Below are 57,671 nucleotides of genomic sequence, written 5' to 3'. Positions count from 1 at the left end.
AGCAGAGCATTGATCGGGTCCTTGGGCGGCCTGCGCGTCCGGCCGTTGGTATCGAACTCCTGACCTAGCTCTACTTGGGAACTGAGCATCTGGGTGAAGTTCTCGAAATAGAGCCTTGCTGCAGTCCCCTCATAGCCGAGCAGTGACGATGAACTGTCAGCGGCAGCGGCTGACCCGGCCAGTTCACGCAGACTGCCCAGCACTCCAGGTTCGATCGTTGACTTCGCATTGCGCCGCAGCATCGTTCGCTGGTTACGTATCTTCCCCGAGATGATCTGACGGGCTATCGCCGTGCCATCGGGTGACAGCACCTGCCGCCTCAGGAGCTGAACGTGTTTGCTGGGACTCCCCTGCGCCCACCCGTTGAGCCATCCCCCGTAGCTCATCCACAGCACCGGGGCCCCGGTTGACAGGATTCGAGTGATGGCCTGCGTGCTGATCTGGACGCCGCCGAACACGCAGAGCTGAGAGATGTCGAGAAGACGCAGGCCCACCAGCTCCTCACCATCCTTGGTGACGACGATGCGGCCGCTCCTGGACGAGACATATGCCCCCTGCTCGGTCACATACAGGGGCCTCTCATCAGGGTTGCGGGGAAGAACCCTCTTCTTGTTCGCCGCCTGCCGTTCCGTCAGCGCATTCGTCTCATCGGGAAGGCACAGCCCAGCCAACGAGCAGCGGGGGCAGCGTGGACTGTCAATGGGCGGGGGCGGAGGAACCGGTGACTCCGCAAGTTCACGAGCCGCTGCGACCAGCCCACGCAGCTCGGTCGCGGCATCGTCATCCCAGGCAACCAGAACCGTCACATGGTCTTCGGCATAGAAGAGTTCGGCATGATCGACCGTGTACCCGGCTGCGTCGAGCAGTGCCGCGTAGACGAGCACCTGAGCGCGGTCTGCAGCCCACGGCTGGCCATCGGCCTGCGGGCGCCCCTTCTTGTGATCGACCGGGACGCTGACACCCTCACGATGGTCCACCCGGTCGACGACCGCGGACAGCCCCATGTCTCATCACTGAGCGCCACGGAGTACGTGGTTCGCGGACCCGATTCCCCGCCTTCTTCGGGCATGCGGCCTCCGCGGGAGTCCACCGGCCGATGGGCGATTCTGCCCTCGATCATGTCGTCGTTCGACTCCCGACGCTGATCCACCCACTCGAAGTAGAACAGCCGCGGACAGTAGACGAATTCGTTCAGCATCCTCGCCGGGAGGAGCTGGGGCTGGGCCGCGTACTCGCTCATGGCAGGCTCGGATCGGTGACGAGTCCATCGGCCAGCGGCACGAAACGACCGAAACCGAAGTGGCTGTGGCGGCCGAGACAGACCGGCCCGGTCAGGGGGACGTCCACCTCCATGCGCTCGATCCAGACCGCCTCGGAGGGGGAATCCGCCGGATCCCACCGACTCGTCCGGTAATTCGACGCCGCCCTGCCGAACTGAAGAGTGATGAGCCTCACAGCACCCACCCCGTAGTAGTGATCCAGGTACCGCTGCACGTCCTGGGCGACAACATCCTCCCACTGGCGGGACCGTTTCGTGTGCAGCGTCAGCAGATAGGGGACAGCCGACGCCCATGCCGTGCTCACAAGCCCGCTCCCGAGCTCCGGCAGGGCGTCGGCGGCCGAACCGACACCGCTGATGCTCAGATCGCCGGGCCGAAAACCCGCGTCATTGAAATCCGGACGGCTCAGGCGTCTGACGCTGAGCACCCGGTCCCGCTGCGGTGCGGCGAGCCCTGGCCTGCACCACAGCGCCAGCCCCACGACGTGGTGCTCGTCGTCCTCGATCCACAGCCAGTGGGCGTGCGCGTGATATCCGAAACGATGCTCCGTCAGCGGCCCGGCGCCGTGCCCGGTGAGCAGGAAATCCTCCGGGTCGGTGGACTCGTCGAGCCCGGAGACCACGAGATGGCGCAGCCGGTCGGTGGCGAGAATACCCGCCCAAGCCGGATAGGGACGACGGGTGCGCAGCTCCCAGCGAATGACGGACACCCGCCGGGACGCCACGCCGCGAGAGCGATCAGGCATGGCAGGGCCCATCGCCCCTCGGCGACACGGAGCCGCCGGGCATGACGCATCCGCCCCGGTCCGCCTTGGTGATGTGCGCTGTCATGATCGGCAGAACCCCGTCCTTGAGGAGGTGGTGGCTGGTCGCCCTCGGACCGCAATCTACGCCACCGGGGCCCCACCCGTCAGGGGAACGGCCACACCACCGGTCAGATCCACGCGCCTCATGGGCGGCGCGACGCCGGGCGCCGGCACCGCTGCGGGCGTCACCGCCTCTTCCCGCGAGCCCGGGCGATGGCCCGGTGGACGGCCTTGACGATCTCCTCGTAGACGAGGATGAGGCTCGACGCCGCCACGACGACGCCCCAGTGGGCCAGGTCGAGCGAGGTGGTGCCGAAGGCCGACTGCAGGAAGCCGATCTCGACGACGGCGACCTGCAGGACGACGCCCAGGCCGAGCGAGGCCCACAGCCAGCGGTTGCTGAACAGCCGGTGGAAGGCCGAGCCGTCGGCCGAACGCGAGTTGAGCGCGTTGAACAGCTGGGCGAACACGAGGGTGCTGAACGCCATCGTGCGGGCCACGGCGAACTGCTCGCCGGCGGGCACGCCGGACAGCATGCCGGTGAACAGGCCGCCGGGCAGCGCGAAGTCGTACACGGCGAGGGTCACCAGGCCCATGACGGCGCCGACGGCGATGATCCTGATCCACATGGCCCGGTCGAGGATGCGGTCGGTTTGCCGGCGCGGGGGCCTGGCCATCACGTCGTCGATCTCGGGGTCGACGCCCATGGCCAGGGCCGGCGTCGAGTCGGTCACGAGGTTGATCCACAGGATCTGGGTGACGAGCAGCGGCACGAAGGTGGCGCCGGGGTTCGCCGGGTCGGACAGGCCGAGCGCCCCGGCGAGCAGCACGCCGAACAGCACCGTGCACACCTCGCCCATGTTCGAGCTGAGCAGATAGCGCAGGAACTTCTTGATGTTGTCGACGATCACGCGGCCCTGCCGGACCGCGGCGACGATCGTCGCGTAGTTGTCGTCGGCCAGGATCATCCGCCCGGCCTGCTTGGTCACCTCGGTGCCGGTGATGCCCATCGCGACGCCGATGTCGGCGCGTTTGAGGGCGGGGGCGTCGTTGACGCCGTCCCCGGTCATCGCCACCGTGCTGCCGTCGGACTGCAGGGCCTCCACGATGCGCAGCTTGTGCTCGGGCGCGACCCGGGCGTAGACGTCCACGTCCCGCACGGCGCCGGGCAGCCGGCCGGGCCCGAGCTCGTCGAGCTGGGCGCCCGTGAGGGCCCGCGGCTCGCGGTCGCCGCTGATGCCCAGGTCGGCGGCGATGCGCGAGGCGGTCACCGGGTGGTCGCCGGTGATCATGATGGTGCGGATGCCCGCCCGGTGGGCCTGCCCGATCGCCTCGGCGGCCTCCTTGCGCGGCGGGTCGATGATGCCGACGACACCGATCCAGGCGAGCCGCTGCTCGTCGCCCTCGGTCAGCTCGCCGATGCCGTCACCGGGACGGGCAGCGACGCCGAGGGTGCGGTAGCCGTTGGCGGACAGATCCTCGATGAGGCCGAGCAGTTCGGCCCTGCGCGTCTCGGTGAGCGGCTGGACCACCCCGCCGACGCGCTCGTCGGTGCAGCGCCCAAGCAGCACGTCGGGGGCGCCCTTGGACCAGACCCGCCGCTGCCCGTCGCGTTCGACGAGCACCGACATCATCTTGCGCTCGGAACTGAACGGCACCTCGCTGCGGCGCCGCCAGCCGGCCAGCTCGACGTCGAGACCGGACTTGGCGCAGGCGACGAGGAAGGCCGCCTCGGTGGGGTCGCCCTGGATCGTCCACTCGCCGCCGTCGTGGTGCAGCTGCGCGTCATTGGCCAGGGCACCGCCCACGAGCACCGCCCGCACCGCGTCCCGGTCGCCGGTGACGACCAGCTCGCCGTCGGGCGCGTAGCCGGTGCCGGTCAGCTCGGCCCGTCCCGCAGCCGCGACGACGGTGCGCAGGGTCATCTCGTTGCGGGTGAGGGTGCCGGTCTTGTCCGAGCAGATCACCGACGAGGACCCGAGGGTCTCCACCGAGTGGAGCGTCTTCATGACCGCGTTGCGGCGGGCGAGCGCCCGGACGCCGGTCGCGAGCACGACGGTGAGGATCGCCGGCAGGCCCTCGGGGACCGCGGCGACGGCGAGTGAGACGCCCGTGAGCAGCACGTCGACGAGCTCGTGGAACGAGCTCACGCCGTTGACCAGCACCATGACGCCCATGACGATGACCGCGATGGCGATGACGACGAGGCCGAGCGCCTTGGAGATCGACGCGATCTCGCGCTGCAGGGGCGTGTCCTCCTCGGGCGTCTCGTCGAGCAGGGTGGCGATACGGCCCACCTCGGTGGCCATGCCGGTGGCGGTGACGACGGCCCGCCCGACCCCGGAGACCACGTCGGTGCCCTTGTGCACCATGTCGTGGCGGTCGCCGATGCCTGCCGGGGCGTCGAGCGCCTCGGGCGTCTTGTCGACGGCCTCGGACTCGCCGGTCAGCGAGGACTCCTGGATGCGCAACGCGCTGGCCTGGATGAGACGGGCGTCGGCGGCGACCGCGTCGCCCTCGGCCAGTACGAGGATGTCGCCGGGCACGACCTCGGCGGAGGGGATCGTGTCCAGCCGCCCGCCGCGCAGCACCGTCGAGGTGGCGGCGGTCATGGTCGACAGGGCGGCGACCGCGTCGTCGGCCCGGTTCTCCTGGACGAAACCGATGATGGCGTTGGCGAGCAGGATCGCGACGATGACGACGGCCTCGATGGGCACGCCGGCGGCGTCCTCGAGCACCCAGGCGGCGACCGAGATGCCGACGGCGGCGAGCAGCAGGTACACGAGCGGGTCGGCGAACTGGGCGAGGAAACGGCGCCATGCCGGCACCGGCGGGGCGCCGGTCAGCTCGTTGGGGCCGTGGCGCTCCAGCCGGGACGCCGCCTCGGCCGGGCTGAGACCCTGCTCGGCGTCGGCGCCCATGCGGGCGAGCACCTGCTCGGGGCTCAGCACCGACGGGTGCTCGTCGGGGGCACCACCTGGCGTCTGCGGTGCGGCCGGTGCGGTCATGGTCATCGGGCGACTCCTGTGCATGGTGAGTGCAGTCGTTGACCAGGCCCATTGTTCACGCGCCCCTGGCGAGGAGCACAGGCTCAGCCTTGCGACGGCTGTGTGTGGCGGCCCCACGAGGGGCACCGCGTGCCGCGGCCCTCACTGGTACTTGTCGAGGATCTCCTGCGGGATGGGTCTGCCGTGGTCGTAGAAGCGGTCCTCCACCTCGTCGATCCGGCGCAGGACGCGGGCGGGCACTCCCCCGACGATGGAGTCGGCCGGCACGTCACGGATCACCACGCCCCCGGCGCGGACGATGGAGTTCTCGCCCACGGTCACGCCCGCCTGGATGACGGCCCCCGCGCAGACCAGCACGTTGTCACCGATGCGCACGGGCTTGTTGAACTGCAGTCCGTGGCGCCGCAGTCGCGGCGAGACGGGGTACTCCGTCGTGGTGATGGTGACGTTCGGGCCGATCACCACGTCATCGCCGATGACGACGTCGGCGTCGTCGATGATGCTCGCGTTGGGGCCGATGACGACGTTCCTCCCGACGTGCACGTGGCGCAGCCCGTAACTGGCCGTGACCGGCGGGCTGAGGCGCAGGCCCTCGCCGTGGGTGCCGAGCATCTCGCGCAGCAGCCGGTCGCGCTCGGCCAGCCCCTCGGGGGTGTCGCGCGTGGCGTTGAACTCGTTGAGCTTCTCCGTGAGCGTGTGCTGGTGGGCGGTGAGTTCCCTGTTGGCACCGTCGTAGAGCTCGCCGGAATTCAGCATGCCGTGGTACTTCGTTTCGATGTCGACGCGCTCGTCCATGACGACTCCTCCCCTCCCTCCTCATGTTAGGGCGGCCGGCCCTCTGGCCAGAAGACCTCGCGGCGGCGCAGCGCGAAACCGGGCCCTGCCACGTCCTTGTTCACCGCGTCGGGGGCCGGTGGCGGGCGGCCCCTACACCTCGATCTCGCCGCGCAGGTAGAGCCTGCCGTGTCCGGAGATGCTCACCGCGTCTTCGAGGTCCCGGCACCACACGGTGCCCTCGCGCTCGGACGGTTCGAAGCACACGAGCTCTCTGGTGCCGAGACGCTGGGACCAGTAGGGCACGAGGGCGGACTGCATCGACCCGCACACCGGGTCCTCGTCGATGCCGATCTTCGGCCAGAAGGCGCGGGCGACGTAGTCGTAGTCGGCTGCGGGCGCGGTCACGTACACGGAGAGTCCGTGCGAGAGGCCGGCGACCAGCTCGAAGCGTGGCCGCATGGCCCGCACGGCCTCTTCGTCGCCGAACACGCAGATGAGATCGCGCTCGGTCGCCAGTACCTGATCCGGTCTCGCGCCCAGCGCGGCCTCGATGTCGTCCTCGCAGGAGAAGGGCGAGGGTACGATGCGGGGAAACGTCATCCGCACCATGTCGCCGTCCCGCTCGCAGCAGAGTTCGTAGCCCTTCATCGTGGCGTGGAAGTCGATGCGTTCCGCCTCCTGCTCGTGGAACCCGAAGAGCACATGTGCGGCACCGAAGGTGGCGTGCCCGCACAGGTCGATCTCGCAGCTGGGGGTGAACCAGCGCAGCTCGTAGCCGCCGTCGGGTTGCCGCACGACGAACGCCGTCTCCGAGAGCCGGTTCTCGGCTGCGACGGCCTGCATCACCTCGTCGTCGATCCACTCGTCGAGCACGCACACCCCCGCCGGGTTGCCCCCGAACCGGCGTTCGGCGAACGCGTCGACCACGTAATACTCGAACCTCATATGCCCATCGTCCCCTCAGCGCGACCCCGTTTCCACCGGGCCGCCGCGGCAGGTCCCCGCTCGGCGGGAACTCAGGCCAGTGGCACGGCCCGCACCTGTTCACGAAACCTGGGATGGGCGAGCAGGAATAGCCAGACCGCAGCCATCATCGCCGCACCCGCAAGGACCGGGAGCAGCCAGGAGATTCCGTACAGGACCGTGCTCGCGGTGGGCGAGAGGACATAGGAGAGCCCGCTGACCGCTCCGAGCAGCCCGGCGAGCCCGCCCTGTTCCTCGCGTCCCACGAGCATCGAGGGGCCGGAGGTGTAACCCGGGGTGGCGATGCCCAGTCCGATCCCGATGAGGGATACGGCGACGACGAGCAGCCACAACGCACCGGCAGCCGCCATGAGAGCGAAACCGACTGCGGCGATCAGCGTCCCCACGCGCAGCAGCCTGACCGGGAGCCATCTGCTGCGCGGCACGATGACACTCTGGGAGACGATCATGCCCAGGCCCGCGGACAACAGGACGACACCGGTGACCACCCCGGTACGCGAGGCATCCAGGCCCAGCCGGTCCTGCACGAGGAATCCCGCGATCACCTGGACGAAGCCGAACGCGGTGAACATGCCGAAGCCGGCCACCAGGAACGGCCAGACCCGCGCGTCCCGCGCGGAGATGCGTGCCGGAGCCGCAATGAGTTGCGCATGGGATCTCCGCCGCAGGCGCCACGCCACGAGCAGCAGGCCGATCATCAGCTCGACGGGTACGAGGGCGATGGGCAGCAGCAGCCCGATCCCGGCCAATAAGCCGCCGACGGCCGAGCCGAGCACCATCGCAGTGCTCTGGGCGGCCCCGACACCGGCCATCCCCCGCACCCTCTCCGGGCCCTGGGCCGTCACGGCGGCGATATGGGCCTGCGCCGTCGGCAGCACCGCCGAGATGGCGGTTCCGTAGCACACGCCCCGCAGCACGACGAAGAGCGCGAAGAGGACGCCGCCGGGGAGGGTTCCCCGCATGCCGGCCCAGGAGACCAAGGTGAAGGCGACCATCGCCAGGGCAGCCAGCGTCATCGCGATGCCCAGCACCCTGCCGCTGCCCCAGGACTGGGAACGCCTGCCCCAGAACTGGCTGCACAGCACGACCATGACCGCGGCGACACTGATCGTCACACCGATCTGCCACTCGGCCAGACCCACCTCGCGGGCCAGCGGAGCGATGACCGGGTTCAGTGACATCTGCCCCAGGTAGACCAGGAAGACGATCCACAGCACCACCTGGATCGGCCGTTGACACCGAAACGCAACGACACCGACCTGGACGTCACCGCTGGCAAACGAGGGACTCTCCGCAGTCCTGGTCGATCTGCTGTCGGGCACGGTCCGCCCTTTGCGGCCTGCTTCGCCATCTGTCACCAGTAGTTCCTCCTGCTGCGTCCGTGAAACCCGCTGCCTGCCGTATGGCCGGCGACCTGATTTCCCTCACCGGTGAAGGCCCGCCGGGGCTATCCACACCCTATGTTCATAATGATTATTGTTATCAACAACAATCCTGTTCGCCACCTCCCCGAACGATCCCACGGTGATGATGTCCGAAATCAGCCTCCTGCTACGAGTGATGCGGCCAGTTCGCGCGCACCTGGTCCGCGCTGCGATCTTCGAGACCGTGGGCGCCGCAGCCAGGTTGGGACTTGGTTTCCTCGCTGCCGGTGCCCTCGCCCAGATCACCGGCGCTGGCAGCCGATCTGCCGCCTGGTGGGGATTCTGGCTCGCTGCAGCGGCGGGCTCCGCCGGGCTGTCCTGGCTCGGCCGCTGGCGCGGTGGATACTGGGCGCATCGCGCCGACAATCTTCTGCAGCGCCTGCTCCGCGAGCGGGCCGTCGATCGGATCCGAGCCAAGCCCCTGTCGTGGGTCGACGAGCACGGCAGCGTTGCCGTCAAGCGCATGGTCACCGAGGACGTCGATGCCCTGCACCATCTCACCGCCCACGCGCTGGGCGATCTCGTCAGTGCCCTGGTCCAGACCGTCATCGGGCTGGCCCTGCTCCTTGTGATCGCACCGCTCCCCACCCTCGTGGCTCTCGTGCCCGCGATGATCGGCCTCGGGCTGGCCCGCAGCCAACGGCGGGCGATGCCCGAGCAGATGAGGCGCTACGACGAGGCGTGCGAGCGGGTCGACCGGGCCGCCGTCGAATTCGTGCAGGGCATCGCCCCGCTCAAGGTCTTCGGCGGCACAGAGCGCGGCCTGTCCCGTTTCCGCTCGGCCGCTGCGGACTACGCCTCCTTCGTCGCGGGCTGGGCCAGGACGGTGACCCCGACCATGGTCGCCCAGCAGATCCTGCTCTCGGCTCCCCCGGTCTGGGCGGTCCTGGCGTTGCTCGGCGGCTCGGGCCGCCTCGAATTCGCCGGCCTGGTCACCATCGCGGTCGTCCTGCCTCTGCTGCTCAGCCCCGTCGAATCGCTCGCCTTCGCCCTGCAGGATCTGGCCGGGGCCGTCGCGGCGGCGGAGCGTATCGACGCCCTCATCGCGGAGGCCGACGACGAACCGGTGAGCGTTCCCGCCACGCCTGAACCCTTCGGCGAAGACCAGGCATGCGGGCTCGTCCTCGACGAGGTCAGCCTGCGCTATGGCTCAACAGTCGGCCTGGAAAGGGTCAGCGCAGTGCTCCCCGCGGGCGGACTCACCGTGCTCCTCGGCCACAGCGGCGCCGGCAAGTCCACTCTGCTGGAGGTCATCGCCGGGCTTGGTGAGCCGTCCAGCGGCTCGGTGCACCGCAGCCCTCACGCGGTGGTGTCCGCGCTGTGGCAGCGACCGTTCCTGCTGCGGGCCAGTGTGCTCGACAATCTGCGCCTGGCTCGCCCCGACGCGGACGAGCAGGACTGCCGGCGGGCGGCCGTGCTCGCCGGGATCGATGAACGGATCAGCGCCCTGCCGCAGGGCTACCGGACGGTCCTCGGACAGGGCGTCGTCCTGTCGGGCGGTGAGCGTCAGCGGCTGTGCCTGGCCCGCTGCCTGGTCGCCAGGCCCTCCCTGCTCCTGCTGGACGAACCGGCCTCCGCCGTCGACACCGTCTCGGCGCATCTCATGGACCGGGCGCTGGCCGCGCTGCGAGGCCGCTGCACCGTGGTCCGGGCCGATCACAGGCCCTCCGTGGCACTGGACGCGGACCTGGTGCTCGTCATGGACCACGGCAGGGTCGTGGAAGCCGGATCGGCGCAGGAGCTGCTGGCCAGTGGTGGACGGTTCGCCGCCCTGCTCACGGCCGGAGAGGCGGGAGGTGACTCGTGACCGGGCTGTGGAGGATCCTGGGAACCCGCACCAGGATTCGTCTGGTGGTGTGCATCGCCGCGGCCGTGCTCGCCGCCCTCGCCGAGGTGGCCCTGGTCGCCGACGTCGGTTCCCTGGCCGGGGCCCTCGTCGCCGATCGGCCGGCCAGCCTTGTTGCGGCCCGCCTGAGCATCACCGCCGCCGGCTGGGCGGTACTGTGCGCCGTCGCCGTGGCCGCCGGGCGCGACTGCGGATACGGCATGTCGGCCGCCCTGCACGACTCACTGGCCGCCCAGCTGCTGCGGTTGCCGCTGGGCTGGTTCGGGCCCCGACGGCATGGCCAGGTCAGTCATCTGCTCGGGACGAGGGTGATGTCGGTGATGAGCATCCCCGCCCATCTGTTGATCCCGGCGCTGCGCGCCGTCGTCCTCCCGGCCGGGCTCATCGTTCTCATCGCCCGTTTCGATCCGCTCGCCGGACTCGTCGCGCTGCTGTGGACACCGGTACTCGTCATGGTCCAGCGGTGGAGCGCCCGGCGCGCCGCCGCAGGGGACGCCGCGCTGGCCGGCGCCCGGGCCGAGGCGGCCGATCGGGTGATCGAGTACGTGGACGGCCAGCGAAGCCTGCGCCTGCTGCCCGATGCCGAGCACGCCGCCTCCCTCGTGAAACAGTCGGTGGGCGAGCTGACAGGGCGCATGGAGGAACAGGTCGACTCGGTCCTGCGCGTGCTCGGGCTCTTCGGCCTGTCCGTGCAGCTCATGCTCATCACCGTGGGCGGGACCGGGCTGCTGCGCGCCGGCGCCAGGAGCACTGCGGACGTCACCGTGTTCGTCCTCGCCGCAGTGGTACTGGCCTCGACGCTGCAGGCCGCCGCCGGGCTGTCCGCAACTATCCGGGCCTCCTGCGAATCGGCGGCGGAGCTCCGGGGCTTCCTCGCCCTGCCGGCCCTGCCCGAACCCGCAGCGCCCGTCAGCCCCGCCCCTCGTGGCGAGATCATCGTGGAGGACGCCTGGGCGGGTGAGGACCGGGAGCACCCGCTGCTCCGGGGCGTCAGCTTCACCGCCCCGCCGGGCAGTGTCACGGCTGTCGTCGGGTCATCGGGGGCGGGCAAGACGAGCCTGCTGCGGCTTCTCGCCCGGTTCTTCGACCCGTACCGGGGCCGGGTGCTGCTCGACGGCGCCGACTGCCGCCTCCTCGGTTCGGCCCAGGTGCATGAACGGATCGCCATGGTCTTCCAGGACGTCGAGCTCTTCGCCGGCAGTCTTGAGGAGAACATCCGGCTCGGCCGTCCCGACGCGAGTGACACCGAGCTGAAGGAGGCCATGGCGGGCGCCGGGATGGGTGAGATGATCGAGAGGCTCCCCCATGGCATGGCGACCACGGTCGGGGAGCTGGGCGTGGGCGTGTCGGGCGGCGAACGCCAGCGCGTATGCGTGGCCCGAGCCCTGCTCAAACGAGCACCCGTCCTGCTGCTCGACGAGGCCTCGTCCAGTCTTGACGCGCACCACCAGCAGCTGCTGGAGCAGACGGTGGCCGCGCTGCGCGGGAGCACGACCGTTGTCCTCGTCACGCACAGATTGGCTCTGGCACGCACCGCCGACCAGATCCTCGTCCTCGATCAGGGGAGGATCGTCGAGCGGGGCCGCCACGACGAGCTGCTCGCCGCCGGCGGGCTCTACGCGAGGATGTGGGCCGAGGAGGCCGGTGAGTCACCCGAGTGAGGACGCCCACCGGCCCCGGCTCAGGGAACCGTGGCGTCCTGCGCGTCCTGCGCCAGCGGCGGCCTCGTCGAACGGTCGGCGGCTCGGGCGGCCTCCTCGTCGTGGGTGGCGACGAGGATGCCGTGACCGGCCTGGGCGCGCTCCCTCAGCAGTTCCATCACCCGGGCACGCGACGCGGGGTCCAGTGCAGAGGTCGGCTCGTCGAGCAGAAGCACGGGGGCCGGGATCACCAGTGCCCGGGCGAGCGCGGCGCGCTGGCGCTCCCCGCCCGAGCACTCGCCGGGCCGCCGCGAGATGACCGGCTCGTGCAGTCCGAGTCGGGCCAGCATCTGCTCGGCAGCCAGCAGCGCGTCTCGGCGGGACAGGCCGGCGACGACACGGGCCTGCCGGGCGACCTGGGCACGCAGGCTCCTGCCCGGGTTGAGCGCCGTGGCGCTGTCCTGGACCATGAGCTGGGTCTGGCCAGGATCCACCCCGCCCTCGCCGGGAAGCCCCTCGCCGCCCACCCGCACCTGGGATGGCAGCCGGTCCCCGCCCAGGGCACGCAGCACGGAGCTCTTCCCGCTGCCCGAGGGCGCCAGGACCGCGACGATCTCGCCCGCGTGCAGGTCCAGGTCCCATGGCAGCAGACTCGGCCGGCCCTCCACGTCCACGGACAGGCCGGACCAGTGGCCGAGCAGGCGCTCACCGCCAGAAGAGAGCCGTGCAGAGCGCCCGGTGTCGGCGGCTGCCTGCGGTGCGCCCTCCACGGGCCGCGCCAGCCCCTCGCGCACCTCGATGACCCGATCGGCGACCGTGGCCAGCCATGGCAGGTCGTGGCTGATGACGATGGCTCCACCGCCGGTGGCGGCGAAATCGCCCAGCGCCGAGGTGACGACCCCGATGGTGTCGGGGTCGAGGCCGGCGGTGGGTTCGTCGAGGACGATGATCGCGGGCTCTCCGGCCAGGGCCCTGGCGAGGCAGATCCGGACGGCCTGCCCGCCGGACAGGGCTCTGGCCGGCCTATCGCCCAGCCCCCGCGGCAGGCCTAGGCGTTCGAGCAGCCCGGGGACTCGTCCGGCGAGCCTGCGGCCATCGGCGATGACGTCGATGACGGTGCGGCGCCCGTCGATCGTGCGGATCGGGTCCTGCTCGGACCAGCCGATGAGGCGCCGGCGCAGACGTGCCCGGGCGCGTTCGCCGCGAGGCAGGGCTCTCCCGGCGATCACGAATTCGGCGGCCGAGAGCTCCAGCCCGGGACGTGGCGCGCCGGCGAGCGTCTCGGCCAGGGAGCTCTTGCCCGCCCCGCTGGGGCCGCACACGCCGAGGATCTCTCCCGGGGCCAGGGTCAGTTCGGCGATCCGCACGAGAGGTTCCGACGCCGGACCCAGCCGAAGTCCGCGTACCCGCAGCAGCTCATCGGCCACGGCGCCGCCCCGGGGCAGCCGACCGGTGCGGCCGCCCCGGGCCGCGGCGCTGGGCGCGAGGGAGCGGGACAGCGCATTGAGACACAGCATCACGGTGACGCTCACCCCGGCCAGGGCCGCAGCCGGGGCGGCCACCGACCAGGGCGCCAGGGTCACGCCCGGAAGATTCTCGCGGACCATCATCGCCCAGTCCGCCGCCGGCGGGGGCGGACCGAAACCGAGCACGTGAAGGGCGGCGAGCAGCTGAAGGGCCGCCAGCACCCGGATCGCGGCGTCAGCGATGATCGTGCCGGACAGGGCCGGAAGGAGCTCGCCGACGACGATGTAGCCATGCCCCTCACCGCGCCGTTCCGCCGCCCGAAGGAACTCGGCGTCCAGCATGGGGCCCGCTGCGGCACGGATGATCCGGGCCGAGAACGGCACGCCCAGGAAGAGCATCCCGAGCGCGACAGCCGCAACCGAGGGCAGCACCACCGCGCAGCAGAGCACCATGACACTGCCCGGAACGGCCATGGTCGTAGCCGTCACGACACCGAGCAGACGGCTCAGCCGCGCCGAGCGCGTCGCCAGCAGGCCGAGCACCGCTCCGAGCGCCGTAATGGCGAGCCCGATCGGGATGCTCGCCTGCACCAGCCGCACGCCACCGGCGAGAGTCCTGGACCACACGTCGCGGCCCAGGGAATCGGTGCCGAGCAGCGCGCCCGGAGCGACGCCCCAGGGCGCCCCGAGCGGTTCGGTGATCGAGTGCGGGGCCAGAGCGGGTCCGGCACCGACGGCGACGATGACGGCCAGCAGAACGACGACCGGGGCTCCGGTGCGCAGCGGACCCGAGCACCTAGCACCCATTGTCGTGCCTCTCGGCATGCTCCACGACGATGTCGGCGCCGGTCAGCAGGGCCAGGGAGATCCCGACGACGATGAGACCGCAGCCCTGCACCATCGGCATGTCACGGGACGCGACCGCAGCGGCCATGGCCTGGCCCAGCCCCGGATAGGCAAACATCGTCTCGACGACGACGCTACCCCCGAGGATGCCCGCCGTCAGATAGGCGGTGGTCTGGACCAGCGGGCCCCGCCATCTGGACAGCACGTGCCGCCCGATGATCGCCGGAGCGGGCACCCCGCGCCTCCTGGCGCTCGTCACGATGTCGCTGGAGAGCACGTCGTCAGCGCTGCCCCGCATCATCTGGGCGCCCCAGGCCGCCACGGGGATGGCCAGCGCCAGGACGGGCAGCACGAGGATCTCGGGACTGTGCCAGGGCGACGCGCCCGGGGTGAGCAGTGACACGGGCGGCAGCAGGCCAAGGGCGATGGAGAAGAGCAGGACGAGACCGATGACGAGGACGATCTCCGGCAGGCCGGCGACGACGGCGACCGTGGCGGCGAGCCGCGCGCCGCCGGGACGCCCCCGCCACCAAGCCAGCAACAGCGCCAGCCCGACGGCGGCCACTGCCGCCAGGACCGCTGCGGGCAGGGCGATGCTCGCTGTCGCCGTGAAACGGCTCACCACCTTGGGAAGCACCGGCTGGGCGTCGATGAGGCTGAGGCCGAGATCGCCACGCAGCACACCCCACCACCAGCGTCCTAGCCGGACGAGCACCGGCGCGTCGAGCCCCTGCTGCTCGCGCACCCGTTCGGCTCCCGACCGGTCCGCCCCGGCGACCACGTCCGCGTAGTCGCCGGGCAGGGCCTCGGTGAGCAGGAAGAGGACCGACATCACGACGACCATGCCCCCGGCCCAGCGGAGCACGGGCGAGACGATCCCGCGCAGGCCGCGCGGCGGCTCAGCCGCCAACGCTGATCCTGCTCAGATCGAACTGCTCGCCGCCGGAGGGCAGACCGGAGACGGTGTCGCGGTACAGGGTGAGGCGGTCCCCGAAGCCCCACACCAGCCAGCCGCCCTCGCCGGCCATCCTGCGATGCAGGCCGGCGAGGAGTTCGTTCCGCTCGTCCTCGTCGGTGGTCGACATCGCCTGCTCATAGCCTGCGTCGAAGGCCTCGTCGCGCCAGCCGGTCTCCGAGTAGGAGGCGCTGCTCAGGACCGTGGCGCGCACCAGCCCCGCGAATGTCGCCGATGACGCGTAGTAGCCGACGGTGAAGGGCTCCACCGTGTAGGCGGACGTCCAGTAGGTGTCGGGCGTGTGCTGCTCGATCTCGACCGTGATCCCCGCTTCGGCGAGCTGTTCCTTGACGAGGGTCGCCAGCGGCACCATGGCCGGGTATGCGGTGGTCGTGTGGAGCACCGTGCTGAAACCCTCGGGGTGGCCGGCCTCGGTCAGCAGCTGCTTGGCCCTGGCCACATCCCTGGTGACCTCGGGGACGTCGGCGGGCACGTCGGGTCCGTCCTTGCGGATCATGTCGCGCCCGACGCTGCCGTAGCCGAGGTAGACCTGCTCCACGAGGGCCGGCCGGTCCACGGCCAGCTTGATCGCTTCGCGCACTCTGTTGTCTTTGAACGGCTCGGTGTCGACGCGCATGAGCAGGGGGAAGCACTCCGACACGGACAGGGTGTCGACCTTGACCGAATCAGAGGTGGCGGCCTTGACGCTGGCCGGCTGCACTCCTGAGGCGACGTCGATGCTGCCGCCAGTGACCGCCTGGGCCATCGCCTGGGGATCGGCGAAGCCTCGGATCTCGAGGGCGTCGACTCCCGGGGCGCCTCCCCACCACTTCTCGTGCGGTTCGAGCACGGCGCCCTGGTCGTCCAGGCTCTTGAGGACGAAGGGGCCCGAGCCGATCGGCGTACCGAAGTCGGTCGTGCCGTCCTTGACGACGAAGCTTCCGAGAGCGAGGGCCAGCGGCAGCTGGGAGTCGGGAGTCGTCGTGACGAGCACGAGGGTCGTCTCATCGGCGGCCCTGCTCCTGTCGATGTCGATGGTGCCGAGCCGGGCGCCGTTCTCTGCGCTCTTGCCGACCACGCGCCCGATGCTGTAGAGGGCATCCGCGGCGGTGACAGCGCTGCCGTCGCTGAACACGGCGTCGTCACGGAGGGTGAAGGTCCATTCTGTGGCGTCCTCGGATGCCTGCCACGAGGCGGCCAGGGCCGGGACCGGTCGTCCCTTCTCGTCCCGATGGGTGAGGGTGTCGTAGACGGCGGTGTGACGGACCCAGTCGGACTCGTTGAAGAGTGCGCCATGGGGGTCGGCGACCGGGGTTCCGCCCGAGGTGATGGCGCCGAAGCGGACGGTGCCGCCGCTCATCGTGTCATCGGAACGGTTGCCGCTGCAGGCCGTCGGCAGCATGGTCAGCGAGGCCGCCACACCGAATCCGAGGATGAGACGGCGGCGCGATAGCGAGGTGGGCATGGTTCTCCTGTTCTTCTCCTGTGGCAGGGGGGTCGAGGCGCCAGGACGCTGATGACTCGCACATGAGCCCCCGCATCGACGACCCTTGCGGGACCCACGGGCTGCGTCGCGGTTCTCAGCACGGCAGAGGAAGGCCCGGTCGACGATGCCCGGGCATGGTTCTTCAGCGTTCGGCCCATCGCGACTGATTTCGCACACGACATGTTCTGACCGTTCGCCTCCATGCCCCGTGGGCGCTCTCGCGCTGTCGGGCCGTTCACCTGCGCAGCGAGGGGCCGCCGCCCAGGCTCGGGGAAGGGCACCCAGCGACTCAAACAATAATGATTCTTATTACCAGCATAGCTGGGCCGGCGGGAACGGTTCACGCCAGCGGCACGGCCCGCACCTGGGTGGCCTTGACGACGGCCCACAGCCGGCCGCCAGCCGGGGCGCCGAGTTCGGCCCAGGCCGCGGTCGTCACCCGGGCGCGGATGTCGGCGCCGCCGTCCAGCCCCAGCCGGACGCTGACGAGCCCGCCCGCCTCGTCGGCCGCCTCGACGGACCCCGGCAGGGCACTGCGCGGGGACCCGGACGGCGGCTCGGTGTACAGGCTGACCGCCTCGGGGGCGAAGACCATGGCGACGCGGTCCCCCGCCGTGAGCGAGACCCCCTCGGGCAACCGCGCGGCGACGAGCCGGCGGTCTCCGACGGCCACCCCGGGCAGCCCGTCGTCGCCCACGACGAGCGGGCCGTCGACGATGTTGAGCCCGGCCAGCCGGGCGGTGAAGGCGCTTGCCGGGCGGGCGAGCAGCCGGGCCGGTTCGCCCTGCTCGACGAGCCGGCCGTGGTCGAGGACGATCATGGCGTCGGCCAGTTCGAGGGCCTCCAGTACGTCGTGGGTGACGAGTATCGTCGTCGTGCCCGCCCCGGCCAGGCGGGCGGCGAGCACCCGGGTGACGTGGGAGGACGCCTCGACGTCGAGGGCGGCGGTCGGCTCGTCCAGGATGAGGACGGCCGGTTCGAGGGCCAGTGCCCTGGCCAGGGCGACACGCGCCGCCTGGCCCCCGGACAGCTGGGAGCCGCGGCGGGCCGCCAGGTGCGCGCAGCCGACCGCGGCGAGCTGCTCGGCCGCGCCCTGCCGGGCCCGGCGCCGCGGCACGCCCCGGCAGCGCAGCGGGAAGGCGACGTTGTCGAGCACGCTCATGTGGGCAAAGACGTGCGGGTCCTGGCCGAGTATCGTCACGCCGCGGCGGCGGGCCTCGACGAAGCTGCGTTCACCGTCGACGAGCCGGTCGCCGATGCGCAGGGCGCCGCTGTCCAGGCGGAGTCGGCCGGCGACGATCTCGGCGAGCGTCGACTTGCCCGAGCCGTTGTGGCCCATGACCGCGAGCACCTGCCCGGCGGGGATCCGCAGTCTCATGCGCCAGTCCCTGGCCGACAGGCCCCCGTCGACGCTGACCGGCGCGGCGGGCAGGCGGCGGGCCGGTCCGCCGCCGATCGGCCCGGCGGCAGCCTGCTCCCCCTCGCTCACCGAGGCGCTGCGGCGCCCGGGCGTCCACTCGGTGACGGCGACGACGAGGGCGGCCACGACGACGAGCAGGGCACCGAGCGCCAGGGCGTTGTCGGAGTCGGTCTCACGGGCCAGGTAGATCTGCAGCGGCAGGGTGCGGGTGACGCCCTGCAGCGAACCGGCGAAGGTGAGTGTCGCCCCGAACTCGCCCAGGCAGCGGGCCAGCGACAGCGCGGTGCCTCGGGCCAGGGCCGGAGCGACGAGGGGCAGCGTGACCGTGCGCAGCACCCTGGTGGGTCCGGCGCCGAGCGACGCGGCCGTCTCGGCCAGCCCCGGCGGGCGGGACCGCAGGGCGGCCTCGAGGGTGATGACGAGGAAGGGCAGCGAGACGAAGACCTGCGCCATGACGACGGCCAGCGTCGTGAAGCCGACCCGGACGCCCCAGGCCCCTTCGAGCACCTGCCCGACCAGACCGCGACGCCCGAAGGTGGCCAGCAGCGCCAGGCCCGCGACGACCGGCGGCAGCGACAGGGGCAGGGCGACGAGGATGCGGGCGACTCGTACCCCACGCCAGGATCTGGACAGCACGACCGCCAGCGGCACGCCGAGTACGAGGTCGATGACGGTCGCGGCCGCGCAGGTGCGCAGGCTCAGCCAGAGGGCGTCCCGGGATGCCTCACCGGCGATGAGCTCACCGAACCGCCCCCAGGGCACGGCTGCGCCCATGCCGGCGAGTGGGATCACCAGGTAGAGCACGCCGAGCGCGGCCAGCACCGCCAGCCAGGCCGGTACCGGGACGGACGGTGCGGCGCGCCGGGACCGTGCTCTCACTGCCTGTTCTTCTCGGGTCGTTGCGTCCGGGCCGCCGTCAGGCGGCCGGGCTGAAGCCGTACTTGCTCAACGTGGCCTGCCCCGCCTCGGAGAGCACGTGGTCGACGAACTGCTGGGCCAGCTCGGCGTGCTCGCTCTCGTTGACGGTGGCGATCGGGTAGTGGTTGACGACCTGGTCGGCGCCCTCGATCGGCACCTCGGTGACCTGCTCGCCGGCCTCCATGGCGTCGGTGCGGTAGACGATTCCGGCGGTGGCCTCACCACTGGTGACCTTGCCGACCACATCGGTGACCTGCTGCTCCTCGCTCACCGGGTTGAGGGTGACGCCGAGCAACTCGGTCAGCTGCCGGATGGCCGAGCCGCAGGGCACCTCGGGCGCGCAGATGACGAGCTGCGCGGCGTCGAGCGAGTCGTCCAGCCCCGTGACACCGGCCGGGTTTCCGGCGGGTGTGATGAGCGTGAGGACATTGGTGGCGAACTCGGTGGTCTCGCCGACGGCGCCGGCGTCGACGGCCTTGCGCATCGTCGAGGTGTTGGCGGTGGCCAGCACGTCGGCGGGGGCGCCCTGGATGAGCTGGTCGACGAGGGTCTGGGAGCCGGCGTAGTTGAACTGGACGTCGACGCCGGGATGCTCGGCCTCGAAGGCGGCGGCCATCTCGTCGTAGCCGGCCGTCAGCGAGGCGGCGGCGTAGACGGTGAGGACAGTGGTCTTTGCCGCAGAGGAGTCCGAGGCCGAGTCCTCGGACGAGCAGCCGGCCAGGGCCGCGGCGAGTGCGACGGCGAGGCCGGCGGCCCCGATGCGGTGGGAGAGTCTCATGGTGCTCCTTGGGTGTGAGTGTCCCGTGCTGCGGGGCTGTGCGACGTCGGTGGCGAACCGGCCGCAGCGACGGTGCTCCGGTGAGCCGTCTACGGCCGGGCGGTGCGGTATCGGCGGTCCGGGTCTGGACGGCGCTAGGCGGTGACGGGCAGTTCGAGGGAGACGTTGGTCGCCTTCACCTGGGCCACCGCGATGGAACCCACCTCGAGCCCGAGGGCCTCGACGGCCTCGGTGGAGATGAGCGAGACGATGCGGGAGTTTCCGCTCACGAGGTCGACCTGGCTCATGACCGGGTCGGACTTGATGGCGGTGACGATGCCCTGGATGTGGTTGCGCGCCGACTGGAACCGTGAGCCGTCCTCGAGGCCGGCGTGGTCGTGCTGCTGGGCGAGCAGGTGCTCGGCCAGCGAGGCGCCGTCGACGCGCAGCACGTGCTGGTCGTCCTGGCAAGCCTGCACGAGGCCGGTGCTGATCCAGCGGCGCACCGTGTCGTCCGAGACCCCGAGCAGCCTGCTGATGTCGGAAATGCGATGCATTGGCACGAAGAAACCATAGCAAAATCGGATGATTCCGCGAGTTTGACCCGCATCAGCGGATCGACAAGGCGCCCTGCCGCTCCCCGCTTCGGCGCTCGGCTCCGACTCCTTTTGAACGCCTCGTCCGCGAGGGCAGAGCCACAAATCCCCAGCGAAGAACCCACACCCCATGGGCCCGGCACTCGATGCCGTCAGGCGTGACACTTGAGCAACTGCTCAAGGAAGATCGTGAGGAAGTGTGATCCACTACGTCGACACGTCGTTCATCGGGCTCATTCTGAGCCCCGGTGTAGTTCAGCTCTCGGCGAGCTGGATGTAGACGTGGCGCAGCAGCGGCAGCAGGACGTCGAGCGTGTCGTTCATGCCGCCCTTGGAGCCGGGTGAGCAGAGGAGCAGGGCCGCGTCGGGGTCCTTGCCGGTGACGCCGACGACCTCGCGTGAGAGCGGGGCCAGCGGGCTGTGCTCCGCACCGTGGGCGCGGATCAGTTCGGCGACGCCGGGCAGTTCCACCTCGACCAGCTCACGGATGGCCTCGGGGGCGTCGTTGTTGTGGCGGAACCCGGTGCCGCCCAGCACGATGACGAGGCGCCGGCCGGCGGTGATCGCCGCGCGAAGTTCCTCGTCGAGGAGGCGCCTCAGCTCGGGGACGACGCTGAGCGCGACGTCGGACAGGCCCTCGGCCAGGAGCCGGTCGCGGCAGGCCTCCCCTGCGCTGTTCGGGCGCTCACCCGAGATCACCCGGTCGCTCATGACGATGACGGCTGCGGTGATCTGCGACAGGTCGAAGTCGTTGCGGTCGGGCATCTATCGTCCTCTCTGCGCGCCCCGGGCATGTGTCGTCGCACCTGCGTTCAGGGCCCGGATCGCTGCGAACACACCTCATCGCCACTTTAGGCCAGCCGCCGCCCGAGGAATGGTATGACCCCGCCTTGACGCCCGGAGGCCGCCAGGGGCGGCGCGGCGGCACACGACCTGGACGAAGGCCGTTCCCACATTCGGTGGCCAGCGCAGCGTCGGCCGGACGGCAGGGGTCAGCCGAGCATCGCCAAGGGGATGACCGCCACACCGTCCGGGCGCCGGAAGGCGGCCCGCCCGGCGGTGAGCACCACCTTGTCCACCAGTCGGCCGCCCAGCTGGTCACCGAGCCAGTTCAGGTGCCGCACCTCGTGGTCTCCGACGACCCTGGCGAGTTTGACCTCGAAGGCGATGACCGGGCCGTCGAACCGTTCGACGATCAGGTCGACCTCGTGCACGCCGTCGCGTGTTCGCAGGTGGTGCACCTTGGCCTCACAGCCGCTGGCCGCGGCCCGCAGGGACAGGGCCGCCAGAGACTCGAAGAGCTGACCGAAAACCTCACCCGAGCCGGCGACACCGCTGAGCAGCTTCTGCTCGGTGACACCCAACAGGTGTGCCGCCAAGCCGGGATCGCACAGTTGGTGCTTGTCCCCCTTCGTCAGACGTGACAATGGCGCCATCGTCGGCAGCCAAGCGGGAATCGGGTCGAGGATCCACAGCCTGGCCAGCAGTTCCTTGTACACCCGGGCCGTGCTCCTGGCCGGCATGGCGGGCTCCCCCGGAGTGACCGCCCGCATCAGGGTCGCATGGCCAGCAGTCGTCGAGGACGCCGCGGCGAAGGCGCTCAGCCATGCCCTCAGCGAGGCCGGGTGGCGCACCGTGGCACCGAGCTCGGGGATGTCACGGTCGATGATCCGCTCTACGTAACCGTCCAATGCTGCTCGGCGCGCCCGCGGCGACAGTGGGTTGATCCCCGGAAGACCGCTGGCGCAGATCTCCCGTGCGTAGTCGGCGGCCTGGAAGTCCGTCTCACCGCCGATCCGGGCAGCTCCCGCGAACAGCTCGGACAGGAAGATCGTCGGAGTGGTCGACCTGCGTTCCGCAAGCGACAACGGGCGCAATCGCACCGAGACGATACGGCCCGCCCCTGAATGGGTGTCGCCGGTCGTCGGCGTGGCGCTACCAGTCAGGACGAACCTGGTCGCTGCGCCCTTGTCGACGAGCCTGCGCACGCCATCCCAGACCGGCGGGTACTTCTGCCACTCGTCCACGCACAACCGCTCGGCGCGTTGCAACTGGGTCGTCATGTCCAGCTCGACGAGCTGGCGCACCTCGGGGGAGTCGAGTTCGAGAACGTCGTCGACGTGTCGAGAGGCGGTCTCGGTCTTGCCGACCCCCTTGGCGCCATCGATGGCCAATGCCGGGAGTTCGTTGAGGAGCTCCTCGATCTCGCTGTCCAGATAACGCGGCAGATAGCCGTCCGAGGCGTCACCGCCGGGCGTAGCCAGCATGGGCGCATCCCCTCTCAGTCATCCACCAACGCTCAATCGACCATTTCGCCAACCAGCTACGCTCCATTCTGCCATCCTCGAATCAGTCATTTTGCCAACCAGCTACGCTCCATTTCGCCATCCTCGGGTCAGTCATCCAGACCCTCCGACGCCGGGCCGCAGGGGACTGGTCATACCTTGTCAACCACCTGGTTGCCCAGCACCGGGTCGAGCAGCAGGACAGCAGTCGGCACAGGGTGTCACGGCACGTTGCCCGCCCGTCCGGCGACCGGCCTCAGCCGCCCAGCCGGTCGGCCCACCAGGCCAGGTCGGCCGGGCTGTCGAGGTCACGGCACACGTCGGCCGGTACGGGCACCTCGACGAGGTCGAGGACGCGCAGCGTCCGGGTCACCCCGCGGTCGCGGGTCGGCGCAGCGGCGAGCAGTCGGGCGAGCGGTCCGCGCCGGTACAGACCCTGCAGGTACTGCCGATAGGGCTCGGGCGCGCCGCCGACGGGGACCGCGCCGTCGCTGCCCGGGTGCCGGGACAGCGCCCGAACCAGGGGCGGGGCGAGCGCACCGACCGCCGGGGTGTCGACGCCGCACACGAACACCAGCTCGTCCTGGCCGATCGCCTCGGGCAATGCGGCCAGGCCCGCCGCGACACCGGCCAGCGGACCGCCGCCCGGCGGGTCCTCCAAGGTGCGCCGGCACCCCTCGGGCACCTGGACGGAGCCGGGCGCGACAACGACGAGGGCCCCGTCCACGACGGCATCCAGGCCGTCCAGCACCAGGTCGAGCAGCCGCCGCCCGCCCAGGGCGATGTCGGCCTTGCTCATCCCGCCGAGACGTTCGCCGCTGCCGCCGGCGATCACGACCGCATGGACGACCGCGCCGGTCCGGCCGACGGCGACCTGCCCCGCACCCGTGCTCATGCCCCGATCATGCCGCACTGGCCCTCCCCGACGGACCCGGTCCGCGCCACCCACTGTGTTCCGCCGGTTCTCGTGACATGCCCGCGAGGCGGGCACCCCGCTCGAAACCGCCCGGCCGCGAGGACGAGTCCGGGAGCCGGCCACCGTCGAGACCGCGGAGGACGCGACGGCGCGGACCCGGAGCGGGCGACGCCGGCGACCAACCCGCGCCCGGCCCGCCTCGCCGCACTCCCGGCAGGGTCCGTCGCGCGGTTAGAGTCGCAGGCATGAACGCGCAGCAGCACGGCGCCGCGGCAGGCCCCCTCGTCGACCGGTTCGGCCGGGTCGCCCGCGATCTGCGCGTCTCGCTCACCGACCGCTGCACCCTGCGCTGCAGCTACTGCATGCCGCCCGAGGGCCTGGACTGGCTGCCCACCGAGCAGACCCTCACCGGCGAGGAGGTCGTCCGGCTGTGCCGCATCGGCGTCGAACGGCTGGGGATCCGCACGATCCGTTTCACCGGCGGTGAACCGCTGCTGCGCCGTGGTCTTGAGTCGATCATCGCCGCTGCCGCCGAGCTGCGCACCGACCAGGGGCCGGCGCCCGAGCTGGCTCTCACCACGAACGGCCTCGGCCTCGAACACCGGGCGCAGGCCCTGGCGGAGGCCGGCCTGAGCCGCGTCAACGTCTCGCTCGACACGCTCGACGCCGAGCACTACGCGCGGATCACCCACCGCGACCGGCTGCCCGACGTGCTGGCCGGGCTCGCCGCGGCCCAGCGCGCCGGGCTGAGGCCGGTGAAGGTCAACGCGGTGCTGCTGCGCGGGGTCAACGACACCGACGCCCCGGCGCTGCTCGACTTCTGCCTCGATGCGGGCGTCCAGCTGCGCTTCATCGAGCAGATGCCGATCGGCCCGCTCGATGCCTGGCGGCGCGACCGACTCGTCACCGGTGAGGACATCCTCGCCCTGCTCGGCGCCACGCACCGCCTGAGCCCGGCGCCTGCGCAGGACCCGCACGCCCCGGCCCGCCTGTGGCAGGTGGACGGCGACCCCACCCGCACGGTCGGCATCATCGCCTCGGTGAGCGCCCCCTTCTGCGAGGCCTGCGACCGCACCCGGCTGACGGCGGACGGGCAGCTGCGCAGCTGCCTTTTCTCGACAAGCGAAACAGACCTGCGTGGCCCTCTCCGAGCCGGCGCCGACGACGCCATGATCGCCCGGGCCTGGCGGGACGCGATGTGGGCGAAGCCGGCAGCCCACGGCCTCAACAACAGCGAGTTCGCCGCCCCCAGCCGCACCATGAGCCGCATCGGCGGCTGAATATCCCCTGACCACCCCGTTGTGGACCGCACCGGCCCACCCTGGCCGGCCGACACCTGCCACAGCTGGGCGAAGGTTCGGCTCACCAATGGCCGGGGACGCTTCGGGCGGACCCGGGGAGAGGACCCCGCAGCACGGTGGGGGCGACGGCCTCGTCCGCAGGCGCCGGACGAACGCCACCGCACCCGTCGCGCCGAGTGGCCCCCGGAGCCGCCAAAGCACTATTTTTGGCAGTAAATCCGGGTTTATTTCCCATGCGCCGACGGTCCAGTGCCGTGACCGTCAGTTCGAGGCGCACGATCCCGGCGAGCGAGAGGAAGATCATGTCCGCCGCGAAGAGCCAGTCGGCGTCCAAACACGTCATGACCGACTGGAATCCCGAGGACGAGTCCAGCTGGGACTCCAGGCTCGCCTGGCGCACCCTGGCGATATCGACCTACTCGATGATCCTCGCCTTCTGCGTCTGGTTCCTCGTCAGCGCCATCGCCCCGCGACTGGGCGCGATCGGCTTCGACCTCACGACGAGCCAGCTGTACTGGCTCACCGCCATGCCGGGCCTGTCCGGCGGCATCATCCGCCTCATCTACATGTTCCTGCCCCCGGTCGTCGGCACCCGCCGACTGGTCGGCTGGAGTTCCCTGCTGTACGTCATCCCGATGGTCGGCTGGTTCTTCGCCGTTCAGAACCCCGGCACCGCCTACGGCGTCCTCATCGCCCTAGCCATCGCCTGCGGCATCGGCGGCGGCACCTTCTCGGGCTACATGCCCAGCACCGGCTACTTCTTCCCGAAGCGCCTGTCGGGCACCGCCCTCAACCTTCAGGCCGGCATCGGAAACCTCGGCATGTCGGTCATCCAGATGGTCGGCCCGGTCCTCATGACCTTCGGCCTGTTCGGCATCACCTGGATCGCCCCGCAGCACACCAGCAGCGGCGACCTGTGGGTGCACAACGCGGCGATCTTCTTCGTGCCGTGGGCCATCGTTGCCGCCATCCTGGCGTTCGTCTTCCTCAAGGACGTGCCGGTCAAGGCCAACGTCCGTCAGCAGATCGACATCTTCGGCAACCCGAACACCTGGCTGATGACGCTGCTGTACGTCATGACCTTCGGCCTGTTCAGCGGCTTCAGCGCCCAGTTCGGCCTGCTCATCAACAACACCTACGGCGCGACGAGCCGGTTCGCCGGCATGCCGGACCTGCCCACCGGCGCCACCTACGCCTTCCTCGGCCCGCTCATCGCCTCGATCGTCCGGGTCGCCTGGGGCCCGCTGTGCGACCGCTTCGGCGGCGCCCTGTGGACCTTCGTCTCGGGCGTCGGCGTCGCCGGCACCCTCGTCTGGGCGGCCCTGTTCCTCAACCCGAGCGACCCCGGCCAGTTCCCCGGCTTCCTGTGGGCGATGCTCGTGTTCTTCTTCTTCAGCGGCATCGGCAACGCCGGCACCTTCAAGCAGATGCCGATGATCATGCCCCAGCGCCAGGCGGGCGGGGCCATCGGCTTCACCGCCGCCATCGCCTCGTTCGGCCCCTTCTTCGTCGGCGTGGCCCTGTCGAGCATGGCGGCGAGCACCTGGTTCTGGATCTGCGCGGGCTACGCCGCCGTCTGCGCCGTCATCTGCTGGGTGCAGTACGCCCGCCCCAAGGCACCCTTCCCCGGCTGACCGGCCGGCCCCCTCAGAGCTCAATCCCTCAAGGAGTCTCGCCATGAGCACCGACATCAGCGACAGCCCCGCCGGCGGGCAGGCCCGCCCCGGCACCACGGGGGCCAAGGCCTCACGAACCGGCGACGACTCTGCCAAGGCCTCGCCGCTCCTGCGCATGGGCTCGTGGCTGCGCCGCGGCAGGACGGACGCCTCCGGCCGCCAGATCTTCCTCGAAGGCGGCCGGGCGGCCGACGCCTTCTACCGCCAGCGCTGGAGCTACGACAAGATCGCCCGCTCCACGCACGGGGTGAACTGCACCGGCTCGTGCTCGTGGCAGGTCTACGTCAAGGACGGGATCATCACCTGGGAGTCCCAGTTCACCGACTACCCCGGCACCGGGCCGAACATGCCCGAGTACGAGCCCCGCGGCTGCCCGCGCGGCGCCTCGTTCAGCTGGTACGAGTACTCCCCCACCCGCATCAAGTACCCGTACGTGCGCAGCGTCCTGCTGGAGGCCTACCGCGAGGCCAAGCAGCGGCTGGGCGACCCCGTGGACGCGTGGGCCGCGGTCGTCGGCGACCCGGTCACGGCGAAGGCCTACAAGAGTGCCCGCGGCACCGGCGGCATGGTGCGGGTGAGCTGGTCCGAGGCCACCGAGATCGTCGCCGCCGCCTATGTGCACACGATCAAGACCTTCGGCCCCGACCGCATCGCCGGCTTCTCCGTCATCCCCGCCATGAGCATGCTGTCCTACGGCGCGGGGGCCCGCTTCCACGAGCTCATCGGCGCGACGATGCTCAGCTTCTACGACTGGTACGCCGACCTGCCTCCGGCGAGCCCGCAGGTCTTCGGCGACCAGACCGATGTGCCAGAGTCCGGTGACTGGTTCAACAGCCAGTACCTCATCATGTGGGGCTCGAACGTGCCGCTGACCCGCACGCCCGACGCGCACTTCATGGTCGAGGCCCGCTACCACGGTCAGAAGGTCGTCGTCGTGAGCCCCGACTTCGCCGACAACACCAAGTTCGCCGACGACTGGCTGCGGGTGGCCCCCGGCACCGACGGCGCCCTGGCCCTCGCGATGGGCCACGTCATCCTCAGCGAGTTCCACGTGGGACGCCGCGAGCCCATGTTCCTAGACTACATGAAACGCTTCTCCGACGCGCCCTTCCTCATCGAGCTCGACGAGGCCGACGAGACGGCCCGCGCGGGCGCCGGCGGCCTCGGCGAGGCGCCGGCCTTCGTCCCCGGCAAGTTCCTCACCGCCGACAAGATGCCGGCCGGCACCTGCGAGCGCACCGACAATCCCGCATTCCGTCCCCTCGTCCTCGACACCGACGGCACCGTCAAGGACCCCGGCGGCACGCTGGCCGACCACTTCGGCCCCCAGGGCGCCGGGCACTGGAACCTCAACCTGGACGGCGTCGACCCGGTCATGTCGCTCATGGACACCGACGACTGGGAGCCCGCCCAGATCCTGCTGCCGCGCTTCGACCTGCCCGCCGATGACGGTCAGGTCAGCATCGGCGCCGGCGTGGTGCGCCGCGGCGTGCCCGCCCGCCGCGTCAACGGCAGGCTCGTCACCACCGTCTACGACATCCTGCTGGCCCACTACGCGGTGGGCCGCGGGGACCTGCCGGGCGAGTGGCCGACCGGCTACGACGACGCCTCCACCTGCGGCACCCCGGCCTGGCAGGCCGAACTGACCGGCGTCGAGGCGGGCGCGGCCGTCAAGATCGGCCGCGAGTTCGCGCTCAACGCGATCGAGTCGGGCGGCCGCTCGATGATCCTCATGGGCGCCGGCACCAACCACTACCTCCACTCCGACACGATCTACCGCACCTTCCTGGCGCTCACCACGATGTGCGCCACGCAGGGCGTCAACGGCGGCGGCTGGGCCCACTACGTCGGCCAGGAGAAGGTGCGTCCGATCACCGGCTGGGCGAACTACACCTTCGCCCTCGACTGGCAGCGCCCGGCCCGGCAGATGATCTCGACCGGCTGGTACTACCTGACCACCGACCAGTGGCGCTACGACGGGGCGCGGGCCGAACGGATGGCCAGCCCGCTGGGCGCCCGCACCCTGGCGGGCAAGACGACCGCCGACTGTCTCGTCGAGTCCGCCCAGCGCGGCTGGATGCCGAGCTACCCGACCTTCGACCGCTCCCCGCTCGACCTCGGCGACGCCGCCGCCGCGGCCGGCACGACCCCGGGCGAGTACGTCGCCCAGGAACTGGCGGCGGGCCGGCTGCACTTCGCCGCCGAGGACCCGGACGCCGACGAGAACGTGCCGCGCATCCTGGCGAACTGGCGCACGAACCTGCTCGGCTCCTCGGCGAAGGGCACCGAGTTCTTCCTGCGCCACATGCTCGGCGCCAACAACGACGTCAACGCCACCGAGCTGCCGCCCGGGCAGCGCCCGGTCACCATGACCTGGCGCGAGGAGGCGCCCGCCGGCAAGCTCGACCTCATGTGGACGGCCGACTTCCGCAACACGAGCACGACACTGCACTCGGACGTCGTCCTGCCGGCCGCCACCTGGTACGAGAAGAACGACCTGTCGAGCACCGACATGCACCCCTTCGTGCACCCGTTCACCCCGGCCGTCGACCCGCCGTGGGAGGCCCGCACCGACTTCGAGCTCTACCGCACCCTGGCCCACCTCGTCTCGAAGCTGGCCGCCGGGCACCTGGGCAGGCACGTCGACGCCGTCGCCGCCCCACTCGGCCACGACAGCCCCGACGAGCTCACCACACCCGGCGGCGCCGTGAACGACCGCGAGGGCTGGGTCCCCGGGGTGACGATGCCGAAGATCGTCGGCGTCGAACGCGACTACGCGAGGATCGGCGAGAAGTTCGAGACCCTCGGCCCGCTGACCGACGGGGCCGGCATGGTCACCAAGGGCATCGCCTACCATCCCGACCGCGAGGTCGCCGAACTCGGTGACCGCAACGGCCGGGCACGCAGCGGCGCCGGGAAGGGCCGCCCGCTGCTCGACACCGACGAGAAGGCGATCAACGCGATCCTGGCGCTGTCGGGCACGACGAACGGGCGCCTGGCCACCGAGGGCTTCCGCGCGCTGGAGCAGCGCACCGGCACGACGATGGCCGACCTGTCCGCCGGTGACGAGGAGAAACGCATCACCTTCACCGACATCGTCATCCAGCCGCGCTCGGTCATCACCTCGCCGGAGTGGTCGGGCTCGGAGCACGGCGGGCGCCGCTACTCGGCGTTCGTGCAGAACCTGGAGCGCCACAAGCCGTGGCACACGCTGACCGGCCGCCCGCAGTTCTACGTCGACCACGACTGGATGCGCGACATGGGCGAGTGCCTGCCCGTGTTCCGCCCGCCGGTGAACCTGCAGCAGCTGTACGGCGAACGCCCGGTCGGCTACCAGGGCGTCTCGGCCGAGGGCACCGCCGAGGTGGCCGTGCGCTATCTGACGATCCACAACAAGTGGGCCATCCACTCCCAGTACTACGACAACCCGCACATGCTCACGCTCGGCCGCGGCGGCCAGACGATCTGGATGAGCCCGGCCGACGCCGACAAGATCGGCGTGCGCGACAACGAGTGGGTTGAGGCGTACAACCGCAACGGCATCGTCGCGGCCCGCGCGATCGTGAGCCACCGCGTGCCCGAGGGCACCGTGTTCATGCACCACGCCCAGGAGCGGGTGGCGAACACCCCGCTCACCGAGCGCAGCGGCCGCCGCGGCGGCATCCACAACTCGCTGACCCGTATCCTCCTCAAGCCGAGCCACCTCATCGGCGGGTACGCCCAGTTCTCCTATGCGTTCAACTACTACGGCCCCACCGGCAACCAGCGTGACGAGGTCACGCTGATCCGCCGCCGCAGCCAGGAGGTGCAGTTCTGATGAAGGTCATGGCCCAGATCGCCATGGTGATGAACCTGGACAAGTGCATCGGCTGCCACACCTGCTCGGTCACCTGCAAGCAGGCGTGGACCAACCGCGAGGGCACCGAGTACATGTGGTTCAACAACGTGGAGACCCGTCCCGGTGTCGGCTACCCGCACGGCTGGGAGGACCAGGAGAACTGGCACGGCGGCTGGCGGCGCACCGCCTCCGGCAGGGTCGTGCCCCGCCTCGGCGGGCACCTGTCGACGCTGGCGAAGATCTTCGCCAACCCGTACCTGCCCGGCATGGACGACTACTACGAGCCGTGGACCTACGACTACGACAAGCTGCTGGGCGCCCCGGCCGGCCAGAAGAACATCCCGACGGCCCGCGCCCGCTCCCAGATCACCGGCCGGCCGATCGACACGATCGAGTGGGGCCCCAACTGGGACGACGACCTCGGCGGCTCGCTGGAGACGCTCGACACCGACCCGGTGCTGCGGCAGATGAACCTTCAGGTCTCGAAGGCCATCGAGGACTCGTTCATGTTCTACCTGCCGCGCATCTGCGAGCACTGCCTCAACCCGACGTGCGTCTCGGTGTGCCCCTCGGGCGCCATGTACAAGCGGGCCGAGGACGGCATCGTGCTCGTCGACCAGGACAAGTGCCGCGGCTGGCGCATGTGCGTGTCGGGCTGCCCGTACAAGAAGGTCTACTTCAACCACGAGACCCACAAGGCCGAGAAGTGCACGCTGTGCTACCCGCGGCTCGAGGCCGGCCAGCCCACGATCTGCTCCGAGACCTGCGTCGGGCGGCTGCGCTACCTCGGTGTCGTGCTCTACGACGCCGACCGCGTCGACTGGGCGGTCTCGCGGCCGGAGCCGACCGAGCTGTACGCCGCCCAGCGCGAGATCCTGCTCGACCCGCACGAGCCCGAGGTGATCTCGCAGGCCAGGGCGAACGGCGTGCCGCACTCGTGGCTCGTCGCCGCCCAGGAGTCGCCCGTCCACAAGCTCATCAGCGACTACGAGCTGGCGCTGCCACTGCACCCGGAGTACCGCACGATGCCGATGGTCTGGTACATCCCGCCGCTGTCGCCCGTCGTGGACGCGGTGACCGCCTCGGGCAGCGACGGGGAGAACCACCGGGTGCTGCTGTCGGCGCTCGCGCAGATGCGCATCCCGCTGGAGTACCTCGCCGGCCTGTTCACCGCCGGCGACACCGCCCCGGTGGAGCGCTCGCTGCGCCGCCTGGCCGCGATGCGCTCGTACCTGCGGGACGTCTTCATGGGCGCCGAGGGCGACGAGGAGATCCCCGCCGCCGTCGGCATGACGGGCCAGGACATGGAGGACATGTACCGGCTGCTGTCGATCGCCAAGTACGACGACCGCTTCGTCATCCCGACGACGCACTCGGAGCTGCCGCGCGGCATCGCCCAGCTCGAGGGCTGCCCCATCCGCGGTTTCGACGACGACGCCTTCTTCCCGACGGCCCGCGGCACCGGCCGCCCGTCGATTCCCCTGCAGGTGCTGTGATGAACGCCCCCGGCACCTTGCCTCCAGCGGCCCCACAACTGCTACGCCCACCGCAGGGCGCCCGCGGGGTGTGGGAGCCCCTGCCCACCCAGGAGCCCACAACCGCCGCGTTCACCGCGGGACCTCCGCGGGATCTGGGACATCTGCTCTCGCAGAACCCCACCACTGCATTCGCGCTGGGCGCCGCTGAGCGACCGCGGGGTGTGGGGGCCCCTGCCCGCCCGCCGACTGTCGGCCCCGACGGGCCGACGTCGGATGCCCGCAGCCGAGCCCTGCAGGGGCCCCCACACCCCGCTCGGTCAACCTGTCAGTGCAGTTGCTGCATGGACCGACCGGGATTGGTTCTGCAGGGACCCCACACCCCGCTCGGTCAACCTGTCAGTGCAGTTGCTGCATGGACCGACCGGGATTGGTTCTGCGGGGACCACGCACCCCGTGTGGTTGCCCCACCGGTGCAGCCGCTGCGGACGCAACCACGAACCTGGCACAGCAGGTCCCGAGCCCCACTCAGCCAAACTGTCGACGCAGTACAGGGTGGTGCCGGGGAGTGCCTTCAGGGCTCGGCTCCGGGCATCTGCGCCTCGGGGCTGCCACGCCCCGAGGCGCAGCGGGCGGGAAGGCACCCCCGCACCACCCGGGCACCCCGGCAAGAAGCCCCTCACCGAACAGGGCGGACAGCTCCCGGCAGCGCCCGATCGTTGCAGCATCACCCGGTCGGCAACGGGTCCTTCCCTGGGTGGAGCAGTCACCACACGGTCGTTGCAGCATCACCCGTGGCCGCACCGCTCATGCAGAGAGGCCGCCACGACGAGGAGGTTCCGGCATGAGTGAGGTCTTCATGGGGGCGCCGCGCATACCCGTGCGGCGGCACGTGCCGGCCAGCCGCACCCAGCGGCAGGCCGTCGAGATGGCCTGCTCGCTGCTGCTGGACTACCCGGCCGACGAGCTGGCCGACCAGATCGGAGCCGTCCGCGCCGAACTCGCCGGGCTGCCCGCCCCGGTCGCCGGGCACATCGAGGCGTTCTGCGCCCGCACCGAGACGCTCGGGCTGCGCTCCCTGCGCGAGCACTACGTCGAGACCTTCGACCAGCGGCGCCGGTGCGCGCTGTACCTGAGCTACTACGCCGAGGGCGACACCCGCGGACGCGGCCAGGCCATCTGGGCCTTCCGGGAGATCATGCGGGCAGCCGGCTTCGAGCAGCGACGCGAGGAGCTGACCGACTACCTGCCGATCGTCCTCGAGTTCGCCGCCCTCGACGAGCAGGGCATGGGCGAGGAACTGCTCCAGACCCACCGCGAGGGCCTGGAGGTCATCCGGGCCGCCCTGGTCGAGGTCGGATCGCCCTACGCCGAGCTGCTGGAGGCGCTCGTGGCGGTCCTGCCCGAGCCCGACGCCGCGACCATCGCCTCGTACCACAAGCTCATCAGCCAGGGCCCGCCGACCGAGCTCGTGGGCCTGTCCGCAGGACCGGCGGGCGGCATGGCCGCCTCGTCCGGAACCCTGCTCAACCCGCTCGACGGACGCCCGGCAGCCGATGCGGGGGCCGTCCCGTCCGAGTCAGCGACGTTCCCGAAGGAGGGCTAACGCCATGTCCGCCGCCTCGATCCTGGCCTGGGTCGTTCTGCCGTATCTGTCGATCGTCCTGCTCGTCGTGGGGCTCGTCTGGCGCTTCCGCACCGACCAGTTCGGGTGGACGAGCAAGTCGAGCCAGTGGCAGGAGAGCACGATCCTGCGCTGGAGTTCACCGCTGTTCCACCTGGGCATCCTGTTCGTCGCCATCGGCCACGTCATGGGGCTGGCGATCCCCCAGAGCCTGACCGACACGCTGGGCGTCTCGCACCACCTCTACCACCTCATTGCGACGATCCCCGGCTCCATCGCCGGCGCCGCCGCCGTGATCGGCCTGCTCGGGCTGCTGTACCGCCGCATCGTCGTGACATCGGTGCGGCTCAACACCTCGAGGACCGACGTCCTCACCTACGTGCTGCTGACCATCCCGATCGTGCTGGGCGCCATCGCCACCTTCAGCACGCAGGTCTTCGGCTCCCCCGGCGGCTACAACTACCGCGAGACGATCTCGGTCTGGTTCCGCTCCATCCCGATGCTGCACCCGCAGCCCGAGCTCATGGCCGACGTGCCGATGGCCTTCAAGCTGCACATCATCGCCGGCATGCTGCTGTTCTGCATCTGGCCGTTCACCAAGCTCGTCCACGTCGTCTCGGCCCCGGTCGGCTACGTGACGCGCCCGAACGTCGTCTACCGCTCCCGCGAGAGCGGCCGGGTGGCCTCGGCCCCGGCCGCCAGGGGCTGGGACCGTCCGTTCGAGAAGACCGACGCGAGGAGGCGTTGAACCGGCAACCCGCCACAGGCGCGCGGCCGACCCAGCCGCACGCGCGGCACGTCCCATTCACGGTCCGTTCTTCCCCGGCACCTTAGAATCGGAGCAGCGGACAGCGACCGAAGGGCCCTCTCATGGCTAGTGACTATCGAGCACCTGCGGACTGCGCATGCGGCCACGAGGGGCATCAGCGCGATGCGGACGTGCCCGATCTGAGCAGGACGCTCAGGGTGATGGCCCAGCTGACCTCGGCCCAGCAGGCCCTGCTGCGCCGCATCGCCGCACATGCCGAGCCCGTCACGGTCACCCAGCTGGCGAACGAGTCCGGGCTGCACCCGAACTCGGTGCGCGAGACGCTCGACGCGCTCGTCCACCTCGGCCTGGTCACCTGTGAGCAGATGCCGATCAGGGGCCGGGGAAGGCCCGCCCTGGGCTACCAGAGCTACACCCCGGCCGACCCGGCCTTCCCCGCCCGGATGCTCGCCCAGGTCAGTCATTCGATGTTCACCTGGCTCACCGCTCACGTGGCCGACCCGCGTCAGGCGGCCCACGAGATGGGCCGCTACTGGGCCGACGACGCGCTGGCCATGATGCACGTGCCCGACCACACGCAGCTACGGCCCTCCGGGGACTTCACCCTGGCGGGGCACCTCAACAAGATGCGCCTGTTCCTCGTCTCGCTCGGTTTCGCGGCCCAGCCGCATCCGCGGATCGACACCGGGCTGGTGCTGCTCGGCTGCCCGTTCGGCTGCACCGACGAGTCCTGCCCCGACTCGCTGGCCCTCGAGATGCGCACCGGCATGGTCGAACGGGTCATCGAGCGCACCGCGAGCGCCATGGCGGACTCCCAGATCATGGTCGACGTGAACCACCCGCTGCGCTGCGAGATCATCTTCACCGTCAAGGGCGAGCTGGCCGACCACGAACAGGCCGTCGACACCGGCGGGGGCTCGCAGGCGAAGGCCGAGGCCTCGTGAGCACCAGGCCGGGGCAGGAACCGATCGGGGAGGACCGATGATCACGGTGCGTTACTTCGGGGGCGCGGCCGAGGCGGCCGGCGCCCAGACCGAGCAGTGCACGCCGGTGTCCCGTCTCGACGAGCTGACCAGCGCCCTGGCCCAGACCCACCCGGGGCTGGAGCCCGTGCTGGCCGTGTGCAGCTTCATGGTGAACGAGCAATCCGCCCCCGCCGACGCCCCGCTCCCCGAGGACGCGCTCGTCGACGTCCTGCCGCCCTTCGCCGGCGGCTGAGCCCCGGCGTCGCACCAGTCATCACCCGACCCGTCCACTGGTCCGGGCCCGCCGGCCCGGAGGTCCGAAGGCACGACATGAGTTCTGTTCAGTCCGGTATCACCGCAGAGGTGCTCGACCCGGCCGCACTGTGCGAGCGGGTCGGGGACGACCGCGCCGGTGCGGTGGCCGGCTTCGTCGGTGCCGTCCGCAACCACGACGCGGGCAGGCCGGTCACGGCCATCGACTACTCGGCCCACCCGACCGCCGGCCGCATCCTCGACGAGATCTGCCGCCGCATCGGCGAACGCGAGGGCGTCCACGCCGTCGGCGCCTGGCACCGCACCGGCCGGCTCGTGGTCGGTGACGTCGCGCTGGTCGTGGCCGTCGCCGCCGAGCACCGCGGTCAGGCCTTCGCGGCGACGAGCGAACTGGTCGACCTCGTCAAGGCGGAGCTGCCGGCGTGGAAGTGCCAGTGGCTGCCCGACGGCACCCACGTCTGGTCCGGTATCGCATGAGCGTGCGCGTCCCGCTGCGCAATCCGGTCGAGCCGCTCGGGGACGCGGCGTTGGCCCGCCAGCGCCGCACCTGGCTCGTACGGGGCATCGGAGAGCAGGGGCAGGCCCGGCTGGCGGCCGCACGCGTCCTCGTCATCGGGGCCGGCGGGCTGGGCTCCCCCGTACTGGCCTACCTGGCCGCCGCGGGGGTCGGGACGCTGGGCGTGTGTGACTCCGACGTCGTCGAGCTGTCGAACCTGCAGCGCCAGCTGCTGCACGGCGAGGCCGACGTCGGCGTACCCAAGCCGGCCAGTGCCGCCGCCCGCCTGGGCGGGCTCAACTCGGCCGTGCGCGTCGAGCAGTACCCGCACGCGACGCGGGCCTTCCTCGACGAGCACGGCACCTGCTGGGACGTCGTCGTGGACTGCACCGACAGCTTCACCGCCAAGTACCTGGTGGCCGACTGGGCCGCCGACGCCGGGGTCCCGCTCGTCTGGGGCACCGTCGTGGGCACGGCCTTCCAGCTGGCGGTGTTCTGGTCGCAGCCCCCGGCGGGCCTGCCGGCGACGAGCCTGCGCAGCCTGCACCCGGTCGTGCCCGGGCCGGGCACGACACCGACGAGCAGCAGGGTGGGCGTGCTGGGGCCGGTCGTCGGGCAGGCCGGCACGGCGATGGCCACCGAGATCATCAAGCTCATCACCGGCGCCGGCAGCCCGCTCATCGGGCAGGTCCTCGTCGGCGATGCCGCGCAGAACCGTTACCAGACGCTGCGGTACGCGCACTGACGGCGCAGGATCCACGACAAGGAGGCAGAGGCATGGACGAGCCACTGAGCGTCGACGAGCACCGGGCTCTCATCGAGGCACGGATCGAGGTGCCGGACACCGTCACCCGGGCCCTGGACGAGTGCCTGGGGCTCGTGCTGGCCCGTGACGTGACCGCACTGCTGCCCGTGCCGCCGTTCACGAACTCCGCGATGGACGGCTTCGCCGTGCGGCACGCCGACGTCGCCGGGGCCTGCGCCGAGCACCCGGCGCGGCTGCCCGTCATCGCGGACGTGCCCGCCGGCGACCCCGCCGCGACGCCGCTGCGGGCCGGCACCGCCGAACGCATCATGACCGGCGCGCTCATGCCCGCCGGCGCCGACACCGTCGTCCGCGTCGAGGACACCGACCACCCGGCCGGCACGGCCGATGCGCCGGGCACCGTCACGATCCATGCCGCCCCGGAGCCTGGCGCGAACGTGCGGCACGCCGGTGAGGACGTCGCGGCCGGCGACCCGGTGCTGGGCGCCGGCTCCCTGCTCGACGCTGCGTGCCTCGCCGCCGCGGCCTCGGTCGGTCACACGGCGCTGCACGTGCACCCGCGGCCGCGGGTCGGGGTGCTGGCCACCGGCTCGGAGCTGCGCGCGGCCGGCGAGCCGCTCGCGCCGGGCCAGATCCCCGACTCGAACTCGCCCCTGCTGGCCGGCCTGGTCCGCGAGGCCGGTGGCGAGCTCGTCGCGGCCGGGCGGGTGCCGGACGACCCGGCCCGGCTCACCGGCCTCCTCGCCGGCTGGCCCTCCCTCGACCTGGTCGTCACCGCCGGGGGCATCTCCGAGGGCGCCTACGAGGTCGTGCGCCGGGCGCTAGCGGGCGACGGCGCCCGGTTCCACCACGTCGCCCAGCAGCCGGGCGGCCCGCAGGGCGTCGCCACGGCGCAGGTGGCGGGCCGCCCCACCCCGGTGCTGTGCCTGCCGGGCAACCCGGTGAGCGTGTGGGTCAGTTTCCACGTCTACGTCGCCGGTGCGCTGCGGGTGCTGGCCGGGCGCGCCGGCTCGACCGCCTCGGGGACCAGCCGCGTCGTGGCCGACGCGCCGTGGACGGGCCCGGCGCGAAAGGTGCAGTTCATCCCGGTCGCCCGCAGCGGCGAGCGGGTTCGCCCGGTGCACCCGCTGGGCTCTGGCTCCCACCTGGTGGCGTCCCTGCCGCGGGCCGACGGTCTCGCCGTCGTCCCGGTCGGCATCGGCCGGGTGAGCCCGGGCATGGAGCTTGACTTCATCGCCGCGCCGGCGCATGGTGGCCGCTGACCAGGTGTTCCGTCCAGCCATCGATGCGAGGGGCCGACATGAGCGATGAACCGACCCGGCTGCCGCACCTGCGGGGCGACGGCACCGCCTTCATGGTCGACGTGACCGCCAAGACGCCGAGCGTGCGCGAGGCCACCGCCGTCGCGGAGGTCGGCTGTTCGCCGCGGGTCATGGCGGCGCTGCGCGAGGGCACCGTGCCGAAGGGCGACGTGCTGGCCGTGGCGCGGGTCGCCGGGATCATGGCGGCCAAGCGCACACCCGACCTGCTGCCGCTGGCACACCGCATCGGCGTGCACGGCTGCGAGGTCGACCTGTCGCTCGCCGACGACCACGTCGCCATCACCGCGACGGTCCGCACAGCCGACCGCACCGGCGTCGAGATGGAGGCGCTGACCGCCGTGACGGTGGCCGCACTGGCCGTCGTCGACATGATCAAGGGCGTCGACCGCTCGGCCGTCATCCGCCGGGCGCTCATCACCGGCAAGTCCGGTGGGCGCTCAGGCGACTGGACCCGCCCCGCCGGGAGCTGAACCGGGCCCGCCCCAGGCGGCGAGCCCCGCGTGTTCGCCGCACGACCGGCGCCCTGCCCGCCTCCGACCCCGGCGGGTGAGCCCCCATCCGCCCCTGGTGACGCGGAGCCGGGCTGACACACGAGCGTCACCGGATACCATGCTGAGGTGTTCGCTGCGGTGAGGAGGCCGGGATGAGTTACGGCGCGGTGATCATGATCGCGATCCTCGGGTTCGTCGTCGCCCTCGCGATGGGGGCCGCGGCCAAGGACGGACGCGACGAGAGGGCCGAGCAGGCCGCCGGCGAGCTGGGCCTGGAGTTCATCGGCGACGACCCGGAGCTCGGCGCCACAGTGAGAGGGCTGGTCGGCATCTGGGAGCGGGCCGGCGCCGAGCAGGTCGTCACCCTCAGCGGCGTCCGCTACGGGAACCTGACCTGGACGACCAGCGAGTACAACGGGGACCAGCATTTCGTCCACAACCACGTCAAGAGCTTCATGGTCTACCCGGTGCTGGCCGGCTTCCCCGCGACGCGCATCCGCCGCGAGGGGCTGCTGAGCCTGCCGTTCAACGACATCAACACCGAGGACGAGGCATTCAACCGCGAGTGGGACATCACCGGCGACGACGAGGCGTTCGCGCTGGCCCTGCTCACCCCGCAGGTGCGGGCCTGGGTCACCGCGATGCCCTTCGAGCAGCTGTACCTGACGACGTCCGGGCAGGTCGTCGGCTACGACGCCGGCCGCTACGACGCCCACCGCTTCGGTGTGCTGCGCGACGCGCTGGAGGAGTTCGTCTCCCTCATCCCAGCCGAACTGCTGCACCGCTGAGCCTCATCGCCCTGCGGTTCTCGTGCCATGACGCACAAGGACCGCAGGGTGCGGGGCGCCGGGTCACTGGGCGGGGTGGTCTCCGCCGCCGAGCTGATCGAGGACGTGGCCGATCAGCGGCGCGATGACGGCGACTGTGTCGCGCACCCCGCCCGGCGAGCCGGGCGCGTTGACGACGAGCGCGGCGCCGGGACCGCGCCCGGTGACGCCGGCGAGCCCACGGCTGAGGGAGGCGGCCGGTGCGGTGGCCTCGCCGCGACGCCGGATCGCCTCGGCCAGCCCGTCGAGGCGGGCGCTGAGCAGGGGCGCGGTGGCCTCGGGCGTCATGTCGCGGGGGCCGATGCCGGTGCCGCCGGTGGTCACCACGACGCGGCAGCCGTCGTCGAGCGCCGATCCGATGGCGGCCCGGACCGGTTCGATGCCGTCGGGCACGACGACGACCGGGCCGACCGCCAGGCCGGCCTCGGCGAGCAGCCGGGCCGCGAGGGGCCCGGACAGGTCCTCGCGGTCGCCCCCGGCACAGCGATCGGAGACGGTGATGACCCGCGCGGCAACGCCTTCCGCGGGTGCCGTGCCCTCGGTGGACGAGCCCACGGTCAGGCCAGCGTCGTCGAGCCGAGTTCGGCCGGCACGGTGGCGCCGTGGCCGAGGTCGCGCAGCGCGGCGCGGACCTTCTCGGTGGCGGCGTCGAGTTCGGCACCGGGCACCTCGCTCCTGGCGTTGGCGAAGCTCAGCTCGGCCTCGCCCCAGGCGGGCAGGACGTGCAGGTGCAGGTGCGGGACCTCGAAGCCGGCGACGAGCAGGGCGGCCCGCGGCGCGTCGAAGGCATGCTCGACGGCCTGCCCGACGACTTTCGCCACACCCATGAGATGGGCCAGCAGCGCGTCGTCGGCGCTGGTGAACTTGGCCACCTCCGCCCGTGGCACGACGAGCATGTGCCCGTCGGCGATCGGGTTGATGGACGCGAAGACGACGCACACGCCATCCGCCCACGCGAAACGGCCGGGGATCTCGCCCTCGATGATCTTCGTGAAGACAGTGCTCATGGCCCCATCGTGGCACGACGGCGCCGCCCGTGGGCAGGGTCGGGGCTTCGGCGGGCCACTCATCGCCGTGGTCTCCGGGGCCTTGGTCCGGCAGGGGTTGCGGCCTTGGCTGGAGCTTTTCGTGTTCGGCCGCACCCGCCTTCATGTATGCCGCCCCCGTATTCGCTAGAGTGCGAGGCAATGGCGGCGCTTCACTGTACATCTGGTTGGGAGGCCTGTTGTGAGCGGCCAGGAAGCAGCGGAGCGGCCTGAGGGCGCGAAGACACCACTCGCCCCGGGCCCGGAGTCCGAGGACCTGTCCTGGGCCACGAACTCGCGGTTCACGGTCGAGGAACGAAGAGAAGACGCGGCCATGGTTCTGGCGCGTGTTGATCGTGATCGGGAGATCGAGCGGCTGCTGCGGCTGGGGCTGACCCCCAGGAGGTCATTGAGCGCACGGGCTCCGAACCCAGGTTCGTGGCCCATGTGGGCCAGCAGATCGCCCGTGGCGAGCCGGTGCGCCCCGAGAGCCCGGAGGAACTGGGCTACCGGCGGTTTCTGGGGCAGATCAGCAGCCAGGAGATGATGGACCGCCTGCGCACCTGGCCCTACACCTTCGGTCGGCAACGTGACTACGACGACTACGAACGCGGCTCCTGGGACGACGTGCTCAATCTGCGCCGACAAGGATTCCTGTCTGATCAGGAGTATGCCGAGTTGCGGGTGATTACTGATCCGATGCCCAGGCCGCCCGATGACCCCTTGCCATGGGAGAAGGGCTGGCAGCCCCAGTGACGCCCCAGCCCGCCGGGGATGCCGGTGAGGTTCTGGAGGCCACCGCGGCCCAGGTTCAGGACACCATCGACCGCTTGGCACCCAAATACGCCCTGCCCCACAAGCCTGAGGAGGGGACTTTCTGGTACCAGCTGCAGGAAGCCATCACCGAGAACCCCACCACCTCGACTGCACAGAAGCAGCAATTCACCCCCGAGGACACACTCCGCACGATCAAGGCCGCCACCCAGCGAGCCACCCGCAATACCCCACGCCCCCGCAGCCACAAACCACCCGGACACGACCACGGCATCGGACTCTGAAACACCCGGCGCCGCGCGGCACCGGGGCCAGGCACACCCTGACCCTTGCGCGCCGGCCCGGTTGGCGTCAAGATTGCCTGATGCCGGTGCGCCAGCACCGCACACGTGGGGCGTCCCAGGACGCCGTCTGGGGAGGTCAGTCATGATGCCGAGACGAACCGGTTGGTTCACGGCGGTCGTCGCCGCCCTGCTCGGGCTGGCCCACCTGCACCGCCACCGCGAGGAGCGGCACGAGGCCGAGCTGTGGGCCGAGATCGGCCGCAGCTTCGATCCCTGAGCCCGCCCCGGCGCACGGCTGTGCTCCATAGACTTCACTCATGAGCTTCGTCCCCATGCTCCGCCACGACACACGCAGGGAGCTCATCACCGACGCCGCACTGGCCGCGGTGCTCACCGCACTCACCTGCTTCTGGGGCGATGTCACCTTCCCCTACCACGACTCCCACCTGGCGACCCTGCTCACGAGCCTGCCGCTGACGGTATCGGTCGTCCTGCGCCGCCGGCGCCCGCTCATCATGCTGGCCATCGCAGCCGTCGGCGGGCTGCTGCAGGCCGTCGTCCTCGAGGCGCCGTCGCCCTCGCTCATCGCCGTGCCGATCATCACCTACTCGGTGGCCCGTTGGGTTCCGGGCCGCGATTCACGGTTGGCGGTGCTGGTCGGCTTCATCGGCGCGATCGTCGGGCCCTACCGATGGTCCCGCACACCCGAGCCGTGGATCGCCACGCCGAACCCGCACAACGTCTTCTACCTGCTGTTCCTCATCTGCGAGGCAATGGTGCTCATCCCGTACCAGATCGGGCGCCGCACCCGCGAGAACGACGCAGCCGAACTCGAACGGGAACTGGCCGCCGAGGCCCAGTACGAGGCGCAGCTCGCCGCCCAGGCCGAACGCGCCCGCAGCATCGAGGCCCGTACCCGCAACGAGATCGCCCGCGAGCTGCACGACGTCGTCGCCCACTCGCTGAGCGTCATCACCGTGCAGGCCCAAGGCGGCAAGGCGCTCGCCGCGAAGAACCCCGACGCGGCCGCCCAGGTGCTCGGGACGATCGCCGACACCAGCCGCGAGGCGCTCGTCGAGATGCGCCGCATCGTCGGGGTGCTGCGCGAGGGCCCGGCCGAGTACCGGCCGATGCCGGCCCTGAGCGACATCCCGGCCATGACCGAGCGCGCCGGGGACCGCGTGCACCTGGAGGTCAGCGGCACGGCGCCAGTGGTACCGCCGACCCTGGCACTGGCCGCCTACCGCATCTGCCAGGAGGCCGTGACGAACTTCCTCAAGCACGCCGGTCCCCAGGCCACGTGCTGGATGCGCCTCGGCTACGAGCCCGACCGCATCGTCATCGACGTCACGGACGACGGTGCGGGCGCGGCGGTGACAGATGACGGCGGGGGCAACGGGCTGCGCGGCATGTCCGAGCGCGCCACCGCGATGGGCGGCACGGCCAGCGCCGGGCCACGCCCCGAGGGCGGGTTCGCCGTGCACGCGGAGCTGCCACTGCCCCAGGACGACTAGGGTCGCCGCTGCGCCGAGCCGCCCTCGCCGCGAAGACCGGCAGGGCTGTGTGAGCCGGCTGGCCACAGGACCCCGCAGTTGCGCGTACCGCGAACAGCACGGCGCTGCTCCCTCGGGCTGGTCTCGATGACTACCGTAGGGGTACCGCCGAGGCGGGATGCCCGGTACGGGCCGGGCACGAGTACAGGAGGAGAACATGGCCGAGCCCATCACGGTGCTTCTCGTCGACGACCAGGAGCTGGTGCGCAGCGGCTTCCGCATGCTCATCGACGCCCAGGACGACATGAGCGTCATCGGCGAGGCAGCCGACGGGGCCGAGGGCATCGAGCGGTTGAACGAGCTGGAACCCGACGTGGTACTCATGGACATCCGGATGCCCGTCATGGATGGCGTCGAGGCGACCCGCCGCATCATCGACTCCGGCACCGACACCCGCGTCCTGGTACTGACCACCTTCGATCTGGACGAGTACGTCTTCTCGGCCCTCAAGGCAGGCGCCTCGGGCTTCATGCTCAAGGACGCCCGGCCCGAGGAGCTGCTGTCGGCCATCCGCACCGTCGCCTCCGGCGACGCCGTCGTCGCGCCGAGCGCGACCCGCCGTCTGCTCGAACACGTCGCCCCCACCCTGCCCGATCATGTCGGGGAGGAGGACGACCGCCTCTCGGTGCTCACCGACCGCGAACTCGAGGTGCTCGGCGAGGTGGCACGCGGCGCGACGAACGCGGAGATCGCCGAGCACCTGTTCATGGCCGAGGGCACCGTCAAGACCCACATCGGACGGCTGCTGTCCAAGCTGGAGGCCCGGGACCGTGTCGGTCTGGTCCTCATCGCCTACGAGACCGGTCTCGTCCACCCCTGAGCCGGGCCCGACGGGCCGGCAGACCCCGGCGTGAGAAGAGAGTGACCCGGGCTTGCCATTCGTTGTCCGCGCTCGCCCAGCAAACAGAGGACAAGAAGCTTGTATGTCCTGACAAGGAGGATCGCCTCGACCGGAGGGAGGCCACTCCGCGTTTTTCGGACCGGGAGCGATCACATTCTGGTCACCGATGTCCCCCTAGGGGCTTCGTGTGTATAAACTTCAGGGCAGTATCGATGTTCTGCTCATGCTGATCGCATCGCCCGATGACGTAGCCGATCGCAGAACTGCAGAGCCCAGGGCATCAGCCGCATTCGCGGCCCACAGACGCCCAGGGGGCTGCTGGGGGTGACCAGCAGCCCCCTGGTGCCCTTCAACTGCGCAGCGAAGCGTCGACCGGCAGCAGCCCACCTCCTCTCGCGATGACGGTACTGCTGTGCCCCGCGTCGGCGGATCCGGTCGGGAACCTCGACACATCCGGGCCGGTTAGACTCCCCGGTGACCGCTGGAGGAGATGCGCGTGGAATTCACCCGGAGACTGAGCAGCCTGTGCCGGCACCGCAACTTCCGGCGGCTCCTGCTCGTTCGCCTGTGCGGGCAGTCCGGTGATGGCACCGCCCAGGTGGGGATGGCCTCGTATCTGCTGTTCAGCCCGCAGAGCCAGACGAGTGCGTGGGCGGTCGCCGGGGTGCTCGCCCTCACGATGCTCCCCTACTCGCTGTTCGGCCCCTTCCTCTCGGTCCTGCTCGACCGCTTCTGGCGTCAGCGCATCTCGGTGCTCGTCGACCTCACGCGCGCCCTCTGCAGCGCCGGGCTGGCCGCGATGATCGCCTCGCACCTGACCGGCGGCGCCGCGAACGTCGCGCTCGCGGTGCTGCTGCTGGTCATGCTGAGCCTCAACCGCTTCACCCTGGCCGGGCTCCAGGCGGGTCTGGCGAGCACGGTGGACGAGGACGAGTACCTGGAGGCGAGTTCGCTCATGCCGATGATCGGGCCGCTGGCCACGCTCTTCGGCGGCGCGGCGGCCGGCATCATCCGCCTGGCGCTGGGCGGGCGGCTGGGCACGGACACCGCGAACGGGCTCATCTTCGTCCTGGCGGCGCTGTTGTTCACCGTCGCCATCGCCGTGGCCGGCCGCATCCCCCGCTCGGCCCTGGGGCCGGAGGCCGGCGCAGGCCGGACGACGGTGGGTGAGGTGGCGCACGGCCTGGTCACCGGCCTGCGTCACCTGTCGACGCGGCGGCCCGCCTGGCTTGCGCTGTTCTCCGAGGCCGTCGTCCGCATCGGCTACGGCTTCCTCATGGCCTTCGTCGTCGTGATCTACCGCCACCACTTCGCCGCCGGGGACCACCTCGGTTCGGCGATCACCGGCACGGGCGCCTGGTTCGTGGTGAGCGGCGTCGGATTCGTCCTGTCGGGCGTCGTCTCGGTACCCATCGCCCACCGCATCGGGGTGCGGCGCTGCATCGGCGCGATGCTGCTCGTCATGGCCGCCTCGCAGGCAACCGTCGGAGCCGTCATGACCATACCGACCCTGCTCGTCAACTCCTTCCTCATCGGCCTGGCCGGCCAGTCGCTCAAGGTACAGGTCGACACCGTCGTGCAGGCCCATGTCGACGACGACCACCGCGGCCGCGTCTTCACGCTCTACGACGTGCTCTACAACGTCTCGACCGTGCTCGGTGCCGTCATCGCGGCCTGCGTACTGCCGGCCGACGCGGTGAGCCCGCCGGCCATGATCGGCATGGGAGCCGGCTATCTGCTGGCCGGTCTGGTCTTCTGGGCCGCCTCACGCGGCATCGGGGACGCGCTCTTCGACAGGGGCACCCGGCGCGAGGGCGAGCCACGGCCCACCGCCGTCCCGGGCTGAACCCCCCCGCCCGGCGTGCGCCCGCACCGCCCCGGGGGCCCTTCCCGGTTGCGCCGGCGCACGGCGAACGGCCCACCGTCCCGGGGAACGGCTGTCAGCGCCGCGATCAAGGCTTCCCCGCCCGCGAACGGCCCACCGGCCCGGGCAGTGGCAGGAACCTCCGGTCAGGAGTCCCGGCCCCGCCCCGGCCAGGCGCCACCGTTTGTGAACCCCCGCTTCTGTCATTAATATTTCCCCGCGAATTCAGATTCAGCCACAACAAATCGTGGCACACCTGCATCCACCGAGAATATTCGTTCCCGGGTGTCCCTTGGCCCTGCTCGACGTCCAGGAGAAGGCTCATGGCCCTCGTACTGTCCTCCGCGCTGACACTCTTCCTCGTCCTCGACCCGCTGGGCAACATCCCGATCTTCCTGACGGCCCTGCGTGAGGTCGGCCCGGGACGCCGCCAGCTCGTCCTGGCCCGCGAACTGTGCATCGCCCTGCTCATCATGCTCGCCTTCCTCATCGCCGGCCGGCAGCTGCTCGGCGTGCTGCACGTCACCCAGCCGGCGCTGGCCAGCGCCGGGGGACTCATCCTCATGCTCATCGCCATCCGGATGATGTTCCCCACCCCAGCGAACAGCCTGACCGAACGCACCGACAGCGAACCGTTCATCGTGCCGCTCGCCGTGCCCTACACGGCGGGGCCGTCGGCCCTGGCGACCGAGATCATCCTGGCCAACCAGTACCCGGACCAGATGCCCCGGCTGCTCGCCGCCACCGCGCTCGCCTGGCTGCCGTGCGCCGTCATCCTGTTCTTCTCGGGCTACCTGAACCGCTGGCTGGGCGAACGCTTCCTCACCGCCGTGGAGCGGCTCATGGGCATGATCCTGGTGATCATCTCCACCCAGATGCTGCTCGGCGGCCTGCGCGACTTCTTCGGGCTCTGACCCGGGTTCAGAAGAGTTCGCCCTGGCCCTTCGGCGGGGCGTAGGCGGGGTCGACGCCGTCGAACATCTTCGAGATCGACCTGCCGTGGTGGATGCGGTCGATGGCCTCGGCGAACAGCGGGGCGACGGACAGCACCGTGAGCTCGGGCCAGCCGTCGGGGGCCGGGACGGTGTCGGTGGTGACGACCTCGCTGATGAACTCCTCGGCGCGCAGCCGCTCGACGGCGCTGCCGGTGAACAGGCCGTGGGTGCAGGCCACCGAGGCCGACAGGGCGCCCTGCTCCTTGAGCCGGCGGGTGAGTTCGATGATCGAGCCGCCGGTGGCGATCTCGTCGTCGAGGACGATGCAGTGCTTGCCGACGACGTCGCCGACGACCATGTCGATGACGACCTTGTCGTCGGCGAGACGGCGTTTGCTGCCCGCCGCGACGGGCAGGCCGAGCAGGCGGGCGACGTTGGAGGCGGCCTTGGCGTTGCCGAAGTCGGGGCTGACGACGACCGAGTTCTCGCAGTTGCCGCGGAAGTGGCCGGCGATGACGCCGAGCGCGGTGAGCTGGTCGACGGGCGCCGAGAAGAAGGCCTGCACCTGTGGCGAGTGGAGCTGCATGGTGAGTACGCGGTCGACGCCGGCGGTGACGAGCAGGTCGGCGACGAGCCGGCCGCCGACGCTGATGCGCGAGGCGTCCTTCTTGTCCGAGCGCGCGTACGAGTAGTGCGGGATGACCGCGGTGGCCTGGGCCGCCGAGGCCGACTTGGCGGCCTGCACCATGAGGAGCAGCTCCATGAGGTGCTCCTGGGTGGGCGGCACGAGGGGCTGCACGATGTAGACGTCGCGCTGGCGGACGTTCACCAGCAGCTGCGCCTGGAGGCAGTCATTGCTGAACCGGCTGATCTCGACCGGCGAGAGCCCGACCTTCGCGTACCGGCAGATGTTCGCGGCCAGCTCGGTGTGGGCCGAGCCCGAGAACACGACGATGTCTTCCACGACCGTCCTTCCCGCTGCGGATTCGTGCGGCACCAGCCTAGACCGTCGGCCCCTGGTGCGCACCGCCGCTCCCGTCGCGCCCGGCGGGGACGCTGCCGGGCAGCAGGCCGATCCGGCGCGGGATCTCCTGACGCTGGCCGCCGACGTGGCGGATGTGCTGGTCGGCGCCGGATCCGGCGACGGTGAGCTGGGTGCGGAAGCAGCGCAGGGCCGCGACGACGCGGGCCTGCAGCACCGGGTCGGTGCCGTCGAGCCAGCTGGCCGCCGCGGCGTCGCCGGCGTCCGGGTTGTCCTCCTGCGAGAGCACCTGGACGAAGGGCACGCCGGCCCGCCCGCAGGCCAGGGCGACGATCTGGTGGCAGCGCACGTGGTCGGGGTGGCCGTAGCCGCCGCCGTCGTCGTAGCTGACGACCGCGTCGTAGCGGCGGCCGACCAGCCCGGCGCACAGGTCGGTGACCTCCTGGGCCAGCGGGGCCACCGTCAGGGCGTGCTCGCCGACGTCGGCGGCCGGCCCCGCCAGGGTGGGCGTCACCCAGCGCATGCCGGAGTCCTCGTAGCGGCAGTCCCGCAGCCCTGCCTCGCGCCAGGGCGCGGCCCCGAGGAACCACCTGTTCTGCACGCCGAGTTCAGCGCAGGCCGCGTCCAGCTCCCGCTCCCTGACGGCCGTCAGCTCGGCCGGCGTGACGGCCTCGGGCAGGACGCCGGGCACGACCTCGCCCCGTTCGCCGCGCGTGCAGGTGACCAGGTCGACGCGGCCGCCGCTGGCCGCCAGCCACGCCGCCAGCGGGCCGGTCGAGAGGGTGTCGTCGTCGGGGTGGGCGTGGACGAGCAGGACGCGCAGGCCCGCCGGGGTGTTGATGATCCGTTCGATCATGCCGGTGTCGTCGGTGGGCACGGTGCTCCTCGTCATCTCGCCGTGCGCCGGTCGAGGACGCCGCGGTAGGCGTCGACGAGCCCGGCCGCCGTCCGGTCCCAGCCGTGCTTCTCGGCGAAGGCCCTTGCCGCTCTGGTCATGCGCGCGCGCAGCTCCCCGTCGTCGCGGGTGGACTGGGCCGCCGCGGCCCAGGTGGCCGGGTCGCGGTCGTCGAGCAGGATCCCGGTGACGCCGTCCTGGACGGCCTCGGGGATGCCGCCGACGCGGCTGGCGATGACCGGCACGCCGCTGGCCTCGGCCTCGAGGCAGATGAGCGAGAAGGTCTCGGAGTAGCTCGGGGTGACGAGGGCGCAGGCGCCGCGCAGCATGCAGGCCAGTTCGTCGCGGTTCTGCGAGCCGAGGAAGACGATGTGCTCGTCGAGGCCCAGCTCGTGCACGAGCCGGTGCAGTTCCTGCTCGTAGCGGGCGAAGTCCTGGGAGGCCTCGCCGGCGATGACCAGGTGCGGGCGGTCGAACTCGGGGATCTCGGCCATCATGCGCACGACCAGGTCGGGGCCCTTGAGGGGTTGCAGGCGCGAGGCGAACAGGAAGTAGCATCCGCCGCCGGTCTCGCTCCAGGCCCAGTGCCGCTCCCCGGGGGCGAGCGGGCGGAACCGGTCGAGGTCGACGCCGGGGTGGACCGGGACGATGGGCGTGTCGAGGGGCCCGTAGCGGTCGATGATGGTCTGCTTCTCGGCCTCGGAGACGGCGACGATGAGGTCCGAGCGGGCGGCCGCCAGCGCCTCCCCGGCCGGGCGGCCGGGTGACTCGGGCGGTTCGCCGTCGGCCAGCGTGTCGGCGCCGGGCGGGGCCGAGACCGAATGGAAGCTCTGCACGTGCGGGATGCCCCAGCGCCGCGCCAGCGGCAGGGCGGCGACCCCGCTGAACCAGTGGTGGGAGTGGATGACGTCGTAGGCGGGGTCGAGCCGTGCCATGGCCGCGCGGAAGGGCTCGATGAGGGCCTCGGCCCGGCTCTTGGCGACGACGCGGGCGGGGCCGGCGTCGAGGTTGACGAGCCGCACGCCGGGCGCGATCTCGGCCTGCGGCGGCGCGTCGGGGGTGTCGCGGCGGGTGATGAGGTCGACCCGGTGGCCGGCCTCGGCCAGCGCGAGGGCGGAGTTCAGTTCGACGACGTTCATGCCCCCGGCGTCCGCCGACCCGGGGGAGGCGACCGGGGACGTGTGCAGCGACACGAACGCGATGCGCGCGAACTCGGTCATCGGGTCACCTCCGTCATCCTCACAGGATTGTTCCACAGATGCCCCGCCGGGTCACAAGTCCATCCGTCATTCGCCCCAGTGGGGGCCGTGTCGGCACGGAGGAGCACGAGGGCCGGGGCCCGTCGCTGCCGGCCGCCTGCGGTGCGCTCCCCTAGTGTTGGTCCCATGAACCGCCGTATCCTTCCCTCGCTCGTCGCCGCCGCGACGCTGGTGGCCGCAGGCTGCGCCCAGGGCCCCTCGGACAACCCGACGGGTTACGGACCGACGAGCAGCACCCCCAGTCCGACGAACTCCGACGAGACCAAGGCCATCGAGAACTTCGACTTCACCAGCGCCGAGTGGTACGACGCCCGCTCGCAGCAGACGCTGAAACCCGCCGCCACCGGCTCCCAGCGGGATTCCTGGTGGCGGATCGACAACGGCACCGATGGCAACCCGGTGCAGTACGGCGACCTCAACGGCGACGGCTACGAGGACGCCGTCGCCTGGCTGACGAGCGGCGAGGGCGACGGCTACTGGCACTACGCCTATGTGTGGACGTGGGATCCCGAGCAGGGCACCGCGGTGCAGTCGCCGTACCCGGTCACCGACGACGCCTCGTGCGGCAATGCGACGGAGTCACTGGAGGTCGACGCGGACAGCGGAGAGATCAAGGTGACGCGTCTGATCCGCAACAACGAACCCTGCTCCGAGCTGCCGGCCCAGAAGATCACCAATACGATCGCGCTGGAGAACGGCGTACCGATCCGCACCTCACCGCTGCGCGCCTCGACCAGTCCGTGCCTGGCACCGGCGTCCGACTCCCGCAAGACGACCGACGTCCTCACCAGGCCCCTCAAGCTGGCGCCCGAGGAGGGCGCCCCCGAGCTCGCCCTCGACCGGGTCGACCGGGTGGTGCTCGGCGGCGGCCGTGACCAGACGGTCAACGGCTACCACCAGGTGCTCTACCGCTGGGGTGACGATTCGCTCACCTGGTACTGCGCGTACACCGACGAGGTCGCCATCGCGGGAGGCTGAGCGGCTCCGGGCGGGGCACACCGTCCCCGCCCGGCCCGTGTGCCTCGCCGTGCGGGTGACCGCGACGGTCTCAGCCGAGGCCGGCCAGTCCGTTGACCAGGCGTTCGGTGCCCTGGTCGAGGATCGCCGGGGTGGTGGCCAGGTTGAACCGGACGAAGCCCCTGGCCTGGGGGGAGAACCACTCGCCGTAGTCGATGGCGAGACCGCAGGTGTCCTGCATGAAGGACCGCATCTCGTCGGGCCGGACGTAGTCGCGCAGGTCGAGCCACAGCAGATAGGTGCCCTCGAGCGGGGGCATCTGCGCGGTCGGGGCGACCTCGCGGACGCGGGCGCGGAAGCTCGCGTCGTTGCGGCGCAGGAGCGCGGTGAGGCCGTCGAGCCACTCTGCGCCGCCTCGCCAGGCGGCCTCGGCGGCGCAGAGACCCATGATGTTCGGTTCGGTCTGCACGTAGGCCCGCGCCCAGGCGTCGTAGCGGGCGCGCAGCGCGTCGTCGTGGATGATGATGTGCGAGTGGACGAGGCCGGCCAGGTTGAAGGTCTTGGAGACGGCGCTCAGCGTGACGACGCGGTCGCGGTAGCGGCCGCCGGCCACCTCGGACATCGCGACGAACGGGCGGTCGCCGGGCAGGATGTCCTGGTGGATCTCGTCGGCGACGACGAGGACGCCGTGCCTGGCGCAGATGCCCAGCACCGCGTCGAGCTCGGCCTCGGTCCACACGCGGCCGACCGGGTTGTGCGGGGAGCAGGCGATCCACTGCCGGACGCCGGCCTCGACGATGGTACGTTCGAAGTCGTCGAGGTCGAAGCCGTACTCGCCGTTCGCGTCGCGGACGAGCTCGCTGGTGACGAGCCTGCGGCCGGTGTCGCGGACGGCGTTGTACATCGGGTAGTAGACGGGCGTGGTGAGCAGGACGGCGTCGCCGGGCTCGGTGAAGGCACTGATCGTCCAGTAGAAGCTTGAGACGACGCCGGTGCTGAAACGCACCCACTGCCTGCTGACGCGGGCCTGCCGGCGTGGGGCGGCCCAGGCGTCGAAGGCCTCGAAGTAGGAGTCGGGCACCGTGGAGTAGCCGAAGGCGCCGTGGGCGACGCGTTCGGTCAGCGCGTCGAGGACGGCCTCGGGGGCGCGGAACTCGGTGTCGGCAACCCACATGGGCAGCAGATCGGGGTTGCCGAAGCGCTGGCCCAGGGCGTCCCACTTGAGGGAATTGGTGTTGCGGCGCTCCACCTGGTAGCGCTGCACGAAGGTCTCGGCGTCCATCGGCCCTCCTGTCGGTGAGTGGACCCGAGGATTCTCTCACCCGATCCGCCCGGCGGGGCAAGCCGGCGGGGCAGGTACGCCACCGCGCGGCGAGACCGCACGGCCCCGCCGTGCGCGGCACGGCCGGGGCGAGGGGCCGGCCGTGGTGAATCCCCGGCGCGAAATGCTCCCGTTCGGCGCCCGGCCCGTGACAGGCTTGGCCCGTGACGAACTCAGCCGCCTCCCAGCCCGGACCTGGACCGGGCACGAACGGGTTCGTCGACGCCGCCCTCACCGAGGTGCTGGCGGGCGCCCGTGTCCTCATCACCGCCCAGCGCCGCGCCGAGGACCTCGCGGCCGCCCTCAAACGCCGCGGCGCCCACACCGTCATCGCCTCGAGCATGGGCGTGGAGCACCACATCGACGAGGCGGGGCTGCTGGGCCGGACCCGCGACCTGCTCGACTACCCGCCCGACGCCGTCGTCGTGACGACGGGCATCGGCCTGCGCGCCTGGCTGGACGCCGCCGACACGGCCGGCCTGTCCGAGGCGCTGGCCGAGATGCTCACGGCGACCCGCACGATCGCCCGCGGCCCCAAGGCGCTGGGGGCGCTGCGCGGGGCCGGCGCCGAGGCGGCCTGGGTCTCGCCCAGGGCCAGTTCGTACGAGATCCTCGACCACCTGCTGGAGGGCGGCGTCGAGGGCAGGCACATCGTCATCCAGTGCCACGGCGCCGGAGACGACGGCCTGTCCGAGGCGCTGTGCGAGGCGGGCGCCAGGGTGACGCCGCTGACCGTCTACCGCTGGGGTCCGGCCCCCGACGCGGACGCCGTGACGAACTCGATCGACGAGTTGCGGGCGGCCCGCTTCGACGCGGTGGCCTTCACCTCCTCGCCCGGCTCGGCCGCCTGGGTGCGCGCCCTCGACTCGGCCAGGGCCCTCGAGGACGTGCGCGAGCAGAACCTCGCCGGCGGGCTCGTCCTCGCCGCGGTCGGCCGGGTCGCCGCGAAACCCCTCGTGGATGCCGGTTTCGACGTGGGCTACCCCGACCGCGGGCGCATGGGGGCGCTCGTCCGGCACATCTCGGCCCGGGTCACCGAGTCGGCGCTGACCTGCGTCATCCCCGGTGGGCTGCTGCGCGTGCACGCCACCGACGCGGCCCTCGGGCAGCGGGCGCTGGGCCTGTCCCCCGGCGGCCTGGCGGTGGCGCGTCTGCTGGCGAGCCGGCCGGGGCAGATCGTCAGCCGCGAGCAGATCCTCCACGTGCTGCCCGGCGACTCGACCGACCCGCACGCCGCGGAGGTCGCCATCGCCCGCCTGCGCGAGGCGCTGGCCAGCCCGGCGTCCATCCGGACCGTGGTGCGCAAGGGCTACCGGCTCGTCGACGCCAGCTGACCCGGCCCACCCAGAGCCGGTTCACGAACCCAAGGAGAACCCATGGCCACCACGCTCCTTCCCGCCCCGCACGGAACCGGTTCACGGGCGCGCTGAGGGGAAGCGCGTTCTGCGAGATGCTGGTCCGGCGCGGGGCCGTCTCCGGTGCGGGCGTCGACGCGGCAGGCGCGCAGCGCGCACCACGTTGTGCGTCGACCAACCGAAAGTCGATGCCCCGAAACTGTCCCTGGCTCGTTTCCGGTTGCCCCGATAAAATTGCCTCTGCGCCCCCGGGAACCGTGAGGATGTGAAGAGGCATGACCGACGGGGTTCGCGGCGTGACCGCCGCTGAGGAGGGTTTCCGGCGCTCCCACTCCGCCGCGCCTGCCGTACCGGCCGAGCACCGAGTGTTCCTTCGTGACGTGAAGCCCTATGCAGTTCCTGAGAGCCTGGACGATTTGAAGGGGCCGGCGGGCGGTGTTGTCGAGTTGCCCCACACCGTGCTGTGGGCGCCGGGAGGCGGCCGAGTCGACCTTGATGAGGATGGCGGCGTCAGTCTGGCTTATCGAGCAGTGGTGGCCGAGGGGACTGTGGCCGATCAGGTGGCGATCCTCAATCGTGATCGGCTGGTGGCCGTTTGGCCGGAATTGTTGCTGCCGCGGCGGGCTCGCGCGCTGTGGGAAGCCCGTTTCCCCGAGCTGCGCGATGTGGTGAATCCGTGAGCGCCCGGTCCGAGATGCAACGTGAGGTGACCCGCATCGCCCTGGCCAGGGCCGCCGAGTCCGGTTTCGCATTGGCGGGTTCTGGCGCGATCCGCGAGCACGGTGTGACCGATCGACCGACCGAGGACATCGACCTGTTCACCATGGCGCAGGACATCGACGAGTTCGCCCGGGCTGTTGATCGTGTCGTCGCGGCCCTGCGGGAGAGTGGGTACGAGGTCGAGGAGGCCCGCCGAGTCGCGCAGTTCGCGCGGTTGCACGTCAGCACCGCCGATGGGCTGCGGCTCGGCGTCGACATGGGGGTGGACTGGCGGGAGAACGACCCCGTGGGGCTCGACGTCGGTCCTGTGCTGAGCGTGGAGGATGCGGTCGGCAACAAGATCGCCGCACTCTACTCACGCGCTGAGCCGCGCGACTACCTCGACGTTGATGCCATCCGCCGATGGGGCCGGTTCACTGATGAGGAACTGGTGAGCGCAGCGGCCGAGCGTGACGCAGGGTTCGAGGTGACCATGTTCGCGCAGCAGTTGGAGGCCGTGCGCCGAGTGACGCCACGCGACGTCGAACGCTACGACGTCGGCGCAGAGCAACTGAACGGCGTCAAGGAGCGCTGCACGCAGTGGGCTGCGCGCCTGCGCGGACAATCGGGAAGTCCAGGGGTGCTGCCGCCCTGCTGAATCTCAGCCCTCACCGCTGAGGGCGAGTCGCCCGAAGCCGACCCCCGCAGCGACGCGACAGCGGCCTGACAGCGGCCCCAGGCAGGGCGTACCCGTCCGTGCCTGCCGGGCCGGGGCAGTGTTCTTCGGCCGCCCGACCAGCCTGCCGTGGGCCGTTCATACCTGCCGGGCCGGGGCAGTGGGCTGCCTACCTGGGCCGCCGGCGCCCCGGCGACACGCTCGTGATGGGTGCCGGTCAGTTGTGTATGAGCCTGCGGCGCCGGTTCGGTTTCCACGCCGGCCCTGCCCAAGTATTCCGAGGCCGCAAGGCCGCCGAGGCGCGTGGGGCCGCTGACGCTCGGCACTCGCGCTCAACTGCGTGTTGGACACCTCCCGCGGGCCGGACCGGGCACCGTGAACACAGAGTGACCCTCGCCCGGCGCGGCGTCCGGGAGGACGACAATGGGGTGCACGAAGGCCGAACGACAGGAGGACCATGAACTTCACCTCGCTCTACGACCAGGGCTTCGCGCGGATCGCGGCATGCACCGACGTCGTCGCCATCGCCGACCCCGCCACGAACGCCGACCGCCTGGCCGAGCAGGCCCACCGCATGGCCGGCCGGGGCGCCGCCGTCGTCGCCTTCCCAGAGCTGAGCCTCACCGGCTGCGCCATCGACGACCTGCTGCTCAACCAGCGGCTGCTCGACGCGACGCTGGCGGCCCTCGCCCGGTTCGCCGAGGCCACCGCCGCCCTGACGCCGCTGCTCGTCGTCGGCGCCCCGCTGCGGCGCGGGAACCGTCTCTACGACTGCGCCGTGGTCGTCCACCGTGGGCGCGTGCTGGGCGTGGCGCCGAAGAGCTATCCGCAGAGTCATGGCGGGGCCCACGAGAAACGCCGCGTCGCCTCGGGGGCCGGGCTGCGCGGCGAGATCGACCTGGGTCGGCTCGGCCGGGTGAGGTTCGGCGACAATCTGCACTTCCGCGCGTCCGACGTCGAGGGCCTCGACGTGTACGTCCAAGTCGGTGAGGACCTGTGGGCGCCGGTCTCGCCTGGCGCGCGCGCCGCGCTGGCCGGGGCGAGTGTCATCGTCACCATCGCCGGTTCTCCGGTCACCGTCGGCAGCGCCGACGAGCGTCACCTGATGTGCCGCTCCGCCTCGGCGCGGCAGGCCGCCGCCCACGTCTACTGCGCCGCCGGGGCCGGCGAGTCCACCACCGATCTGGCCTGGGACGGGCAGACGATGATCTACGAGAACGGCGTCCTGCTGGCCGAGGGCGAGCGCTTCGCCGACGGCCCGCGCGCCTCGGTCGCCGACGTGGACCTGAGGCTGCTGGCGGCCGAGCGGCTGCGCAACGGCTCGGTCGACGACAATGCGCGCGATCTGGCCGGGGCCGGCCTGGACGCGCGCGTCGAGGTCATCGACGTCGTCCTCGACCCGCCGCGCACCGATCTCGGCCTGGCCCGCGAGGTCGCGCGCTTCCCCTTCGTCCCCGCCGATCCCGCGCGGCTGGCGCGGGACTGCTCCGAGGCCTACGCCATCCAGGTGGCCGCCCTGCGTCAGCGGCTGACGGCCATCGGGGACCCGCGGATCGTCCTGGGCGTCTCGGGGGGCCTGGACTCGACGCTGGCCCTGCTCGTCGCCGCCCGGGTGATGGATCTTGCCGGGCGCCCGCGCACCGACATCTGCACCGTCACGATGCCGGGCTTCGCCACGAGCGCGCACACGAGGGACAACGCCACGCAGCTGGCGCAGGCCCTCGGCACCACGTTCGAGACGCTCGACATCCGGCCGGCGGCCACCCAGATGCTCCGCGACCTAGGGCACGCGGAGGACGAGTACGACGTCACCTTCGAGAACGTGCAGGCCGGTCTGCGGGCCGACTACCTGTTCCGGATCGCCAATCAGCGCGGCGGCATCGTGCTGGGCACCGGGGACCTGTCGGAGCTGGCGCTCGGCTGGTGCACCTACGGGGTCGGCGACCAGATGAGCCACTACGCGGTGAACGCGGGGCTGCCGAAGACCCTCATGCAGCACATGGTCCGCTGGGTCATCGCCTCGGGGCTGTTCCCGGAGGAGGTCGGTGTGGTCCTCCAGTCGATCCTCGACACCGAGATCAGCCCGGAACTCATCCCCGCCGGCGAGGGCGCCGCGCCGCAGTCGACCCAGGACACGATCGGCCCGTACGCGCTGCACGACTTCACCCTGCACCACTGGCTGCGGTACGGCTTCAGCCTCAGCCGCATCGCCTTCCTCGCCCAGCACGCCTGGGGCGACGCGGAGGCGGGCGGCTGGCCAGCGGGAACCCCCGAGGACGAGCGGGTCGCCTACTCGCTCGACGAGATCACGCACTGGCTCGGTGTCTTCTGCCGGCGCTTCATGCAGTCGCAGTTCAAGCGCACCGCCTCCCCGAGCGGCCCGAGGGCGCTGCCCAGCGGCTCGCTCAGCCCGCGCGGCGACTGGAACGCCCCCTCCGACGCCAACGCCCGGGCCTGGCTGGCCGACTTGGAGACCATCCCCGCGCAGGGCTGAGGCGTCCCGCGCCCGCTGGGGCGGCGGGCCGGTTCGAGGAGTGCGTGGGCAGGCACAGGATCGCCTCGGAGCCCCTGTCACCTGACTCGTGCCACCTTTATTGGCCGGCTGGGGTGAAGCCCTTGTCCTCGACATAGAACCTGACTCGTGCCACTTTAGTGTGGGGGCCAGGTGAGGCCGAGGGTGTCGAGGATGGTTTGGGCTGCGGGTGTGATCTGGTCGTGAGCGGGTAGGGTTTGGCCAGCGATGTTGACGTTCATTTCATGGATTGGCTCGAGTGTTTCGATGATTTTGGCGACGGATTTCCCGGTGATTGTTTGCAGGCGGTGTGAGACGGCGAGTGCGGCCATCACGATGGTGAGGTGGGCTTCGATCGCCTCGCGGGTGTGATGGAAGATCGGGCGGGCTTTCAGGTCGCTCTTCGACATCCTGAAGGATTTCTCGATTCGCCAGAGCTCGTGATAGTCGGCAATGAGTTCTGCCGCGGAGATTCGGGTGGCGGGCATGTTCGTGACGTAGCCTTTC

The 57,671-nt window shown here is 71.2% G+C and carries 49 protein-coding genes (1 of these 49 running past the window's edge); 27 read left to right on the top strand and 22 right to left on the bottom strand.

The window, feature by feature from the left end; translation table 11 throughout:
- The 6 genes from cas4g/cas1g to D9T14_RS10120 all read right to left on the bottom strand — a co-directional run.
- Window positions 1-1,004 carry the 5' portion of a CRISPR-associated endonuclease Cas4g/Cas1g gene (cas4g/cas1g, locus tag D9T14_RS10145; protein ID WP_232012422.1) on the bottom strand. It extends 412 nt beyond the left edge of the window, so 1,004 of the gene's 1,416 nt are visible here — the first part of the coding sequence; the start codon lies at window positions 1,002-1,004; its stop codon lies beyond the left edge, outside the window.
- 232 nt (window positions 1,005-1,236) lie between these two features.
- On the bottom strand, window positions 1,237-2,025 hold the full coding sequence (locus D9T14_RS10140; protein WP_126464145.1) for a hypothetical protein: 789 nt from the start codon (window positions 2,023-2,025) through the stop codon (window positions 1,237-1,239).
- Window positions 2,026-2,270: 245 nt separating this feature from the next.
- On the bottom strand, window positions 2,271-5,099 hold the full coding sequence (locus tag D9T14_RS10135; RefSeq protein ID WP_119162308.1) for a cation-translocating P-type ATPase: 2,829 nt from the start codon (window positions 5,097-5,099) through the stop codon (window positions 2,271-2,273).
- A 135-nt stretch (window positions 5,100-5,234) separates the two neighbouring features.
- Window positions 5,235-5,888 carry a sugar O-acetyltransferase gene (locus tag D9T14_RS10130; RefSeq protein ID WP_197720621.1) on the bottom strand — a complete coding sequence of 218 codons (654 nt, stop codon included), beginning with the start codon at window positions 5,886-5,888 and terminating at the stop codon, window positions 5,235-5,237.
- 132 nt (window positions 5,889-6,020) lie between these two features.
- A complete protein-coding gene (locus tag D9T14_RS10125; RefSeq protein WP_119162307.1) occupies window positions 6,021-6,815 on the bottom strand; it encodes a PhzF family protein in 795 nt (264 codons plus the stop codon).
- A gap of 71 nt (window positions 6,816-6,886) precedes the next feature.
- Entirely contained in the window at window positions 6,887-8,074 is a 1,188-nt protein-coding gene (locus tag D9T14_RS10120) for an MFS transporter (RefSeq protein WP_232012420.1), read from the bottom strand.
- Window positions 8,075-8,414: 340 nt separating this feature from the next.
- On the opposite strand from D9T14_RS10120, the gene D9T14_RS10115 reads away from it, so the two are divergent.
- Together D9T14_RS10115 and D9T14_RS10110 are read left to right on the top strand one after the other, a co-directional pair.
- Window positions 8,415-10,085, top strand: a complete 1,671-nt coding sequence (locus D9T14_RS10115) for an ABC transporter ATP-binding protein (RefSeq protein WP_232012576.1) — start codon at window positions 8,415-8,417, stop codon at window positions 10,083-10,085.
- Window positions 10,082-11,785 (top strand): ABC transporter ATP-binding protein, encoded by a 1,704-nt coding sequence (locus tag D9T14_RS10110; protein WP_119162304.1) that lies wholly within the window; start codon window positions 10,082-10,084, stop codon window positions 11,783-11,785. Before D9T14_RS10115 ends, D9T14_RS10110 begins: the two co-directional genes overlap by 4 nt.
- A gap of 20 nt (window positions 11,786-11,805) precedes the next feature.
- Here D9T14_RS10110 and D9T14_RS10105 read toward each other — a convergent pair whose 3' ends face one another.
- The 9 genes from D9T14_RS10105 to mobA form a co-directional block, all read right to left on the bottom strand.
- A complete protein-coding gene (locus D9T14_RS10105; protein WP_170175625.1) occupies window positions 11,806-14,037 on the bottom strand; it encodes an ATP-binding cassette domain-containing protein in 2,232 nt (743 codons plus the stop codon).
- Window positions 14,027-14,986, bottom strand: coding sequence for an ABC transporter permease (locus D9T14_RS10100; protein WP_119162302.1), 960 nt, complete (start codon window positions 14,984-14,986; stop codon window positions 14,027-14,029). The genes D9T14_RS10105 and D9T14_RS10100 overlap by 11 nt, the downstream gene beginning before the upstream one ends.
- Window positions 14,976-16,496, bottom strand: a complete 1,521-nt coding sequence (locus D9T14_RS10095; protein WP_119162301.1) for an ABC transporter substrate-binding protein — start codon at window positions 16,494-16,496, stop codon at window positions 14,976-14,978. The genes D9T14_RS10100 and D9T14_RS10095 overlap by 11 nt, the downstream gene beginning before the upstream one ends.
- 361 nt (window positions 16,497-16,857) lie before the next feature.
- Complete coding sequence (locus D9T14_RS10090; RefSeq protein WP_232012418.1) at window positions 16,858-18,816, bottom strand: ABC transporter permease; 1,959 nt, start codon at window positions 18,814-18,816, stop codon at window positions 16,858-16,860.
- A gap of 37 nt (window positions 18,817-18,853) precedes the next feature.
- A complete protein-coding gene (gene modA, locus D9T14_RS10085; protein ID WP_119162300.1) occupies window positions 18,854-19,633 on the bottom strand; it encodes a molybdate ABC transporter substrate-binding protein in 780 nt (259 codons plus the stop codon).
- Between the two features lie 134 nt (window positions 19,634-19,767).
- Window positions 19,768-20,169 carry a TOBE domain-containing protein gene (locus D9T14_RS10080; RefSeq protein WP_119162299.1) on the bottom strand — a complete coding sequence of 134 codons (402 nt, stop codon included), beginning with the start codon at window positions 20,167-20,169 and terminating at the stop codon, window positions 19,768-19,770.
- 294 nt (window positions 20,170-20,463) lie between these two features.
- Window positions 20,464-20,973 (bottom strand): molybdopterin-binding protein, encoded by a 510-nt coding sequence (locus tag D9T14_RS10075; RefSeq protein WP_119162298.1) that lies wholly within the window; start codon window positions 20,971-20,973, stop codon window positions 20,464-20,466.
- Between the two features lie 227 nt (window positions 20,974-21,200).
- On the bottom strand, window positions 21,201-22,475 hold the full coding sequence (locus tag D9T14_RS10070) for an ATP-binding protein (RefSeq protein WP_119162297.1): 1,275 nt from the start codon (window positions 22,473-22,475) through the stop codon (window positions 21,201-21,203).
- A gap of 274 nt (window positions 22,476-22,749) precedes the next feature.
- A complete protein-coding gene (gene mobA / locus D9T14_RS10065) occupies window positions 22,750-23,406 on the bottom strand; it encodes a molybdenum cofactor guanylyltransferase (protein WP_374955796.1) in 657 nt (218 codons plus the stop codon).
- Between the two features lie 248 nt (window positions 23,407-23,654).
- On the opposite strand from mobA, the gene moaA reads away from it, so the two are divergent.
- The 13 genes from moaA to D9T14_RS10000 all read left to right on the top strand — a co-directional run bounded on the left by moaA (window position 23,655) and on the right by D9T14_RS10000 (window position 39,193).
- The gene (moaA, locus tag D9T14_RS10060) at window positions 23,655-24,689 is read left to right on the top strand and encodes a GTP 3',8-cyclase MoaA (protein WP_119162295.1); all 1,035 of its coding nucleotides are present in this window, start codon (window positions 23,655-23,657) and stop codon (window positions 24,687-24,689) included.
- A 323-nt stretch (window positions 24,690-25,012) separates the two neighbouring features.
- Window positions 25,013-26,344 (top strand): nitrate/nitrite transporter, encoded by a 1,332-nt coding sequence (locus tag D9T14_RS10055; RefSeq protein WP_182482076.1) that lies wholly within the window; start codon window positions 25,013-25,015, stop codon window positions 26,342-26,344.
- Between the two features lie 157 nt (window positions 26,345-26,501).
- Entirely contained in the window at window positions 26,502-30,203 is a 3,702-nt protein-coding gene (locus tag D9T14_RS10050; protein ID WP_119162314.1) for a nitrate reductase subunit alpha, read from the top strand.
- On the top strand, window positions 30,203-31,720 hold the full coding sequence (gene narH / locus D9T14_RS10045; RefSeq protein ID WP_119162294.1) for a nitrate reductase subunit beta: 1,518 nt from the start codon (window positions 30,203-30,205) through the stop codon (window positions 31,718-31,720). The genes D9T14_RS10050 and narH overlap by 1 nt, the downstream gene beginning before the upstream one ends.
- Before the next feature lie 907 nt (window positions 31,721-32,627).
- A complete protein-coding gene (gene narJ, locus D9T14_RS10040; protein WP_197720678.1) occupies window positions 32,628-33,305 on the top strand; it encodes a nitrate reductase molybdenum cofactor assembly chaperone in 678 nt (225 codons plus the stop codon).
- Between the two features lie 4 nt (window positions 33,306-33,309).
- Window positions 33,310-34,071 (top strand): respiratory nitrate reductase subunit gamma, encoded by a 762-nt coding sequence (gene narI, locus D9T14_RS10035; RefSeq protein WP_119162292.1) that lies wholly within the window; start codon window positions 33,310-33,312, stop codon window positions 34,069-34,071.
- A 122-nt stretch (window positions 34,072-34,193) separates the two neighbouring features.
- The gene (locus tag D9T14_RS10030; RefSeq protein ID WP_119162291.1) at window positions 34,194-35,036 is read left to right on the top strand and encodes a helix-turn-helix transcriptional regulator; all 843 of its coding nucleotides are present in this window, start codon (window positions 34,194-34,196) and stop codon (window positions 35,034-35,036) included.
- A 37-nt stretch (window positions 35,037-35,073) separates the two neighbouring features.
- Window positions 35,074-35,310, top strand: coding sequence for a MoaD/ThiS family protein (locus D9T14_RS10025; RefSeq protein ID WP_119162290.1), 237 nt, complete (start codon window positions 35,074-35,076; stop codon window positions 35,308-35,310).
- 77 nt (window positions 35,311-35,387) lie between these two features.
- Window positions 35,388-35,807, top strand: a complete 420-nt coding sequence (locus D9T14_RS10020) for a molybdenum cofactor biosynthesis protein MoaE (RefSeq protein WP_119162289.1) — start codon at window positions 35,388-35,390, stop codon at window positions 35,805-35,807.
- Entirely contained in the window at window positions 35,804-36,571 is a 768-nt protein-coding gene (locus D9T14_RS10015; protein ID WP_119162288.1) for a HesA/MoeB/ThiF family protein, read from the top strand. The genes D9T14_RS10020 and D9T14_RS10015 overlap by 4 nt, the downstream gene beginning before the upstream one ends.
- Window positions 36,572-36,603: 32 nt before the next feature.
- Window positions 36,604-37,854, top strand: a complete 1,251-nt coding sequence (locus D9T14_RS10010; protein ID WP_119162287.1) for a molybdopterin molybdotransferase MoeA — start codon at window positions 36,604-36,606, stop codon at window positions 37,852-37,854.
- Between the two features lie 38 nt (window positions 37,855-37,892).
- Window positions 37,893-38,384, top strand: coding sequence for a cyclic pyranopterin monophosphate synthase MoaC (gene moaC, locus D9T14_RS10005; RefSeq protein WP_119162286.1), 492 nt, complete (start codon window positions 37,893-37,895; stop codon window positions 38,382-38,384).
- 173 nt (window positions 38,385-38,557) lie between these two features.
- Window positions 38,558-39,193, top strand: coding sequence for a hypothetical protein (locus D9T14_RS10000; RefSeq protein WP_119162285.1), 636 nt, complete (start codon window positions 38,558-38,560; stop codon window positions 39,191-39,193).
- A gap of 63 nt (window positions 39,194-39,256) precedes the next feature.
- Here the strand turns inward: D9T14_RS10000 and D9T14_RS09995 are convergent, their stop codons facing one another.
- Both D9T14_RS09995 and D9T14_RS09990 read right to left on the bottom strand, forming a co-directional pair.
- Complete coding sequence (locus D9T14_RS09995) at window positions 39,257-39,787, bottom strand: MogA/MoaB family molybdenum cofactor biosynthesis protein (RefSeq protein ID WP_182482074.1); 531 nt, start codon at window positions 39,785-39,787, stop codon at window positions 39,257-39,259.
- A gap of 2 nt (window positions 39,788-39,789) precedes the next feature.
- A complete protein-coding gene (locus D9T14_RS09990; RefSeq protein ID WP_119162284.1) occupies window positions 39,790-40,239 on the bottom strand; it encodes an HIT family protein in 450 nt (149 codons plus the stop codon).
- Window positions 40,240-40,704: 465 nt separating this feature from the next.
- Here D9T14_RS09990 and D9T14_RS09985 point away from each other — a divergent pair, with 465 nt between their 5' ends.
- The 7 genes from D9T14_RS09985 (at window position 40,705) to D9T14_RS09960 (ending at window position 46,487) form a co-directional block, all read left to right on the top strand.
- The gene (locus D9T14_RS09985; RefSeq protein WP_126464143.1) at window positions 40,705-41,013 is read left to right on the top strand and encodes a hypothetical protein; all 309 of its coding nucleotides are present in this window, start codon (window positions 40,705-40,707) and stop codon (window positions 41,011-41,013) included.
- Entirely contained in the window at window positions 41,010-41,315 is a 306-nt protein-coding gene (locus tag D9T14_RS09980) for a hypothetical protein (protein WP_119162282.1), read from the top strand. The genes D9T14_RS09985 and D9T14_RS09980 overlap by 4 nt, the downstream gene beginning before the upstream one ends.
- A 142-nt stretch (window positions 41,316-41,457) precedes the next feature.
- Window positions 41,458-41,592, top strand: coding sequence for a hypothetical protein (locus D9T14_RS14270; protein ID WP_259340981.1), 135 nt, complete (start codon window positions 41,458-41,460; stop codon window positions 41,590-41,592).
- 40 nt (window positions 41,593-41,632) lie between these two features.
- Window positions 41,633-42,829 carry a sensor histidine kinase gene (locus tag D9T14_RS09975; protein WP_119162281.1) on the top strand — a complete coding sequence of 399 codons (1,197 nt, stop codon included), beginning with the start codon at window positions 41,633-41,635 and terminating at the stop codon, window positions 42,827-42,829.
- 196 nt (window positions 42,830-43,025) lie between these two features.
- Window positions 43,026-43,688 carry a response regulator gene (locus D9T14_RS09970; RefSeq protein WP_119162280.1) on the top strand — a complete coding sequence of 221 codons (663 nt, stop codon included), beginning with the start codon at window positions 43,026-43,028 and terminating at the stop codon, window positions 43,686-43,688.
- Window positions 43,689-44,205: 517 nt separating this feature from the next.
- Window positions 44,206-45,555 (top strand): MFS transporter, encoded by a 1,350-nt coding sequence (locus D9T14_RS09965; RefSeq protein ID WP_119162279.1) that lies wholly within the window; start codon window positions 44,206-44,208, stop codon window positions 45,553-45,555.
- 341 nt (window positions 45,556-45,896) lie between these two features.
- Entirely contained in the window at window positions 45,897-46,487 is a 591-nt protein-coding gene (locus D9T14_RS09960) for a MarC family protein (RefSeq protein ID WP_119162278.1), read from the top strand.
- Between the two features lie 7 nt (window positions 46,488-46,494).
- On the opposite strand, the gene D9T14_RS09955 is transcribed toward D9T14_RS09960, so the two are convergent.
- From D9T14_RS09955 to D9T14_RS09945, 3 genes are read right to left on the bottom strand one after another with little or no spacing between them, the layout of a single operon-like run.
- Window positions 46,495-47,472 carry a ribose-phosphate diphosphokinase gene (locus tag D9T14_RS09955; RefSeq protein ID WP_119162277.1) on the bottom strand — a complete coding sequence of 326 codons (978 nt, stop codon included), beginning with the start codon at window positions 47,470-47,472 and terminating at the stop codon, window positions 46,495-46,497.
- A 37-nt stretch (window positions 47,473-47,509) separates the two neighbouring features.
- The gene (locus D9T14_RS09950; protein WP_197720620.1) at window positions 47,510-48,367 is read right to left on the bottom strand and encodes a PIG-L deacetylase family protein; all 858 of its coding nucleotides are present in this window, start codon (window positions 48,365-48,367) and stop codon (window positions 47,510-47,512) included.
- An 11-nt stretch (window positions 48,368-48,378) separates the two neighbouring features.
- A complete protein-coding gene (locus D9T14_RS09945; RefSeq protein WP_119162276.1) occupies window positions 48,379-49,605 on the bottom strand; it encodes a glycosyltransferase in 1,227 nt (408 codons plus the stop codon).
- Window positions 49,606-49,770: 165 nt separating this feature from the next.
- Between D9T14_RS09945 and D9T14_RS09940 the strand changes: the two genes are divergently transcribed.
- Window positions 49,771-50,622, top strand: coding sequence for a hypothetical protein (locus tag D9T14_RS09940; protein WP_119162275.1), 852 nt, complete (start codon window positions 49,771-49,773; stop codon window positions 50,620-50,622).
- Between the two features lie 70 nt (window positions 50,623-50,692).
- Here D9T14_RS09940 and D9T14_RS09935 read toward each other — a convergent pair whose 3' ends face one another.
- On the bottom strand, window positions 50,693-51,883 hold the full coding sequence (locus D9T14_RS09935) for a MalY/PatB family protein (protein ID WP_119162274.1): 1,191 nt from the start codon (window positions 51,881-51,883) through the stop codon (window positions 50,693-50,695).
- Window positions 51,884-52,086: 203 nt separating this feature from the next.
- On the opposite strand from D9T14_RS09935, the gene D9T14_RS09930 reads away from it, so the two are divergent.
- The 4 genes from D9T14_RS09930 (at window position 52,087) to D9T14_RS09915 (ending at window position 57,146) form a co-directional block, all read left to right on the top strand.
- Window positions 52,087-53,256: a uroporphyrinogen-III synthase gene (locus D9T14_RS09930; RefSeq protein ID WP_119162273.1), complete on the top strand. Its 1,170-nt coding sequence runs from the start codon at window positions 52,087-52,089 to the stop codon at window positions 53,254-53,256.
- A gap of 296 nt (window positions 53,257-53,552) precedes the next feature.
- Window positions 53,553-53,957, top strand: a complete 405-nt coding sequence (locus tag D9T14_RS09925; RefSeq protein ID WP_232012415.1) for a transcriptional regulator — start codon at window positions 53,553-53,555, stop codon at window positions 53,955-53,957.
- Entirely contained in the window at window positions 53,954-54,634 is a 681-nt protein-coding gene (locus D9T14_RS09920) for a nucleotidyl transferase AbiEii/AbiGii toxin family protein (RefSeq protein WP_119162272.1), read from the top strand. Before D9T14_RS09925 ends, D9T14_RS09920 begins: the two co-directional genes overlap by 4 nt.
- Before the next feature lie 475 nt (window positions 54,635-55,109).
- Window positions 55,110-57,146, top strand: a complete 2,037-nt coding sequence (locus D9T14_RS09915) for an NAD(+) synthase (protein WP_119162271.1) — start codon at window positions 55,110-55,112, stop codon at window positions 57,144-57,146.
- A 155-nt stretch (window positions 57,147-57,301) separates the two neighbouring features.
- Here D9T14_RS09915 and D9T14_RS09910 read toward each other — a convergent pair.
- On the bottom strand, window positions 57,302-57,671 hold a 370-nt coding region (locus D9T14_RS09910; RefSeq protein ID WP_147434122.1), incomplete at its 5' end, for an IS1634 family transposase.

Origin of the sequence: Propionibacterium australiense, assembly GCF_003666605.1 — a bacterium.
In the GTDB taxonomy this organism is placed as follows: domain Bacteria; phylum Actinomycetota; class Actinomycetes; order Propionibacteriales; family Propionibacteriaceae; genus Propionibacterium; species Propionibacterium australiense.
The sequence above is the reverse complement of the archived record's forward strand: the minus strand, read 5'-3'. Positions and strand labels throughout refer to the sequence as shown.

Coding starts and splice junctions, on each gene's coding strand:
- D9T14_RS10015 (WP_119162288.1), top strand. CDS start 35,804: ATGAGCGTGCGCGTCCCGCTGCGCAATCCGGTCGAGCCGCTCGGGGAC.
- D9T14_RS10130 (WP_197720621.1), bottom strand. CDS start 5,888: ATGGACGAGCGCGTCGACATCGAAACGAAGTACCACGGCATGCTGAAT.
- D9T14_RS09915 (WP_119162271.1), top strand. CDS start 55,110: ATGAACTTCACCTCGCTCTACGACCAGGGCTTCGCGCGGATCGCGGCA.
- D9T14_RS10095 (WP_119162301.1), bottom strand. CDS start 16,496: ATGCCCACCTCGCTATCGCGCCGCCGTCTCATCCTCGGATTCGGTGTG.
- D9T14_RS10030 (WP_119162291.1), top strand. CDS start 34,194: ATGGCTAGTGACTATCGAGCACCTGCGGACTGCGCATGCGGCCACGAG.
- D9T14_RS14270 (WP_259340981.1), top strand. CDS start 41,458: ATGATGCCGAGACGAACCGGTTGGTTCACGGCGGTCGTCGCCGCCCTG.
- D9T14_RS10140 (WP_126464145.1), bottom strand. CDS start 2,025: ATGCCTGATCGCTCTCGCGGCGTGGCGTCCCGGCGGGTGTCCGTCATT.
- narH (WP_119162294.1), top strand. CDS start 30,203: ATGAAGGTCATGGCCCAGATCGCCATGGTGATGAACCTGGACAAGTGC.
- D9T14_RS10000 (WP_119162285.1), top strand. CDS start 38,558: ATGAGTTACGGCGCGGTGATCATGATCGCGATCCTCGGGTTCGTCGTC.
- D9T14_RS10010 (WP_119162287.1), top strand. CDS start 36,604: ATGGACGAGCCACTGAGCGTCGACGAGCACCGGGCTCTCATCGAGGCA.
- narJ (WP_197720678.1), top strand. CDS start 32,628: ATGGCCTGCTCGCTGCTGCTGGACTACCCGGCCGACGAGCTGGCCGAC.
- D9T14_RS09975 (WP_119162281.1), top strand. CDS start 41,633: ATGAGCTTCGTCCCCATGCTCCGCCACGACACACGCAGGGAGCTCATC.
- D9T14_RS09945 (WP_119162276.1), bottom strand. CDS start 49,605: ATGACCGAGTTCGCGCGCATCGCGTTCGTGTCGCTGCACACGTCCCCG.
- D9T14_RS10125 (WP_119162307.1), bottom strand. CDS start 6,815: ATGAGGTTCGAGTATTACGTGGTCGACGCGTTCGCCGAACGCCGGTTC.
- D9T14_RS10020 (WP_119162289.1), top strand. CDS start 35,388: ATGAGTTCTGTTCAGTCCGGTATCACCGCAGAGGTGCTCGACCCGGCC.
- D9T14_RS10105 (WP_170175625.1), bottom strand. CDS start 14,037: ATGGGTGCTAGGTGCTCGGGTCCGCTGCGCACCGGAGCCCCGGTCGTC.
- D9T14_RS09935 (WP_119162274.1), bottom strand. CDS start 51,883: ATGGACGCCGAGACCTTCGTGCAGCGCTACCAGGTGGAGCGCCGCAAC.
- D9T14_RS09925 (WP_232012415.1), top strand. CDS start 53,553: ATGACCGACGGGGTTCGCGGCGTGACCGCCGCTGAGGAGGGTTTCCGG.
- D9T14_RS10025 (WP_119162290.1), top strand. CDS start 35,074: ATGATCACGGTGCGTTACTTCGGGGGCGCGGCCGAGGCGGCCGGCGCC.
- moaC (WP_119162286.1), top strand. CDS start 37,893: ATGAGCGATGAACCGACCCGGCTGCCGCACCTGCGGGGCGACGGCACC.
- D9T14_RS10135 (WP_119162308.1), bottom strand. CDS start 5,099: ATGACCATGACCGCACCGGCCGCACCGCAGACGCCAGGTGGTGCCCCC.
- D9T14_RS09940 (WP_119162275.1), top strand. CDS start 49,771: ATGAACCGCCGTATCCTTCCCTCGCTCGTCGCCGCCGCGACGCTGGTG.
- D9T14_RS09990 (WP_119162284.1), bottom strand. CDS start 40,239: ATGAGCACTGTCTTCACGAAGATCATCGAGGGCGAGATCCCCGGCCGT.
- moaA (WP_119162295.1), top strand. CDS start 23,655: ATGAACGCGCAGCAGCACGGCGCCGCGGCAGGCCCCCTCGTCGACCGG.
- D9T14_RS10080 (WP_119162299.1), bottom strand. CDS start 20,169: ATGCATCGCATTTCCGACATCAGCAGGCTGCTCGGGGTCTCGGACGAC.
- D9T14_RS10055 (WP_182482076.1), top strand. CDS start 25,013: ATGTCCGCCGCGAAGAGCCAGTCGGCGTCCAAACACGTCATGACCGAC.
- D9T14_RS10115 (WP_232012576.1), top strand. CDS start 8,415: ATGCGGCCAGTTCGCGCGCACCTGGTCCGCGCTGCGATCTTCGAGACC.
- D9T14_RS10075 (WP_119162298.1), bottom strand. CDS start 20,973: ATGCCCGACCGCAACGACTTCGACCTGTCGCAGATCACCGCAGCCGTC.
- D9T14_RS09960 (WP_119162278.1), top strand. CDS start 45,897: ATGGCCCTCGTACTGTCCTCCGCGCTGACACTCTTCCTCGTCCTCGAC.
- D9T14_RS10050 (WP_119162314.1), top strand. CDS start 26,502: ATGGGCTCGTGGCTGCGCCGCGGCAGGACGGACGCCTCCGGCCGCCAG.
- modA (WP_119162300.1), bottom strand. CDS start 19,633: ATGAGACTCTCCCACCGCATCGGGGCCGCCGGCCTCGCCGTCGCACTC.
- D9T14_RS10070 (WP_119162297.1), bottom strand. CDS start 22,475: ATGCTGGCTACGCCCGGCGGTGACGCCTCGGACGGCTATCTGCCGCGT.
- narI (WP_119162292.1), top strand. CDS start 33,310: ATGTCCGCCGCCTCGATCCTGGCCTGGGTCGTTCTGCCGTATCTGTCG.
- D9T14_RS09970 (WP_119162280.1), top strand. CDS start 43,026: ATGGCCGAGCCCATCACGGTGCTTCTCGTCGACGACCAGGAGCTGGTG.